The organism is Novosphingobium sp. CECT 9465 (genome assembly GCF_920987055.1).
Taxonomy (GTDB): domain Bacteria; phylum Pseudomonadota; class Alphaproteobacteria; order Sphingomonadales; family Sphingomonadaceae; genus Novosphingobium.
The window spans coordinates 115,344-171,070 of sequence record NZ_CAKLBX010000003.1 but is presented as its reverse complement, the minus strand read 5'-3'; the positions used below and the strand labels follow the sequence as shown (position 1 = coordinate 171,070).

Annotated in this window: 59 protein-coding genes and 4 pseudogenes (2 of these 63 cut by a window edge); 37 read left to right on the top strand and 26 right to left on the bottom strand. The window is 61.0% G+C overall.

Annotation, left to right across the window (positions count from 1 at the left end):
- The 3 genes from LUA85_RS20050 to LUA85_RS20040 form a co-directional block, all read right to left on the bottom strand.
- Positions 1–911, bottom strand: the 5' portion of a protein-coding gene (locus LUA85_RS20050) for a copper resistance protein B (RefSeq protein ID WP_231472142.1). The gene continues 22 nt to the left of window position 1, outside the view; 911 of the gene's 933 nt are visible here — the first part of the coding sequence; its start codon is at positions 909–911; its stop codon lies beyond the left edge, outside the window.
- On the bottom strand, positions 908–2,623 hold the full coding sequence (locus LUA85_RS20045; RefSeq protein WP_231472141.1) for a copper resistance system multicopper oxidase: 1,716 nt from the start codon (positions 2,621–2,623) through the stop codon (positions 908–910). Before LUA85_RS20045 ends, LUA85_RS20050 begins: the two co-directional genes overlap by 4 nt.
- A 137-nt stretch (positions 2,624–2,760) precedes the next feature.
- Positions 2,761–3,168: a hypothetical protein gene (locus LUA85_RS20040; RefSeq protein ID WP_184081816.1), complete on the bottom strand. Its 408-nt coding sequence runs from the start codon at positions 3,166–3,168 to the stop codon at positions 2,761–2,763.
- Positions 3,169–3,387: 219 nt separating this feature from the next.
- Here LUA85_RS20040 and LUA85_RS20035 point away from each other — a divergent pair.
- Positions 3,388–4,451: pseudogene (locus LUA85_RS20035) on the top strand (IS5 family transposase).
- Positions 4,452–4,695: 244 nt separating this feature from the next.
- Here LUA85_RS20035 and LUA85_RS20030 read toward each other — a convergent pair.
- A complete protein-coding gene (locus LUA85_RS20030) occupies positions 4,696–5,142 on the bottom strand; it encodes a DUF411 domain-containing protein (protein WP_231472140.1) in 447 nt (148 codons plus the stop codon).
- Here LUA85_RS20030 and LUA85_RS20025 point away from each other — a divergent pair.
- Entirely contained in the window at positions 5,069–5,245 is a 177-nt protein-coding gene (locus tag LUA85_RS20025; RefSeq protein ID WP_231472231.1) for a hypothetical protein, read from the top strand. The two genes, LUA85_RS20030 and LUA85_RS20025, sit on opposite strands and share 74 nt — an antisense overlap.
- Before the next feature lie 58 nt (positions 5,246–5,303).
- Here LUA85_RS20025 and LUA85_RS20020 read toward each other — a convergent pair whose 3' ends face one another.
- From LUA85_RS20020 to LUA85_RS19995, 6 genes are all read right to left on the bottom strand, one after another.
- Complete coding sequence (locus LUA85_RS20020; RefSeq protein ID WP_231472139.1) at positions 5,304–5,951, bottom strand: hypothetical protein; 648 nt, start codon at positions 5,949–5,951, stop codon at positions 5,304–5,306.
- A 74-nt stretch (positions 5,952–6,025) separates the two neighbouring features.
- Positions 6,026–7,276: a copper resistance protein B gene (locus LUA85_RS20015; RefSeq protein WP_371823750.1), complete on the bottom strand. Its 1,251-nt coding sequence runs from the start codon at positions 7,274–7,276 to the stop codon at positions 6,026–6,028.
- The gene (locus LUA85_RS20010) at positions 7,276–9,171 is read right to left on the bottom strand and encodes a copper resistance system multicopper oxidase (RefSeq protein ID WP_184081813.1); all 1,896 of its coding nucleotides are present in this window, start codon (positions 9,169–9,171) and stop codon (positions 7,276–7,278) included. Before LUA85_RS20010 ends, LUA85_RS20015 begins: the two co-directional genes overlap by 1 nt.
- 86 nt (positions 9,172–9,257) lie before the next feature.
- Positions 9,258–9,830, bottom strand: a complete 573-nt coding sequence (locus tag LUA85_RS20005) for an RNA polymerase sigma factor (RefSeq protein ID WP_184081812.1) — start codon at positions 9,828–9,830, stop codon at positions 9,258–9,260.
- Positions 9,827–10,261, bottom strand: a complete 435-nt coding sequence (locus tag LUA85_RS20000) for a periplasmic heavy metal sensor (RefSeq protein WP_184081811.1) — start codon at positions 10,259–10,261, stop codon at positions 9,827–9,829. The genes LUA85_RS20005 and LUA85_RS20000 overlap by 4 nt, the downstream gene beginning before the upstream one ends.
- On the bottom strand, positions 10,258–10,575 hold the full coding sequence (locus LUA85_RS19995; RefSeq protein WP_231472137.1) for a hypothetical protein: 318 nt from the start codon (positions 10,573–10,575) through the stop codon (positions 10,258–10,260). The genes LUA85_RS20000 and LUA85_RS19995 overlap by 4 nt, the downstream gene beginning before the upstream one ends.
- A 244-nt stretch (positions 10,576–10,819) precedes the next feature.
- On the opposite strand from LUA85_RS19995, the gene copC (LUA85_RS19990) reads away from it, so the two are divergent.
- On the top strand, positions 10,820–11,200 hold the full coding sequence (gene copC / locus LUA85_RS19990) for a copper homeostasis periplasmic binding protein CopC (protein ID WP_184081809.1): 381 nt from the start codon (positions 10,820–10,822) through the stop codon (positions 11,198–11,200).
- A gap of 4 nt (positions 11,201–11,204) precedes the next feature.
- On the top strand, positions 11,205–12,140 hold the full coding sequence (gene copD / locus LUA85_RS19985; RefSeq protein ID WP_184081808.1) for a copper homeostasis membrane protein CopD: 936 nt from the start codon (positions 11,205–11,207) through the stop codon (positions 12,138–12,140).
- A gap of 4 nt (positions 12,141–12,144) precedes the next feature.
- Here the strand turns inward: copD and LUA85_RS19980 are convergent, their stop codons facing one another.
- A complete protein-coding gene (locus tag LUA85_RS19980) occupies positions 12,145–13,413 on the bottom strand; it encodes a type II restriction endonuclease (protein ID WP_184081834.1) in 1,269 nt (422 codons plus the stop codon).
- A 249-nt stretch (positions 13,414–13,662) separates the two neighbouring features.
- Between LUA85_RS19980 and LUA85_RS19975 the strand changes: the two genes are divergently transcribed.
- The 17 genes from LUA85_RS19975 to LUA85_RS19895 all read left to right on the top strand — a co-directional run bounded on the left by LUA85_RS19975 (position 13,663) and on the right by LUA85_RS19895 (position 27,480).
- Positions 13,663–14,031 carry a hypothetical protein gene (locus tag LUA85_RS19975; protein ID WP_231472136.1) on the top strand — a complete coding sequence of 123 codons (369 nt, stop codon included), beginning with the start codon at positions 13,663–13,665 and terminating at the stop codon, positions 14,029–14,031.
- 161 nt (positions 14,032–14,192) lie between these two features.
- Positions 14,193–14,678, top strand: a complete 486-nt coding sequence (locus tag LUA85_RS19970; RefSeq protein ID WP_184081806.1) for a heavy metal-responsive transcriptional regulator — start codon at positions 14,193–14,195, stop codon at positions 14,676–14,678.
- Entirely contained in the window at positions 14,675–14,887 is a 213-nt protein-coding gene (locus LUA85_RS19965) for a hypothetical protein (RefSeq protein WP_184081805.1), read from the top strand. The genes LUA85_RS19970 and LUA85_RS19965 overlap by 4 nt, the downstream gene beginning before the upstream one ends.
- Before the next feature lie 82 nt (positions 14,888–14,969).
- The gene (locus LUA85_RS19960; RefSeq protein WP_231472135.1) at positions 14,970–15,299 is read left to right on the top strand and encodes a hypothetical protein; all 330 of its coding nucleotides are present in this window, start codon (positions 14,970–14,972) and stop codon (positions 15,297–15,299) included.
- Positions 15,300–15,755: 456 nt separating this feature from the next.
- A complete protein-coding gene (locus LUA85_RS19955; RefSeq protein WP_231472134.1) occupies positions 15,756–17,471 on the top strand; it encodes a 2Fe-2S iron-sulfur cluster-binding protein in 1,716 nt (571 codons plus the stop codon).
- 1 nt (position 17,472) lies between these two features.
- Positions 17,473–18,159: an iron reductase gene (locus LUA85_RS19950; protein WP_231472133.1), complete on the top strand. Its 687-nt coding sequence runs from the start codon at positions 17,473–17,475 to the stop codon at positions 18,157–18,159.
- Entirely contained in the window at positions 18,156–18,851 is a 696-nt protein-coding gene (locus LUA85_RS19945; protein WP_231472132.1) for a cytochrome c3 family protein, read from the top strand. Before LUA85_RS19950 ends, LUA85_RS19945 begins: the two co-directional genes overlap by 4 nt.
- Positions 18,852–18,919: 68 nt before the next feature.
- Positions 18,920–19,183, top strand: coding sequence for a DUF2933 domain-containing protein (locus LUA85_RS19940; RefSeq protein ID WP_184081800.1), 264 nt, complete (start codon positions 18,920–18,922; stop codon positions 19,181–19,183).
- Positions 19,170–19,820: an isoprenylcysteine carboxylmethyltransferase family protein gene (locus LUA85_RS19935; RefSeq protein WP_184081799.1), complete on the top strand. Its 651-nt coding sequence runs from the start codon at positions 19,170–19,172 to the stop codon at positions 19,818–19,820. The genes LUA85_RS19940 and LUA85_RS19935 overlap by 14 nt, the downstream gene beginning before the upstream one ends.
- 89 nt (positions 19,821–19,909) lie before the next feature.
- Positions 19,910–22,273: a heavy metal translocating P-type ATPase gene (locus tag LUA85_RS19930; RefSeq protein WP_371823745.1), complete on the top strand. Its 2,364-nt coding sequence runs from the start codon at positions 19,910–19,912 to the stop codon at positions 22,271–22,273.
- Between the two features lie 65 nt (positions 22,274–22,338).
- Positions 22,339–22,767 (top strand): hypothetical protein, encoded by a 429-nt coding sequence (locus tag LUA85_RS19925; RefSeq protein ID WP_231472131.1) that lies wholly within the window; start codon positions 22,339–22,341, stop codon positions 22,765–22,767.
- Positions 22,764–23,174: a Cu(I)-responsive transcriptional regulator gene (cueR, locus tag LUA85_RS19920; protein WP_184081796.1), complete on the top strand. Its 411-nt coding sequence runs from the start codon at positions 22,764–22,766 to the stop codon at positions 23,172–23,174. Before LUA85_RS19925 ends, cueR begins: the two co-directional genes overlap by 4 nt.
- A gap of 316 nt (positions 23,175–23,490) precedes the next feature.
- On the top strand, positions 23,491–24,411 hold the full coding sequence (locus LUA85_RS19915) for a hypothetical protein (RefSeq protein WP_231472130.1): 921 nt from the start codon (positions 23,491–23,493) through the stop codon (positions 24,409–24,411).
- Between the two features lie 102 nt (positions 24,412–24,513).
- Positions 24,514–24,876, top strand: a complete 363-nt coding sequence (locus LUA85_RS19910) for a transposase (RefSeq protein WP_231472129.1) — start codon at positions 24,514–24,516, stop codon at positions 24,874–24,876.
- Positions 24,873–25,232: an IS66 family insertion sequence element accessory protein TnpB gene (gene tnpB / locus LUA85_RS19905; protein WP_371823744.1), complete on the top strand. Its 360-nt coding sequence runs from the start codon at positions 24,873–24,875 to the stop codon at positions 25,230–25,232. The genes LUA85_RS19910 and tnpB overlap by 4 nt, the downstream gene beginning before the upstream one ends.
- A gap of 68 nt (positions 25,233–25,300) precedes the next feature.
- A complete protein-coding gene (locus tag LUA85_RS19900) occupies positions 25,301–26,890 on the top strand; it encodes an IS66 family transposase (protein WP_231471964.1) in 1,590 nt (529 codons plus the stop codon).
- Positions 26,887–27,480 carry a plasmid pRiA4b ORF-3 family protein gene (locus LUA85_RS19895; protein ID WP_231472128.1) on the top strand — a complete coding sequence of 198 codons (594 nt, stop codon included), beginning with the start codon at positions 26,887–26,889 and terminating at the stop codon, positions 27,478–27,480. The genes LUA85_RS19900 and LUA85_RS19895 overlap by 4 nt, the downstream gene beginning before the upstream one ends.
- Before the next feature lie 344 nt (positions 27,481–27,824).
- On the opposite strand, the gene LUA85_RS19890 is transcribed toward LUA85_RS19895, so the two are convergent.
- Entirely contained in the window at positions 27,825–28,640 is an 816-nt protein-coding gene (locus LUA85_RS19890) for a hypothetical protein (RefSeq protein ID WP_231472127.1), read from the bottom strand.
- A gap of 78 nt (positions 28,641–28,718) precedes the next feature.
- Between LUA85_RS19890 and LUA85_RS19885 the strand changes: the two genes are divergently transcribed.
- The 6 genes from LUA85_RS19885 to LUA85_RS19860 all read left to right on the top strand — a co-directional run bounded on the left by LUA85_RS19885 (position 28,719) and on the right by LUA85_RS19860 (position 35,536).
- Positions 28,719–29,090, top strand: coding sequence for a hypothetical protein (locus tag LUA85_RS19885; RefSeq protein WP_231472126.1), 372 nt, complete (start codon positions 28,719–28,721; stop codon positions 29,088–29,090).
- A gap of 70 nt (positions 29,091–29,160) precedes the next feature.
- Positions 29,161–29,430 (top strand): hypothetical protein, encoded by a 270-nt coding sequence (locus LUA85_RS19880; RefSeq protein WP_231472125.1) that lies wholly within the window; start codon positions 29,161–29,163, stop codon positions 29,428–29,430.
- Positions 29,431–29,569: 139 nt separating this feature from the next.
- A complete protein-coding gene (locus LUA85_RS19875; RefSeq protein ID WP_183956216.1) occupies positions 29,570–30,799 on the top strand; it encodes a TolC family protein in 1,230 nt (409 codons plus the stop codon).
- Complete coding sequence (locus tag LUA85_RS19870; protein WP_183956217.1) at positions 30,796–32,034, top strand: efflux RND transporter periplasmic adaptor subunit; 1,239 nt, start codon at positions 30,796–30,798, stop codon at positions 32,032–32,034. The genes LUA85_RS19875 and LUA85_RS19870 overlap by 4 nt, the downstream gene beginning before the upstream one ends.
- Positions 32,031–35,162 (top strand): efflux RND transporter permease subunit, encoded by a 3,132-nt coding sequence (locus LUA85_RS19865; RefSeq protein ID WP_183956218.1) that lies wholly within the window; start codon positions 32,031–32,033, stop codon positions 35,160–35,162. Before LUA85_RS19870 ends, LUA85_RS19865 begins: the two co-directional genes overlap by 4 nt.
- Positions 35,162–35,536, top strand: a complete 375-nt coding sequence (locus LUA85_RS19860) for a copper-binding protein (protein WP_183956219.1) — start codon at positions 35,162–35,164, stop codon at positions 35,534–35,536. The genes LUA85_RS19865 and LUA85_RS19860 overlap by 1 nt, the downstream gene beginning before the upstream one ends.
- A gap of 200 nt (positions 35,537–35,736) precedes the next feature.
- Here the strand turns inward: LUA85_RS19860 and LUA85_RS19855 are convergent, their stop codons facing one another.
- The 6 genes from LUA85_RS19855 to LUA85_RS19830 all read right to left on the bottom strand — a co-directional run bounded on the left by LUA85_RS19855 (position 35,737) and on the right by LUA85_RS19830 (position 40,391).
- Positions 35,737–35,931, bottom strand: a complete 195-nt coding sequence (locus LUA85_RS19855) for a hypothetical protein (protein WP_231472124.1) — start codon at positions 35,929–35,931, stop codon at positions 35,737–35,739.
- A gap of 139 nt (positions 35,932–36,070) precedes the next feature.
- Positions 36,071–36,595, bottom strand: coding sequence for a YgjV family protein (locus LUA85_RS19850; protein WP_231472123.1), 525 nt, complete (start codon positions 36,593–36,595; stop codon positions 36,071–36,073).
- A 351-nt stretch (positions 36,596–36,946) separates the two neighbouring features.
- Positions 36,947–37,234 carry a transposase gene (locus tag LUA85_RS19845; protein WP_371823743.1) on the bottom strand — a complete coding sequence of 96 codons (288 nt, stop codon included), beginning with the start codon at positions 37,232–37,234 and terminating at the stop codon, positions 36,947–36,949.
- Between the two features lie 176 nt (positions 37,235–37,410).
- Positions 37,411–38,439, bottom strand: coding sequence for an IS110 family transposase (locus tag LUA85_RS19840; RefSeq protein ID WP_231472122.1), 1,029 nt, complete (start codon positions 38,437–38,439; stop codon positions 37,411–37,413).
- Positions 38,440–38,447: 8 nt separating this feature from the next.
- A complete protein-coding gene (locus LUA85_RS19835) occupies positions 38,448–39,821 on the bottom strand; it encodes a hypothetical protein (protein ID WP_031293519.1) in 1,374 nt (457 codons plus the stop codon).
- Entirely contained in the window at positions 39,822–40,391 is a 570-nt protein-coding gene (locus LUA85_RS19830) for a recombinase family protein (protein ID WP_013849886.1), read from the bottom strand.
- A gap of 140 nt (positions 40,392–40,531) precedes the next feature.
- Here LUA85_RS19830 and LUA85_RS19825 point away from each other — a divergent pair, with 140 nt between their 5' ends.
- Complete coding sequence (locus LUA85_RS19825; RefSeq protein WP_231472121.1) at positions 40,532–43,501, top strand: Tn3 family transposase; 2,970 nt, start codon at positions 40,532–40,534, stop codon at positions 43,499–43,501.
- Positions 43,502–43,549: 48 nt separating this feature from the next.
- On the opposite strand, the gene LUA85_RS19820 is transcribed toward LUA85_RS19825, so the two are convergent.
- Both LUA85_RS19820 and LUA85_RS19815 read right to left on the bottom strand, forming a co-directional pair.
- Complete coding sequence (locus LUA85_RS19820; protein ID WP_231472120.1) at positions 43,550–43,705, bottom strand: hypothetical protein; 156 nt, start codon at positions 43,703–43,705, stop codon at positions 43,550–43,552.
- A gap of 40 nt (positions 43,706–43,745) precedes the next feature.
- The gene (locus LUA85_RS19815) at positions 43,746–44,960 is read right to left on the bottom strand and encodes a catalase family protein (protein ID WP_231472119.1); all 1,215 of its coding nucleotides are present in this window, start codon (positions 44,958–44,960) and stop codon (positions 43,746–43,748) included.
- A gap of 29 nt (positions 44,961–44,989) precedes the next feature.
- Between LUA85_RS19815 and LUA85_RS19810 the strand changes: the two genes are divergently transcribed.
- Complete coding sequence (locus LUA85_RS19810) at positions 44,990–45,613, top strand: TetR/AcrR family transcriptional regulator (protein ID WP_231472118.1); 624 nt, start codon at positions 44,990–44,992, stop codon at positions 45,611–45,613.
- 11 nt (positions 45,614–45,624) lie between these two features.
- On the opposite strand, the gene LUA85_RS21650 is transcribed toward LUA85_RS19810, so the two are convergent.
- Complete coding sequence (locus tag LUA85_RS21650) at positions 45,625–45,747, bottom strand: hypothetical protein (protein WP_007407181.1); 123 nt, start codon at positions 45,745–45,747, stop codon at positions 45,625–45,627.
- Here LUA85_RS21650 and LUA85_RS19805 point away from each other — a divergent pair.
- Genes LUA85_RS19805 through LUA85_RS19790 form a run of 4 tightly spaced genes read left to right on the top strand, consistent with a single transcriptional unit; the run spans position 45,703 to position 49,045 of the window.
- Positions 45,703–46,107: a thioesterase family protein gene (locus LUA85_RS19805; protein WP_231472224.1), complete on the top strand. Its 405-nt coding sequence runs from the start codon at positions 45,703–45,705 to the stop codon at positions 46,105–46,107. The genes LUA85_RS21650 and LUA85_RS19805 overlap by 45 nt on opposite strands.
- Positions 46,104–46,970: a 3-hydroxyacyl-CoA dehydrogenase gene (locus LUA85_RS19800; RefSeq protein WP_007407172.1), complete on the top strand. Its 867-nt coding sequence runs from the start codon at positions 46,104–46,106 to the stop codon at positions 46,968–46,970. The genes LUA85_RS19805 and LUA85_RS19800 overlap by 4 nt, the downstream gene beginning before the upstream one ends.
- Positions 46,971–46,997: 27 nt before the next feature.
- Complete coding sequence (locus LUA85_RS19795) at positions 46,998–48,764, top strand: oleate hydratase (protein ID WP_231472117.1); 1,767 nt, start codon at positions 46,998–47,000, stop codon at positions 48,762–48,764.
- 41 nt (positions 48,765–48,805) lie between these two features.
- Positions 48,806–49,045: a YHS domain-containing protein gene (locus tag LUA85_RS19790; RefSeq protein ID WP_231472116.1), complete on the top strand. Its 240-nt coding sequence runs from the start codon at positions 48,806–48,808 to the stop codon at positions 49,043–49,045.
- Between the two features lie 35 nt (positions 49,046–49,080).
- On the opposite strand, the pseudogene LUA85_RS19785 reads toward LUA85_RS19790, so the two are convergent.
- The 5 genes and pseudogenes from LUA85_RS19785 to copC (LUA85_RS19765) form a co-directional block, all read right to left on the bottom strand.
- Positions 49,081–49,629: pseudogene (locus LUA85_RS19785) on the bottom strand (transposase); the annotation flags it as partial.
- Positions 49,630–49,696: 67 nt separating this feature from the next.
- Positions 49,697–51,226: a group II intron reverse transcriptase/maturase gene (gene ltrA / locus LUA85_RS19780; protein WP_008828485.1), complete on the bottom strand. Its 1,530-nt coding sequence runs from the start codon at positions 51,224–51,226 to the stop codon at positions 49,697–49,699.
- 637 nt (positions 51,227–51,863) lie between these two features.
- A pseudogene (locus LUA85_RS19775) lies at positions 51,864–52,683 on the bottom strand (transposase); the annotation flags it as partial.
- Between the two features lie 293 nt (positions 52,684–52,976).
- Positions 52,977–53,654, bottom strand: coding sequence for a copper resistance protein CopD (locus LUA85_RS19770; RefSeq protein WP_223308210.1), 678 nt, complete (start codon positions 53,652–53,654; stop codon positions 52,977–52,979).
- Between the two features lie 4 nt (positions 53,655–53,658).
- The gene (gene copC, locus LUA85_RS19765) at positions 53,659–54,039 is read right to left on the bottom strand and encodes a copper homeostasis periplasmic binding protein CopC (protein WP_037486754.1); all 381 of its coding nucleotides are present in this window, start codon (positions 54,037–54,039) and stop codon (positions 53,659–53,661) included.
- 133 nt (positions 54,040–54,172) lie between these two features.
- Between copC (LUA85_RS19765) and LUA85_RS19760 the strand changes: the two genes are divergently transcribed.
- From LUA85_RS19760 to LUA85_RS19745, 4 genes and pseudogenes are all read left to right on the top strand, one after another.
- Positions 54,173–54,445, top strand: coding sequence for a hypothetical protein (locus LUA85_RS19760; RefSeq protein WP_231472115.1), 273 nt, complete (start codon positions 54,173–54,175; stop codon positions 54,443–54,445).
- Positions 54,445–54,885, top strand: coding sequence for a periplasmic heavy metal sensor (locus LUA85_RS19755; RefSeq protein ID WP_037486783.1), 441 nt, complete (start codon positions 54,445–54,447; stop codon positions 54,883–54,885). Before LUA85_RS19760 ends, LUA85_RS19755 begins: the two co-directional genes overlap by 1 nt.
- Entirely contained in the window at positions 54,882–55,448 is a 567-nt protein-coding gene (locus LUA85_RS19750; RefSeq protein WP_231472114.1) for an RNA polymerase sigma factor, read from the top strand. The genes LUA85_RS19755 and LUA85_RS19750 overlap by 4 nt, the downstream gene beginning before the upstream one ends.
- 67 nt (positions 55,449–55,515) lie before the next feature.
- Positions 55,516–55,727: pseudogene (locus tag LUA85_RS19745) on the top strand (copper resistance system multicopper oxidase); its annotated part runs 829 nt beyond the window's last position; the annotation flags it as partial.

Below are 55,727 nucleotides of genomic sequence, written 5' to 3'. Positions count from 1 at the left end.
GCGACAAAGCGGCGTTCGGTCGGATTTTCACCGACTGCACGCCTGAAATCTGCTGTCTTGCCGAAGGATCGCTCCCAGACAAATCCGATGTAAGGCGCAATTTTGCGTTCAACTTCGTAGCGGATGCGCAAGCCTAGTTCGAGATTGCTCAGCCCTGCCCCCAACCTGCGGTCGTTTGAGCTCTTGCTATAAACATTCGTCTCAAGTTGCGGGGTAGCAATCAGCCGGTTCGTCAAGAGGACATCGTAGGTCGCCTTGAGCCGCGCCGCCAAGCGGCCGTCGTCACCGACATAGCCTGTCAGCTGAATGTCGAACCAGTAGGGGGCAAGACCCTCAATACCTGCAGCCAGCCAGCGATGGGCGCCAGGACCTATATCTTGCCGCACACCGACCAGACTCCCCCAATAGGGGCGCTGGGCATGCCACCACATCGCCTCGACCGAAGATTCCGGATCGAGCTGCTCCCCCGCTTGCTTCAGGCCTTGGCTGCGCAGCCAGAGCTTGTTGTTATCGGGGCCGTTGCTGATCGCACCGGACCAACTGAAACCTTGACCCTGATTGTTAGTCGTGAACTCTGCTTCGTCGATAAGCACCTTCGATACGGACAGGCGATCTGCCATTTCGTATCCGGGCAGTGTCGAGTTCACATAGCCGTCCGAATAGGCGTCGGTGTCACGGGCATCGGCAGCCGGTTTGCTACTTTGCATCGCCCCCATGTCCATCCCGGCCATAGTCGTATCGGAAGGCCGCGGACTGGCCGTAGCGGGCTGCTGTGGGTCGGGCATGACCATGCCTGGCGGCGTTTGCTGGTCATGCGCTGCAGGCTGTTCCTGGGTGGTTTGAGCCCAGGCCCGGGGTGCGGCCATAAACGTCGAAATGGCCGCGACGCCGATGATAAGGGTCCGGTTCATGCGACGACAACCTCACGGAACATGCCCGCCGCCATGTGGTAAAGGAGGTGACAGTGGAACGCCCATCGGCCCATGGCATCGGCTGCGACGCGAAAGGCAATGCGCTGTGCCGGCTGCACCGATATGGTGTGCTTGCGGACCTGGAAATTGCCCCCCGGGTCTTCCAGGTCGCTCCACATGCCGTGAAGATGCATCGGGTGGGTCATCATGGTATCATTCACAAGGATGATCCGTAGACGCTCGTTGGGCTTGAAATGCAGCGGTTTTGAATCATTCAATTTGACGCCGTCAATCGACCAGATGAAGCGCTCCATGTTGCCGGTCAGATGGAGTTCGATATCCCGCTCGGGTGAGCGTGGGTCGATTGCCCCACCGGACGTCCGCAAGTCAGCATAGGTCAGTGCTCTGCGTCCCGTGCCGCGCAGGCCCACGCCGGGATCGTCGAGGTTGATGCGGGGAGAGTCGACCCGCATATCAACATTGGGGCCATATTCGGTGCGAGCGTGATGGGCGACCTCAGTTTTTTGGACAACGCCATGGTCGTGCTCCCCGCCCGTCATGGCGCCCATGGCCCCCATCATGTCGATCGGGTCGAGCCACGCGCGCGGGTCCCTCTTCGGGACCTCCGCCGCCATTCCCTCCGTCGGAGCCAACGTGCCGCGCACGGATCCGGACCGGTCCATGGATTGCGCAAAAATCGTATAAGCCCGGTCATCGGGGATCGTCACCAGAACATCGTAGGTCTCGCCCGGCGCGATGCGGAACTCATCAACGTCAACAGGTTCAACCGGTTGACCATCGGCGCCGATCACGGTCAGCTTCAGCCCAGGAATGCGGACGTCGAATAAAGTCGCAGTGCCCGCGCCAATGAAACGCAACAACACCCGCTCGCCCTTGCGCGCAATCCCGGTCCAGTTGCGAGTGTTGTTGCTCCCATTGCAAAGATAGGTGTAGGTCGCTGCCGAGATATCGCTGAGATCCGTCGGATTCATGCGCGCCTTGTTCCACATCTCGCGCTTGGCCACTGCTGCCGTCCAACCAAGCTTCGACACATCGGAGACAAAATCGCCTGCCGTTGGCTGGGCGAAATTGTAATAGCTACTCATCTTCTTGAGATTGAGAAAAACCTGCAGAGGCGCTTCATCCGTCCAGTCGCTGAGCATAACCGTATAGTCACGATCCGCGGCTGTCCCTGGCCCGGATCGAGGCTCGATTACGATCGGGCCGTATAGTCCGGTCTGCTCGGCGAGAGTATGTCCGTGATACCAGTACGTACCCGCCTGCTTAACCTCGAACGTGTAGGTAAATGTCTCTCCGGGCGCGATGCCTTTGAAACTGATCCCGGGCACACCATCCATGTCTGTCGGTAGGATAATACCATGCCAATGCACGCTGGTCATTTCATCGAGACTGTTCTTGACGCGCATCGTGACGGTTTCGCCCTCTCGAAGGCGCAGCAGTGGTCCCGGAACCGTGCCATTGACGGCGGTGGCGAACCGGGTCCGTCCTGAGAAATTCACCGGTATCCGGCTGATCTCCAGATCGAATTCCGTGCCGCTGAGCTCCTCAGACCGCCTGATTGCCGGTGCCGCGTTGGCTGGATTCCAAGCCAAACCGGCGGCGCACAATCCGCTTACCAAGGAAAGCGCCTGAACAAACTGCCGACGTCCGAGCTTGGCAGCGGGTTGCGGTACACGGTACAAATCATGCATTGTGATGGTCTGTCCAGAATTTTGAGGGGTGCCATTAGACCGCAGGCATGACCGCGCTGCTGAGCCGAGCGAGGTCAGTACGTCGACCAGGTGGGACGGCAGTTTTCCTTTGCCGGCCCACCTAGTGAATGTTGCTGCTACATGTCATTCATTGGCATCGGAGAACTACCCTGGCTTGGTGCCATTGAGCCGCCAGTCGAACCCTTGGGCATATCCTTGGCGCATCCGGCCTTGCCACCGCAACCGGACTGCATACCGCCACCGCCCATCGGCATGGCTTGCGATCCGCTCGCGCCCATCTGGTGTTCCTCCATCATCGTGCCGTGCATGTCACGCTCACCATGGCGCATCCCTGCTCGATGCGCCGCTTGTGTCGCAGTGCCGCACGGATTGGAGGTTTGGCCCGTCGTTGCAGCGGCTTGCGGCTTTGCCGGAAGATCCTTCATTCCCGGCGGGATCTCGTCGGCGATTGCGTAGCCACCACCAAACGCCACAAGGGCGGAAATAACCGGAACCATGACCGTACGATTGAAAATCTTGCTCACGTCTGCACTCCTTGTTTCGCATTGGGACCAAAACTGCGTAAGGACCCGTGCTGATCGCCCGCAGGAATGGAGTTTTGCATCTGCTAGCGATATGAGGAATGTTACGGATGCCGCTTGCGGGAGATGTCTGCAGCAAGTATTTGCTCGACAAGGTGGCACCTCCAACAACCCCTCGACATTTCCGGCCTGATTTGATTCAGTCTTCCTGACGGGACAGCGATGCGTCAGGCGGGATTGTTTGGTTTGTCGGAACATCTGAAGCGGCTGTCGGCGCATGGCGATCCGCTGGAAGAACTGGACCGGATCAACGACTTCGAGGCTTTTCGTCCGACACTGGCTGCGGCGCTGGCCTATGCTGACGGTGCCAAGGGCGGCCGCCCGCCGTATGATCCGGTGGCGATGCTCAAGGTTCTGGTGCTGGCGGCGCAGAACAACGTGCCCGATGGAGTATCTGATCCGGGACCGGTTGAGCTGGTTGCACTTCCTCGGTTTTGACCTTGGCGCGGCCACGCCCGATGCCAACACGATCCGCCTGTTCCGCGAGAAGCTGACCGAGGCGGGTGCGCTTGACGCGGTGTTCACAGACTTCGACCGGCAGCTCAAGGAACGCGGTTATCTCGCCATGGGTGGTCAGATCGTCGATGCCACGCTGGTGGCTGCGCCCAAGCAGCGCAACACCGCGCCTGAGAAGGACGCCATCAAGGCAGGCAAGACCGCCAGCGAGATATGGCCTGACTAGCCTGCCCGGGCGGCGCAAAAGGATACGGACGCGCGCTGGACGCTGAAGTTCGTCAAAGCCAAGCCCCTTATCTGACGGCAGGCCGGGCATCGCCATCCCCAGCTTCGGCTACAAGAGCAGCGTGTCGATCTGCCGGACCTTCGGCTTCATCCGCAAATGCAAGGTCACCGATGTGGCGCGCTTTGACGGGAAAATGCTGCGCGACGTCGTCACCAGCGACAACACCGCCTCCGATGTCTGGGCCGACACCGCCTATCGCAGCCAGGCCAACGAGGCGTGGCTCAAGCGGCAGAGCCGGGTCAGCCGCATCCACCGCAAGAAACCGCGCGGCAGGCCGATGACCGAGCGCACCGCCAAGGCCAACGCCGTCAAATCGAAGGTCCGCGCCCGCGTCGAGCACGTCTTCGCCCGGCAGAAGGACCAGATGGGGCTGTTCATCCGCACCATCGGTATCAAGCGCGCCGAGGCCAAGATCGCACTCGCCAACCTCGCCTACAACATGCACCGCCTGATATTCCACGAGCGACGGGCAGCGACAGGATAGCTGCGTCCGAAAGAAAGGAAAACCACCGAAAACAGCCGATATCGAGCCCCAAGAGGCTTGAAATCACGTCAAATCCAACGCCGCTTCCCCAAATCCGCTTATATCAACGGGTTGATGGAGGTGCCCAGGTTATTAGGCGCAAACAAGCTGACGCTTGCGTCGTCCCGAGGGCATGTGAGCGAGCGGATAGGAATAGCCGCCAAAGCTTATGGCGTACTGATATTCTGCGTACGGACGGGCCACTTTACCTGCCGTGGCGGGCAAAGACCTTCTCTCCGCCTGGGCCAAATGCGATCACATTATAAGGTTGCGGTGCCTGCCCGCGCACTTCCATGCCCGGCGATCCCATTGGCATTCCAGCAACCGCGAGGCCGGCGACGCCGCGAGGTCGCTGCGCAAGCACCCGCTTCATATCCGCGATGGGCACGTGTCCTTCGAATACCATGCCATCAACGATCGCGGTATGGCAGGACGAAAGTCTGCCTGGGACGCCTTTCGCGCGCTGAAACGCCACGCGCTGTAGATCGTCGATGATGACAACCCGGCGCGCGAACTGTTGGCGCACTTGGTTAGCCCATTTCTCACAGCATCCGCAGCCGGGATCTCTGTGAACGGCAATGTCCGCGGCAGCCATTGCTGCAGAAGGGATGGCGAATGCAAGCAATGTTGCGAAAATTGAAGATGTCCTCATCGTACGCTCCAGGTATCAAGAAGGTAAAAACATTTTTTACGCTTCTGCGCTTGCGCGAGATACTCTTAATTTTCAGAAATTCTTTGCTTTATATCAAATCTGACAACGCTACTTAGTCAAATTCCTCGTCGTGAATGCCGGGGGAAAATAAACTGGAGTGGTCAAAGGGCTTTGGGTTTACGCCGCTTCTTTGGCCAGCGGAAATACAGCAGCACTGTTCCACACAATGCCAAAACCAGACCGCCTGCCGCAAAAGCCATCAACCAAGGCGTGTTGAAATCCTCATGGTTTTTCCAGTCCATGATGTGAAGTCCCCAGAAAAAATCATAGAGCCGCCAAGTCCCATTTCGGACAGCTGTAATTCTCCCTGTGTTTGCAGATACATAGATTCGGGTCGATTCTTCGTCCGGAAAAGCCAGTTGCCAAGCTGGAAGTGGCCCGCGATATTCCGTCGATGCTTGAGCAATATGCAAAGCCGTAGAGGGCTGCTTTCCAGCCCCGCGATAGACACCCATGGCTATCGACCGCGCCCACTGTTCGTTTAGCGGAGAAAGTCGGTGACCGCTCTGCCCATCAAAGAGCTGCAAGGAACTGTCGACACCTTCCACTTCGACCACCGGTCTGTCGAGCAAACTGCGCAGCCGCACTTCCCGGACTGGACGACCTACCGTTTGCAGGATCCTGCCGAGCGCGGAATGATCAGCATCGATCGTGATATTTTGCGCCGACCGATCGATCAGGTGATCACCGTGCACCCTTTCGATCGGAAGGACACTCATCAGCAGACCACTTGCAAACCAGAGCAGCAATTGGGTGCCAATAATGAGCGCGAGCCAGCGGTGCAGTCGGCTCGACCTGACATGGAAGCGATGGCGGACGGGACTCAGAACCAGGTCCGTACACCGAGGACGAAACTTGTCGCCGAAACATTCTCGCCGTCCGCCCGTGCAAAGTCGGCCGTTCGGCCCATACGCCGATCGTACGAAATTCCGATGTAGGGCGCGAACTCGCGCTTCAGCTCGTACCGCAGCCTGAGGCCAAACTCGGCATTGGTAATGCCCGCCCCGATGCGGGTTTCCGGAACATCCTGTGCCGACAAATTGATCTCTACGCGCGGTTGGAGGATCAACCGCTGGGTGATTCTCTGGTCGTAATACCCTTCGATACGGCCAAGCACTTCTCCCTTGTTGGACAGGAAAACTGCCGCTTCTGTTTCGAACCAGTAAGGTGCCACCCCCTCGATGCCGATCGTGGCATATGTCCGGGACGGATCGGGCCTGAAGTCATAGCGGACCCCTGCCTGCAGGTTCCAGTACGGGTCGATTGCCCTGCTATAAAGCGCTTGGATCTCCGCGGTTTCCATGAACGCTTTGCCGCCCCGGAACTCGCCTTCTCCCTCGCTCTTCAAGGTAAGGCGGTTGACGTCGCCGCCATACCAGGCCTCGCCGTCCCAGCGATACCCATCCTTGCCATTCCTGACCTGATATTCAGCGATGTTCAGTGAGACGAAAGAAGTGCTGGTCCCGCCGTGTTCGCGCTGAAGCGAGCTTCGCGAATCCACCATGGCAGCAGGCCCGTACACGCGATCGGCATAGTGATCTGACGGCGGTGCCGGAGCCGGCGCTTCACCGGCAGAAAGGCTTGTTCCCCCACTGTGCCGATCTTTCATTCCGGGCATGTCGGCCATGTTGTGGTCCATAGCCGATCCGGAACCCTGCGACATATCCATGCCGGACATTTCGTCAGCTGCGGCGCCGTTTGTTTGGGAAGACGGAGCCATGACGGGCATGCTAGACATATCATGCCCGGCATGCTCGCCGGATTGCGACACTACGGGAGTCTGGGCGGACGGCGCAGACATCTGCATCCCTGACATGTCATGCCCCGTGTGGTCTACTGGAGCCGGAGCTGCGGGATGTGCTACAGGGGCTCGCGCGCGCCTTGCAGGGGGCCTCGCCACAGCCCTTCGTTTATTCGCCCCTGGTGGGGCCTTCGTTGCCTTCTTTTTAGGCACCGGGACTGCGACATGTGGCGTGTTCATGCCCGGCATGCCCGGCATCGATTGGGCCTGCGCCTCACCCGTCACAAGGACCGCAAAGGCAGCAACGCCAGCGAAAAGATGAAAGCAGCGCATCATGCTTCTCCTCGCGGACGGACCGAGACAACGCGCATCATCCCGGCATGCATGTGGTAAAGCATATGGCAGTGGAACGCCCAATCGCCCACGGCATCAGCGGTAAAGTCGAACGTTACCTTCCCGCCCGGTTGCACGTTGACCGTATGCTTGCGCGGCGAAAACTCGCCGTGGCCCGTGACCAGTTCGAAAAAATGTCCGTGCAGGTGAATTGGATGAGACATCATCGAATCATTCACAAGCGTCACGCGCACGCGCTCGTTCGCAAGAAAGGGAATGGGCTCGCGTTTGTCGCTGAACTTCACGCCGTCGAACGACCACATGTAGCGCTCCATGTTCCCGGTCAGATGGATTTCCATGGCGCGATCGGGCGCACGGACATCGGGGTTGCGCTCAAGGGCCATCAGATCGCGGTAGACAAGGACCTTATGCCCGACGTCGTCGAGCCCTTGCCCTGGTTCGCCGGTACGATCCATCGGCATCGGAGAAATTGTCTGCACGCCAGGACCCATTTTGACTTGCGGTGCATTGGCAGGATCCCGCATACTCATCGAACCCATGGCCATGCCAGCCATCGAGCTGTCGGCAGCTCCGCCGGGTGCCGCGCTCCCTGCCGAGCCATGGTTCATGCCTCCAGCAGACTGACCTGACCCCATATCCATCCCGGCCATCCCGCCAGCTGCGGATCCCGTCATGTCATGCCCCATGGCCGCGTGATCCATACCCGGCATTGCCGGGGTGCCCCCTGCTTGGGCCGCGCCTGGATCCATGGCGGCCATGTCCATACCCATGTCCTTCATGGTCGCGAGGGGACGCTTGCGCAGGTTTGGCACGTCCGCGGCCATTCCAGCCCTGGGGGCAAGCGTTGCCCGGGCCATGCCTGAGCGATCAACGGATTCGCCAACGAGAGTATAGGCGCGATCGTCGGACGGCGAGACAATTACATCGTAGGTCTCGGCAACCCCGATCTGGAACTCATCGACTTCGACCGGTCTGACATTTTGTCCATCGGCTTGGACGATACTGAGTTTGAGGCCGGGAATTCGGACGTTGAACGTGGTCATGGCCGAGGCATTGATAACGCGAAGCCGGACACGCTCACCCGGCCGGAACAGCGCCGTCCAGTTGTCTTTTGGCCCGTGCCCGTTGACCAGATAGGTGTAGGTCGAACCGGTCACATCCGAGATATCGGCAGGATCCATCCGCATCTTGCCCCACTCAAGACGGTCCTTGAGCGGCTGATCCTCACCCTTCGCCAGGCCACCCAAGGTCTGCCTCTGGTGGTTGAAATAGCCGCCGCCAACCTGCTTGAGTTTGCGATAGATCGCGTGCGGGTGCATCTGACTGTGATCAGAAAGCACGATGACGTGCTCTCGATCAGATTGGATGGGGTCCTCGCCGGCGGGATCGATTACGATCGGACCATAATGGCCAAGCTGCTCCTGAAGGCCCGAGTGGCTATGATACCAGTACGTTCCGGCCTGGACGACCGGGAACTCATATACAAACGTACTTCTTGGCTTGATGCCCGGGAAACTGACGCCTGGCACACCGTCAAACTGGAAGGGAACCAAAAGGCCGTGCCAGTGGATCGAACTGTCTTCCTCAAGATCGTTGGTCACAGCCAGGCGAACCGTCTGGCCCTGGCGCAGCCGTATCAAGGGCGCAGGTACGGTACCGTTTATCCCGATCGCATGGCTTTGGTGACCATCGATCATCATCACCTGGTGTGCAATCCGCAAGGCAATGTCATTACCTGCCAGAGTCGGGAGCGGCTTCACAATTCCCGCCGATCCCGACTGGGCCCAAGCCGGGAACCATGCCGAAGCCGCGAAACCGCCGCCCGCCAAGGTTGCATTGCGAATAAAAGCACGGCGATTCAGCGCCCGGCGCATATTGTTCCCTCTCGATCGCTAACAGGTCCCCTGAGCCGGGGACAGAAAACACTCATTATGCCTTACGCACGAACTCCCATTTTCCCTCAACGATCGCCGAGAAATTCGGAAAGACGCGTCCGGGCGCGATGCAGGCGCGTTTCGACCGCCTTACCGCTGACTGCGAGAACTGCGGCGGCTTCTGCCTGACTCAATCCTTCTACAGTACGCAGCAGCAGGACTTCGCGAAGCGATGATGGTAGCCGGTCGATCGCCTTGGTCAGGCGGCCAAGCTCCCCCTTTGCTGCCAGCGTCTGAAAAGCTGATGGTCCGTCATCGGGTACTGCTCTGACCTCCTCTTCACTCCAGACCTCGGCCCCGGAAAAGAGGCGGCGTACCAAGCGTCGGCGGCGCCAGTCGCGACATTTGTTTATGGCGATACGGGACAGCCACGCCCGCATGGGCCTATTCCCATCATAGGATCCCAGATGGGAATAAGCGGCGACAAAGCAGTCCTGCGTCAAATCGATTGCTTCTTCGCTGTCCCCGACCAATCCGCGGACGAGACGGTAGATCGGCTTTCGATGCCGATTCAGGATTTCGGCGAAGGCAGTTTGGCGGCCCGCCAGCGTAAGCGCCGCAAGCTCTCCGTCGGTACAGGTAGCAAAGTCGATGCTCACCGCACGTCGGCGGTCAACGCCTGAACTACGGCACGGTCAAATTTATCTGCCTGTTCCGGACGAAGCACTTTCCGCATCGCGAAGATGTGTCCAAGCGTTGCAATTTGCAGCTCGCCCATGACCTCGTGGCTCCTTGTGATTGCAGCAACCACCTGGGGGCCATTGTCGTGTTCGGCCTCGATAGCCGCTGCGAGCCGCGCGTTGTCCGCGCGCATCTCGAGTTGAAGCGCCTGCAACTTGACCGAAAACTGACGCTCAAGCACTTCAATCTGCTCATTTTGACGCGGGTCCAAATCCAAATCCCGGTGCAGAAGCTGATGGAGCGCAGCACCTGCCTCAGGCGGAGCGGAAACTTGCCGACCAACTAATACCCCGCCCAGGGCGCCGGAGAACCCGGCCAAAATGATCAGGAACAAGGCACGCTTGTTCATCGCGCACCCAATAGCAACGTCGATGGGGCAAGAGGATTTGCCAGCGCAAAGGATGTCAAAGGTGAACTGGCCGCCTCCGAGGGCAAGAACGCACTGCTTGCCATGCCGAGCAGGGCTGCCCCGACGATTGCAAACAAGCTCGCCCGTCTGAGCGCTTCAGGCGGAAATTGCTGGATCAATGCCAAACGCTCGAACACCATCTGGTCCAGACGGTCGAGCCCGGAAGGGAGCGGCTCCTCGCGCAAACGACGGAGCAAAACATCAAGGTCATTCGTCATTGCCCGTTCTCCAATCCTCACGGCCAGCGCCAGCATCGCCGGTTCGCTTAAGCAATGTGGCGACTCCTACTCAAAAAGCCTGACACAACGCAGTTTTGTCTTGACCTACTAGCAAATACGCGGCGCGGGAGCGAAGCCCTCAAAAAATTTGCTGCACTCCCCGCAATCGCAACAAAATGTTCGGGCTGCGCCGACTTTTTTGTTTTCGCCATGAGGGGTCGTCGTTTGCCGTGCGTAATAATCAGTGTTGGCGGAAACCTCCGCATCATTGGAGAAGATAATGTTTCGCAAAGCACTCTATGTCCTGGCGCTTACGTCGGCTGCATTCTCGGCCACCGCCGCCATGGCACATCCGCGCCTCATCGGTGCTACGCCTGCGGCCAATGCTACGGTCGCAGCACCCACCCGCATCCAACTGACCTTCTCGGAAAACCTTGTCGGGCAATTTTCCGGCATCGATCTCACCATGACCGAAATGCCGGGCATGAAGATGGGACCGATGAAGATCAATGGCGTGGCTGCGACGGTAGCGCCGGACGGAAAGACCCTCGTCGTAGCGCTGGCCCGCCCGCTGGCGCGGGGTACCTACAAGCTCAATTATCATGTTGTGTCTGCCGACACGCACCGGATCCAGGGTACCTATACTTTCAAGGTGAACTAAGTTGATGACGGAAGCGGTTTCCATAGCCATCAGGTCGGGGCTCTACCTCGACCTGATGGCGCTTTTTGGGCTTCCGCTGTTCGGGCTCTATGCACTTCGCGGAGCCGAACGGGCAACTGGCTCGGTCCTGCCATTTCGATCGATCCTCGCTTGGGGATCAATCCTCGGTATAGCACTGTCGGTTTTAGCAATGATGGTTCTTGCCGCTTCGATGGCGGACGTGCCGATCACCGAAGTCGATCGCGCGACCTTGACCATGCTGATAACAGGGACGTCAATCGGTACCGCATGGCTGGTTCGGCTGCTGGCACTTGTGGCGAGCGGTCTGTGCGCTTTGCTGCTCAGGTGGCGACCAATTCTTGTCCTGCAGACGGCCTCGCTCTGTGGCGCAATAGCATTGGCGACGCTTGCCTGGGCGGGACATGGCGCTGCGGACGAGGGATTGACCGGATGGGTCCATCTCAGCGCAGATATTCTCCATCTTTGGGCCGCCGGGATCTGGATCGGTGCCTTGCTGGCAATGCTGCTGCTACTTTTCATGCCGCCGATTGACGAGAGCCACGATCGTGTTGTGCTGTCGCACCGGGCACTGCATGGATTTGGCATCGTCGGCTCGGGAGCGGTCGCGGCTTTGATCGCATCGGGCCTGGTCAACAGCTGGATATTAGTCGGGCCCGCCCATCTTGGCGACCTGTTTACGACGCTCTACGGGCAACTCCTGCTCGTCAAACTCATGCTCTTCGCCCTGATGCTCGTCCTGGCCGGAGCGAACCGGTTTGTTTATACGCCAGCCCTGGCAACCGCTATGGAGACCGGGGATACCGGATCAGCAGTCCGATCGCTGCGAAGAAGCCTCGCCTTGGAAAGCACAATCGCATTGCTGGTCCTGGGTCTTGTTGCGTGGCTGGGTCTGCTCCCACCGCCGGCTTCAGCTATGTAAGTAGTCAAGGCAAAGGCCGCGCGATCGATTTTATGGCCTTGAGGCCCGAGCCAAATCGCGAGATCGCGTCTTTATGTCGCTCAAGCTCGCCGTAGGAAAGGTAAGCAATTTCCAGATCGGCTATGCGGCTGAATGCGGGCCGGGATACCTGGGCGCGGACTTCAGCTTCGCGCGCATCGGGAGCAACCAGATAAAGACCGGCCGAGGCGTGAAGGTCGCTGCCACTCAAGGCCAAGTCCAGCATACGCACAATGCCCGAATAAATCGACGTTGAATGCTCGACCTCGAAAGCGGCCGCCACCGTGGCAGCGCCCTGGTCCAACCAGAGCACATCGATCAGACGAATGGCATCACCGCCGCGTGAGGTCGTAATAGTTTCAGGCAATGACGTCAGGCACCCTTCGCCTAGTCTGCGGCCATCATGCAGGCGGCTGCGATCGTTCGCCGCAATCCAGACATCATATCCGAGTGCATGGCCGAGGTCTCTCAGCCAGGCCTGTATCTCCGAGTGCGTGCGGTCACTTTCTCCCTGTTTGGCGAGCGGCTTGTTTAGGGCCGCGGCTTCAATGCGTGCCTGTTCAAGCCGCGCAATCCAGTTTCCAGGTTTTTCGTCTACATCGTCACGGGGTGGCGCTGGGTACCTTCCGGAACCAATATCGAACAACAAACCTCCGATTGCCCCGAGGTCATTGGACAGCAGATCCCGAAACTGCTCATTGAGGTCCAACATGCCGGAACGCATCGCGAGGAAGTGCTGCCAACTGCCAAGTTTGACTTTCGCACCAGTCAGCTTGTTAAACCCGTTCACGATAGCCGTGTTGAACGGGGGTACAAGAGTCGGGTGCAAGAAATAGAGAAGATTGGCAACCGCCGGGCCCAAGCCCTTTATTTTCAGCGCATCGATCTCGTGAATGCCGGCGACAACCTCTTCGGCGGTATCGCAGCAGGCGCAATGGTGCAGTAGCTGTCCAAACGCGCGCTGGTTGACCGGGTTCTCGTAGATGTCGGGTATCCGCAGCTTCGGCTTCCAGAGAAAGGCGTGGTCGGCACCTTTGAAAATCTGCCGCTGCTCGGCGATTGAATGGACCACGGTTTCGAGCGAAGAGCCGCGGTACGCCACGCCAAAACTGCCATCCTCAATAGCGTCAACGACTTGGGCAAGACCGCGACGGATCGAACGGAAGTTCTTCAGGCGTTCGTCCCACAAAAACCAGCTTTGGTAGGTGGCGTTGGGATCCTCTTTCCAGCGCTGGATCAGTTGTCGAGCCCGCATGTCGAAATCAGCCAAAGTCAAGGTCTCCACCCAACACCACCCAGGTGCTGTAGCCAAGCTCTCAGGGCAACGCCAGCGACCCGTCTGAGCACATGGAACAAATGCCGGTCATCGTCGAAGCGTACCTCAATTTGGCGGTTTGCGCAGCTTCGCCACCTTGGGGACATTACGGATATAGAACCGGGAGTAGGGTCCATAGTCTCTGGTTCCGGAGAGGCGAACAACCACTTTCACACACGGAGACCGAAAATGAAGCTCAAGACCAAAATTTCTCTCGCCATCGCCAGCATCGCCATGCTGGGCGCCGTCCCCGTAGCTGCCGCTAGCGTCGGCCACTCTTGGTTCATGCGCGGCTCGATCGTTGGCGAGCAAGCAGAAGGCAAGGTCGTCTGCATCGGCAGCGAAGATGGGGCGACGGTTGGCCAGATTCTCGATGCCTACAAGGTCGTGCAGAACCCAGGCCCCGGCAATAAAGGCGCGGGCCCGACATTTCGCCGGGAACGGACTGGTCATGTCCGTATCGACCACGTCTATGACGCTCACTTCGCCCACGTAAGCGTCGTCGATGGCGCTCCGTCCGTACACGACATTGTCGAATTGCGCCGCACTCGGCGCTAAACGCAGGGCGTGGAGACAGCAAACGGCTGTTTCCACGCCCACCGCCGCAATGCCTGAGCTGGCACTCCTGAACTGACGACGACAATTCAGAGCAGTTCCGGCGCAGAATCCTTCTTGACCTTGGACCATGGTCTAAGGGTTATTTTGGAATGTGATCGGCTATGACTCGATTCAAAATCGGCGAATTGGCCCAGGCTGCAAATGTACCGAGGGATACCATTCGCTATTACGAGCGCACCGGTCTGCTATCGCCCCCCGAGCGCACCAGTTCGGGGTACCGGCTCTATGACCAGTCGGATGTCGATCGGATGAGGTTTATCCGTGCCGCCCAATCGCTCGATTTCACCCTCGCCGAAACGAAATCGCTGCTCGAGTTGAAAGCGAGCGATCATGCCAAGGCCTCGGATATTCTGGCCGTGACACTGGCCAAACTGGATCAAGCCAAACTCAAGGTCGAGCGGCTCGGCCACATCCGCGAGATTCTTCAAAAGCTGGCCGATGCCTGCCCCCAGGATGCCGCGACCGATGCCTGCCCGATCCTCGATTTCCTCTCAAATGGGGACTTTGTGGAACTCGGGTCGAAAGAACAAAAAACGAGCAAGATGGAGAGGACCACCACTCTTACAACAAGGAGGGAATTAACATGAGGTACGCAATGATCCTGGCTCTTCTGCCGGCCAGCCTGCTGGGCGCCTGCGCAACCATTCCGCCGACGAGCGCAGAGGTCGAGAGTTGTCAGAGAATGGAAAGCGAGATGGGCGTCGGGCAGACCCACGACCATAACGAAATGAAGGGACGGGGTATCAATCCGATGAACCTGTCGCATGCTCGCTGCCAGCAGATTCTCAAGCAATAGCCGCCTGGAGCCGCCGAGGCTGGCAGCAGGTCGTTGCTTCGCCTCGGCGGCTCCACTCACTACATCACAAGGAGAAGACGTCATGACACTGTTTACCAAGATCACCGCGTCGGCGATTGGTGCATTTGCACTGGCTGGCTTGCTTGCCGGCTGTGACAAGAAGGCCAGCGATACAACAGCAACGCCTACCGCGAGCGCAACGACCAATGCACCGGCTGCAACCGGTAACGAGGCCGCGGCCAGCGCAGCTGATGATGCCAACCGTGCAAGCGGGGATACGATGCCAAACGATATGGCTGAGCGTCACCGCCAGAAAATGGACCATGATTCCATGCGCCAAGGGAACCAGATGGGGCCAGGAGCCAGCCCGTCGCCGAGCGACAGCCCGGCAGCACCCATGAAGGATATGTAAGCAGGCTTGTCGATCCGACGAGCGCGCTATTGTCTATGTCCGTTTGGACACGGGTCGCACCGTGAGGCAGATCGCCTTGCCCGGGGCATGCATGGTTAACTGTCGTATCTCAATTACGCCGCCAAGGGGGGCCGAAAATCGGTCGGTCCAGCTCGATCCCTTCAGCCCCGCGCATCAGTTCGACGTAATGACACCAATGAATGAAGGATCGGGGCGTTGCAGGTCCATTTTAACTCTCTAACCAGAGCAACTTCCCGGCGCGTAGCTGGACGCCCGCGAATCCTCTTGGCCGGCCTGGCGCTTGTGGCGGCACAGCCGCTTGTGGCGCAGGACCCCGCAGCCGAGCATGCCTCCCATCATCCCGGAACCGCTGCCGGATCGTCGCAAGCTATCCCTCCTCCAGGAAGCGCCGCGCAAATGCCCGGCAATTCGGGCAGCCCGGCTGCGGGGGGTGCAATGGCTCAGATGATGCAGAAGATGATGGCTCCGGCCGGCTCATCGCCGGGCGGTATGGCTGCAGGCTGCTGCGGCATGGGCGGAGTAAAACCCTATTACGCGTCCCTGATGGAATGGCCGGCGCTGACCGACGACGCACGCAGTGCCGTGCGCCCCTTGGCGCTTGAGCGGCTCAATGCCGGAATGGTCGCGCTTTCGACACAGCAGACGCAAATCCACCATGCAATGTCCATGAACGATTTTGCCGCCGCTTCCACGGCCATTTCACGGGCACGCGAGAATATAGCGCTCGCGGAGAGCGGCGCAAGCGTGCTCAAGGGGCTCGCCGAGGAACGCGCGCCCCGCGATATGGCGCTCAGCTGGTTCAAAACCGAGACTGCAATTGGAGGAGACAAACAGATGCCGACTCATGGCGATCTTGCAGGTCTGTCATGGTGGCACCTGATCGCAATGGCACTCCTTGCCGCTGCAGTCGCGGCAGCGCTGCTGTCATGGAACGCCCGGCGTCGGCGTGTTGCCGGGCTTGTCGAGCGTTTGGCTTCGGGAGCTCCGGTAACCACCGGTCCCGCAAGTCCGCCCCCGCCGCCAACCACCATGCCGTCCTCGCCTGCCGCAGCACAGCAAAAGCCATGGAAGGGTACCTTGCGGATCAAGGCGATCTTCCAGGAAACACCCGCTGTGAAGACCTTCCGGCTGATGGAGCCAAGTGGCGGGGCCATTCCCTTCAGCTTCCTGCCGGGGCAATATGCCACCATCACGTCGGAGATCGACGGCCAGAAGGTGCGACGATCCTATACAATCTCATCGTCGCCAACCCAACGCGACTATATCGAGCTGACCATCAAACGCGAGCAGAATGGCCTGGAATCGCGCCATTTGCACGATCACGCACTCGCCGGCGATCTCCTCGAGATCGCCGCGCCTGCGGGCCGGTTTTTCTTCACCGGCGAAGAGGCTGAAGGAATCGTCCTGATTGCTGGCGGCGTCGGTATAACCCCGATGATGAGTGTATTGCGCAGCCTAACCGACCGATCGTACGCCTACGACGTCTTTTTGCTCTATGGAGTGAATACGCCTGCGGATTTGATCTTTGCCGAGGAATGCGACTATCTCGCCCGGCGTCACCCCCGGCTGCACATTGCTTCCGTTGTCGCCAAGCCTGAGGGCACAGAGTGGACGGGCCCGGTTGGCTATATCACGGCCGAATTCATCGCCTCGACCGTTCCGGACATAGCTCGCCGCCGCATTCACCTGTGCGGACCCCCACCCATGATGGCAGCGGTAAAGACCGCGCTCGAAGAGCTTAAAGTGCCTTCCGAACAAGTCAAAACTGAGGACTTCGCTCCCCCGAAAGGCGGACCGGTACTGGAAGCTGAAGCGTTGCCGCAGGCGTCGGCCTCGGCCTCGGCAGAAACCGGAACCGACGCCTCACCGCCTGTTCCCGCGCTTTCCGCACATGCATCGATCACCTTCTCGGGGTCGGGGAAGTCCAGTCCATTGGCGCCGGACCAGTCGGTGCTGGAAGCGGCGGAAGCACTAGGGGTCACCATCGACTACGATTGCCGTCAGGGAACTTGCGGCCGATGCAAAGTGCCGCTGCGCGAAGGCCAGGTCGTAATGGAGGTCGAAGATGCCCTCTCGGCGGCCGAAAAAGCGTCGGGAGTGATTCTGGCCTGTCAGGCCAAGTCCACCGGAAACCTGGTCGTGGACGCGTGAAATGACCGAGACCGAGAAAACCACAATCAGTGGGCTGATCGGGGCGCTCGTATTGCTTGTGCCCGCATTCATCATCCACACTGCACCGAGGTTCCCCGGGAGCCTGACGGGCAGCATAATCGGCATTGTCGCGGCGGCGCTGTTCCTGTTGTTGATGGTGTACACGGCGGTCAAGCACCAGCCCAAGCTCAAGCAACTAGTGACTGGCCGGATTTCGCTCAGCGCCTTGATGACCTTCCACGCCTATGCCGGAAGCATCGGCGCCTTGCTCGGAATTGTTCATTCGGGACACAAGTTCGACAGCACGCTTGGCGTGGCGCTGGTTGCAACTATGCTGATTGTCGCTTTCACCGGCTTTATCGGCCGGTACTATCTAGCCCAGATCGGCCAAGAACTGAAACTGCAGCAGCGCGAACTTAAACTGCTGCGAGACCAGTTCGACGCGTTTGCACGCACAGCCCCGGCGCAGATACCTGGTTCGCCTAGTATAGGCCCGGCAGGATTACCTCTGGGCCACCTGCTTGGCGCGATATCCGACCTCGAATTTGCCATCATGGCCCGCGACGCGATCAAGCGCACTCTTTCACGCTGGCTCATCCTGCATATTGGTGCCGCGATCGCAATGTACGGGCTCCTCTTCATCCATGTCTGGAGCAGCTACTATTTCGGCCTGCGGTGGCTCCCATGAAACCCAGCAACCTGTTCTACCTGGCTTTGGGAGCCATCGCCCTGTTTGCCGCCATCGCCATTCCGGTTAGCGTCTATCGTTCGAGTAGCGCCGCAGCTCCGCGCTGGGTGTCAGCTGTCGAACCAGGGCCGCTCTCGAAGGCACATGCCTTCCTCGAGAACAAGTGCGAGAGTTGCCACACCCCCAACAGCGGCGTGAAGGCACAAAACTGCATAACATGCCACGCAGCCGCCACGGATTTGCTGATGAAACCTGCGACCGCATTCCACGCGAAGATATCGGAATGCGCCGGTTGTCATGTTGAACATCAAGGGTTCGGTATCAGGCCAACAAAGATGGATCACGGTCTGCTTGAACGGATCGCCATTCAAAAAGGCGGCTCCGCGACCACGCTCGACTGCCTATCCTGTCATGCCCCGATCGACAGGCACAAAGGGTATTTCGGGAAAGATTGTGCCAGTTGCCACCAGACTTCGAGCTGGAAAATTCCGGGCTATCTCCATCCCAGTCCACGATCGACCGAATGTTCACAGTGCCACAAGGCACCTCCGAGCCATTACATGATGCATTTTCAAATGATGGATCAGCCTATTTCAGGCGAACACAATGCCCGAGTCGATCAGTGCTACAGTTGCCATCAAACCGACTCGTTCAACAACATTAGAAGAGTTGGCATGGTGAAAGTGCATTAATTATTGAATTGCGTACGGCCATCTCGATTGTTTTTAAATAATCGGCAGCGGAGCAGGAGGAATAATATATGCCGGACGCTCAATATCATTGCAGGACAAGAATGCCGACCGGGGCAAAAGTGGTCTTTATCGGATTCGCAGTCGTCGCAGGCTATTACCTAATGACGGAGCATGCAGCTCATGTCCTGACCGCACTGCCACTGCTCCTCTTCCTATCCTGCCCGATCATGCATCTCTTCATGCATCACGGCCATAATCACGGTCGCACCCATGCCGTGCCGCCTGCGTCAGAATCAACGCCGGAAAAGGGAGGCGACAATGGGAACGCATGACATGCAGGGCTTCGGCCTGTGGGGCCTCGCCTTCGTCAACGCGGCGATCTTCATCCTGTTTGCCCTGAGCTTCTTCAAACCGCAGTCGGCGCGGGACTGGCGCAGCTTCAGCGCATTCAGTGCGTTTCTCGTTGCGCTCTTTGCCGAAATGTATGGCTTTCCGCTCACCATTTATCTCTTCTCGGGCTGGCTGCAGTCGCATTATCCTGGCGTCAATTGGTTCAGTCACGACGCAGGCCATCTGCTCGAAATGATGTTCGGATGGCGGGTCAACCCGCACTTTGGCCCCTTCCACATGGCAAGCTTCGTCCTGATCGGTGCCGGCTTCTGGCTAATTTCTGCAGGCTGGGCCGTCCTCCATGCCGCCCAGCAGAATCGCGCCATGGCGACAACCGGTATCTACGAACGTCTGCGACACCCGCAATATGTCGGCTTCATCATGGTCCTGACCGGTTTCCTGCTACAATGGCCAACGCTGCTGACGGTTGTGATGTATCCGGTTCTGGTGGTGATGTACGTCCGCCTAGCGCGCCATGAAGAGCAAGCTGCGATTGCGGAATTCGGCGATGCCTATCGTGACTATATGGCGCAAACCGGTGGCTTCTTCCCCAGATGGCATAGTGAAAGCGCCAGGTGAGATGCCAGTCCGTTGGCCTGTATAAAATGAACGCTTGACCCTGACATGATGTCAGACCCCATATGATGATGCGTTAGAGGAGAATCGATATGACATCGACTGATCACAAGGCGCATGACCATGATGGCGCCTGCTGCAGTGGTGCGGCGAAAAAGGCCGGCAGTCCGGCCACGATCGACCCGGTTTGCGGGATGAAAGTCGATCCGTCGGCGACCGAACACCATGCTGCTCATCATGGTCAGGACTACCATTTCTGCAGCGCTGGCTGCCGCACCAAGTTTGTCGCCAACCCCGATCTGTACCTCTCCAAGGTGGCTGCACCGCCGCCAGCAGGGGCGAACGACGTCATCTACACCTGTCCGATGCATCCGGAGGTACGGCAACTCGGGCCGGGCTCGTGCCCGATCTGCGGCATGGCCCTGGAGCCTGCGACCGTTACGCTCGATACCGGACCCAGTGCAGAACTCACCGACATGACCCGGCGCTTCTGGATTGCACTCGTCCTGACCCTACCCGTTTTCGCGCTCGAGATGGGCGGTCACCTGACCGGGCTCATGATGTTCGTTGGCAAGCAGACATCGAACTGGATCCAGTTTGGGCTCGCAACACCGGTCGTGTTGTGGGCTGGCTGGCCGTTCTTCGTGCGCGGATGGGCCTCGATCAAGTCGCGCCACCTCAATATGTTCACGCTGATCGCCATGGGCGTGGGCGTCGCCTATCTCTACAGCCTCGTCGCACATTTCGCGCCGTCGTTGTTTCCCCCGGCCTTTCGCGACACGATGGGCACCGTTCCGGTCTATTTCGAAGCGGCCGCCGTGATCACCGTGCTCGTCCTGTTGGGACAGGTTCTGGAACTTCGGGCGCGAGAGCGCACCTCAGGCGCGATCAAGGCGTTGCTCGATCTGGCGCCTAAGACTGCGCGGCGCATCACCGCGGATGGGCAGGACGAAGAAGTCACGCTCGACCTGATCGTTGTCGGTGATCACCTTCGGGTTCGTCCCGGCGAAAAGGTGCCTGTCGATGGCGTCATAGCCGAGGGGCGGGTCTCGATCGATGAATCGCTGGTCACCGGCGAGTCGATGCCGGTGACCAAGGAAGCCGGCGCCAAGGTCATCGCTGGCTCGCTCAACAAGACCGGTAGTTTCGTCATGGTGGCCGAGAAGGTTGGAAGTGAGACGCTGCTCTCGCGGATCGTCCAGATGGTGGCAGAGGCGCAGCGCAGCCGCGCGCCGATCCAGCGCATGGCGGACCAGGTCTCTGGCTGGTTCGTCCCTGTAGTTATTGCGGTCGCGCTTGTTGCCGCTGCCGCCTGGGCGCTATTCGGGCCGGACCCGCGCCTGACCTATGCCCTGGTCGCTGCGGTCTCGGTGCTGATCATCGCCTGCCCCTGCGCTCTTGGCCTCGCCACCCCCATGTCGATCATGGTCGGTGTCGGGCGCGGCGCGCAAGCGGGCGTGTTGATCAAGAATGCCGAGGCCCTCGAGCGCTTCGAGAAGATCGACACGCTCGTCGTCGACAAGACCGGAACGCTGACCGAGGGACGGCCCGCTGTGACCGGTATCCGCACTGTCAGTGGCTGGGAGGAAAACGAGATCCTTCGCCTGGCCGCCAGCCTGGAGCGGGGAAGCGAACACCCGCTGGCGGATGCCATCCTGCGCGCTGCGCAGGACCGCAAGCTCGAACTAAAACAGGCCAGCGATTTCGATTCTCCGGTGGGGCGCGGCGTGACAGGTACAGTGTCGGGCAAGCATGTCCTCCTTGGCGGCCCGCGTTTCATGGCCGAGCAGAAGATCGACACGGCTCAGCTCAACGCCGACGCCGAAGCGATGCGCGCCGAAGGTGCGACCGCGATCTTCGCCAGTGTCGATGGCAAACTGGCAGGGCTCCTGGGGATTTCCGATCCGATCAAGGAAACATCTGCCCAGGCTATCCGCGACCTTAAAGCCGATGGCATCCGCATCGTCATGATGACTGGTGACAATCGCACCACGGCGCTCGCGGTTGCAGCCCGTCTGGGAATTGATGATGTCGAGGCCGAGGTGCTGCCCGAGGACAAGGCCAGCGTCGTCCAGAAGCTGCGCGCCGAAGGCCGCAGCGTCGCCATGGCCGGCGACGGCGTCAACGATGCACCAGCCCTCGCTGCGGCAGAGGTTGGGATCGCCATGGGTGCGGGCGCCGATGTCGCTATCGAAAGTGCGGGCGTGACCTTGCTGCAGGGCGATCTGGGCGGCATCGTGCGGGCGCGGCGGCTGTCGCGGGCCGTCATGCGCAACATCCGCCAGAATCTGGTCTTCGCGTTCGCGTATAACGTGGCGGGTATCCCGATTGCGGCAGGCGCGCTGTACCCGGCATTTGGCTGGATGCTTTCGCCCGCCATTGCAGCGGCTGCCATGGCCCTGTCCTCGGTCAGCGTCATTAGCAATGCCCTGCGCCTGCGGATTGTCCGGCTATGACTGATTTGCCGCTTCACTACGAGGCGAGCGCGACAATCGCCCGCTCGGCGGAAAGCATCTTCGCGATGGCCGACGAGCCGAACTTGATGACCAAGCATATGGGCGGCCCTTCGCTGATGATGGGCGGCGGCTCCATGCGGTGCGAGCTTGACGCTCTGGGTGGAAAGGCTACGGGCTCTGTGATCCGGCTTGCCGGAACGGCCTTCGGATTGACCATAGCGGCTGAGGAAGTCGTCGAGGCTCGCGTGCCGCCAACGCGCAAGGTCTGGGCGACCATCGGTATGCCGCAGCTTGTCGTCATACAAGCTTACCGGATGGGATTTGCAATCACCCCATTCGGCGCCGGGAATCTCCTCCTTGTCTGGATCGACTATGCGCTGCCAGAACCCGGCTTGGCGCGTTGGCTGGCGCGCGCATTTGGGGGCATGTTTGCCCGTTGGTGCGTCAATAATATGGTGCGGGAAATCCAACATCGACAAGCAGGTAGGCCATGAACATCGGTCAGGTAGCCGAGGGATCGGGCGTATCGCAGCGCATGATCCGGCATTACGAGAAAATCGGCCTCATCCCCGCACCACCACGGCGCAACGGCACTTTCCGGGATTATTCGCCTGACGACGTCCATCGTCTGCGGTTCATTGCTAATGCGCGCGATCTCGGGTTTCCGATCGAGGAAATACGGGAACTGCTTTCGTTATGGGGCGACCGTAACCGGTCGAGCGCAGATGTCAAAGCCCTGGCGCTGGCGCGAGCAGCACTGCTTCATGGCAAGGCGCTGCAACTCGAACAGATGCGCGCCACTTTGCTGGATCTGGCCGAACAATGTTCAGGCGATTCACGGCCCGAGTGTCCGATCATCAATGGCATCGCGCAGGATGAAGCCCGTCGCAAGGCCGTGTAGAAGGATAACCTGACAGACGTCTCGCAGGAGATCCCTCACCTCACGTTCACGCCGGTCTGGCGGATCCAGTCACAGATTCGAGCCTGAAAGGAATGACGTGCGGGCGATCCCACCTGACGGCCTGCCGGTTCCACCCCAATCGGTGGCAGAGCAGCTCAACTTGGGTTGCTTCTGCATCTCGCTCGATCGCAGGGAACTGGCAGATGCCCTGGACAGGGCAGTCCGGAGCGAGGGCTTCGCGGCGCGCCTGGGCGCGTCGCATCCGACGTTGTTTTCGAATGTTCCTGTGTTCGTGCCATCGGAAATGCTGGCCCAAATGATGCTGATTGTTGGTGCCGTCGAAGAGGCGGCGCGATTGCCGGCTTATCGTGCGGCAGCGCTGGCCTATGCGCCGCTTTCGGCAAGGCAGGACTTCGGCCCGCTTGGGGCATTCATGGGCTATGACTTTCACCTCGCTTCCGACGGCCCCAAGCTGATTGAAGTGAACACGAATGCTGGCGGGGCCTTCCTCAATGCGCTTCTGGCTGGCGCACAGCGTGCCTGCTGTCCGGAGGACCGATTTGCCGTTCGTGCCCCAACCGAAAGTGATTTCGCCGAGCGCGTGGCGCGCATGTTTGTCGCCGAATGGCAGCGGCACCGAAGCAAGGGTCGACCCGCGCTGATCGCAATTGTCGACGATATGCCCGAGAAGCAGCATCTCTACCCGGAGTTCCAGCTGGCGCAGGATTTGCTCGAGAAACAGGGCATTCGGGCAGTCATCGTTGACCCTGCGCAGATGGTCTACGATGGACAGAAACTCACGGCTGAGGGGCAGGTGATCGATCTGGTCTACAACCGATTGGTCGACTTCTCGCTTGACGAGCCGCGACATGCCGCGCTGAAGGCCGCCTACCTTCAGGGTGCAGTGGTCGTGACGCCGTCACCCCACGTGCACGCGCTTTTGGCCGACAAGCGCAACCTTTCACTGCTCTCGGATGATGCCCGGCTTGAAGATTGGGGTCTACCGGCTGCATATCGGGCCGTTCTGCGAAACGGCCTGCCGCAGACTGTTGTCGTCACTCGCGCGAACAGCGAGGATCTTTGGCGAGAACGACGGAACCTGTTTTTCAAACCGGCGCGCGGCCACGGCAGCAAGGCGGCATATCGAGGTGACAAAGTCACGCGGCGGGTGTGGGACGAGATTGTCAGCGGCGAATATGTCGCGCAGACCTTCGCCGCGCCCACTGTTCGTAAGTAAGCGCCGATGGAACCCGGCCTTGTGCGGAATGGGGTTGGCGTGAATTTCGCGGGGCAGATGGAGGCCTTGCGAGTGGATATTGAGCAGTCAAACGAGCCTCGTATGGGCGCTCGTCAGGATGGTGGAGCGGTCGTGCGTGTCGAGCGACGGCGGCATTGGAGCGACGAGGAAAAGCTCGCGATCCTGAAGGAGACGACGCAGCCCGGCGTCATAGTGGCGGCGGTTGCGCGTCGTCATGGGATCGGAACAGGCCAGCTCTATACATGGCGCAAGCAACTGCTGCGCGGGGCGATGGCGGGTTTTGTTCCCGTTGAACTGGTGAAGCCCGAGCCCGCGGGCAAGCTCACCGAAGCTGGCCGGATCGATATTCAGCGGGGCGGAGGGTTCACCGTTTCGGTGGACAGGCTGGTTGACCGGGAGGCGCTGAAGCTGGTCCTCGAGATTGTCGGGGAGCTTGAGCGTTGAGTCTGGCGCTGCCGCCATCGGCCAAGATCTATCTGTCACTGGCGCCGTGCGACATGCGCAAAGGCTTCGACGGGCTGTCGGCCCAGGTTCGTAATATCCTGCAGCTTGATCCATTCTCTGGTGCAGTATTCCTGTTCCGCGGGAAAAGAGGTGACAGGTTGAAGGCGCTGGTCTGGGACGGGTCGGGGCTTTGCCTGTACGCGAAACGTCTCGAGCGTGGAAAGTTCGTGTGGCCGCGAACCCAGGATGGAGCGGCAGCTCGGCTGTCGGGCGCGCAGTTGGCGATGTTGATTGAAGGCCTCGATTGGAGGCAGGCGATCATTCACGACGAGGTGCCCGTCCCGACACTTGCATGAGCGAAAAAGTCACGGAAAACTGCGGTTTTAGGTAGGATCGGGAAGGCATTTTCGCTATAGTTCCGGGCATGCGGTTCGACCTTGATCGCCTTCCCACAGACCCGGTTCTCCTGCAGAAAATGCTGCGGGAGATGGCCGAAGCCATGAAGGTAGAGCGGACCGAGCTGAAGGCGGCAAAGCATACCGTCAAGACCCAAAGCCTGACGATCGAAAAGCTGGAGCATCGCCTTGCCCGACTGCTGCGCGTCCAGTTCGGTCGCAGCTCCGAAAAGATGGATATCGCGCAACTGCGCCTGATGTTCGACGAGGTCGAGGCCCCGGAGCCGGCCAATGACGACGTAGCCGCAGCGTCAAAGCTGAAATCGGCACGCAAGGCTGGAGCCCGGATGCCGATCCCGGCGCACGTCCCGCGCCTGACGACGGAACATCGCCCAGAGCCCTGTGGCTGCGGTGGCATGGAAACTGTCATCTGCGAAGACGTCACCGAAGTTCTGGATTATGTGCCGGCCCGCTTCCGCGTCCTGCGCCATGTTCGTCCTCGTATCGCCTACCGGGCCTGCGAGACGATCCGACAGACTCCCGCCATCGATCTGCCGTTGCCCAAGGTCATGGCGAGCAGCGCGCTGCTTGCGCATCTGGTCGTCAGCCGCTTCGTGGATCATCAACCCTGGCACCGCCAGTCGGTGATCTTGCGGCGCCAGGGCGTGGACATTGATCGCGATGTAATGGGGCGTTGGTCCCGCAAGCTGGCTTGGTTGATGGCCCCGCTCGCAGAACGCTTGCTCGCCTACGTCCTCCAGGCTCCCAAGATCCATGGTGACGAGACCCCGGTTACATTGCTCATGGGTGAGAACGGCAGCCACACAGCCTACTTCTGGGTGTATCTGCGCGATGGTCGTTCGAGTGGTGACATGAGCCCGCCTGCTGTGGCGTTCCGCTTCACCACCGGCCGCGGCGGCGAGCATCCCGCAGCCCATCTCGCCGGGTATCAGGGATATCTCCAAGCGGATGGCTATGCCGGCTACAACGCGCTGTATCGCGACCCGAAGACGAAGGCCCCACGCAACGTGACCGAGGTGGGTTGCTGGGCACATGCGCGGCGCAAGTTTACCGACATTCTGGAAAAGAACCCGTCGCCGGTCGCGGCCGAGGCCGTCGTGAGGATAGGCGAGCTGTTCGCGATCGAGCGCGACATCAAGGGCGCACCACCTGATGCACGACGGCGGGTCCGCAAGCAGCTGGCCGCACCGCAACTGGCTGCCTTACGGCCCTGGCTCGAAGCACAGATGCGCGGGCTGTCTTCGGACAGCGCATTGGCGAAGGCTTGCCGTTATCCGCTCAACCGGTGGGCGGCGATGATCCGCTATTGCGACGATGGCCTGCTCGAGATCAGCAACAACCTGGTCGAGAATGCCTTGCGCGGCATTGCACTTGGTCGGCGCAACTGGATGTTCGTCGGTTCGACCAAGGGCGGAGATGCTTCGGCCCTGTTTTACTCGCTTGTCGAAACATGCCGCCTGAACGGCGTGGAACCCGAAGCTTGGTTTACCGACGTTATCGCGCGTATCGGCAACCACCCGATCAACCGGATCGACGAATTGCTGCAATGGCACTGGCAGGCGGCGAGAGAGGTCCAGAACCTGGAGTATGCTGCTTGAGCAACGCCTTCATCGTGCGGATGACAATCACCCTGGACGACGTGACCCCGGCCGTCAGCCGCATGATCGAAGTGCCGCTGGGTATCAGGCTTGACCGTCTTCACAGCGTCTTCCAGGCGGCATTGGCGTGGACGGACAGTCATCTGTGGGAGTTGACCTTCGGCCGTACCGGCTTCGGCATCCCGGATCCCGAATATGGCTTTGGCGGTCCGCTCGATGCACGCAAAACGACCTTGGGTCAGGCTCTGGAGGGAATGCGGGGCAAGACCTTCCGATACCTATACGACTTCGGTGATGCCTGGGAGCACAGCGTCAAAATCCAGGGCATCGCGCCTGCGGACCCCCAAGGCAGCTATCCTCGCCTGCTCGCAGCCACCGGCATGCGACCGCCAGAGGACTCAGGCGGGCCTTGGGGCTATGCCGAGAAGCTGGAAGCCCTGGCCGATCCGACCCATGAATACCATGAAGAGGCGTTGGAAGCCCTGGGCGACGACCATGATCCCGATGCCCAGCCCGACATCGATACGATCCATAACCGCTTAGCAGCGCTCGCAAAGAAATGGGCGCCGCGCCCACGAACGGCCAAATAGGCTTACGTCAACGCCGCCTTCCGTCGGCGCTTACGTTCGTAATGCGACCGTGGCGGGGGAGAGCATCGCTCTCAAGACCGATATTCGACTTTACACATATGCAGGCGAGCTGCTGCTGGACGCAGCACGTCTCTACCAGGGCCAAACCACCAACATGCGCACCCCGGGAGGCGGGTTCGCCCCGGTTTTGCAGGTGACCGACTCTGGCCCTTAGCCCCGAATGAGCGTGCGGGCAGAGTTCTTAGCCAATGCGGCCAAATGATCGATTGACATGACCCGGGATCGACGGCGTTCAAGGGCGGGAACCTGACTGCGGCTAGCAAATCCGGCCGCACCGTCACCGCCTAGGAGCAACTGAAATACAACTTCTCGGAGATCTTGAGCTTTGGTGGAGTACCCTCGATCACCGTGACCGTTAAACTGCTGTTCTCAATGCCGCGGTGAGTAACGTAGTGACCGTGCAGGAGCAGGTCATTGCCGCGAATTTTGACCTCTTCGACGTGAAAATGGCTGTGCCCAAAATCCAAACCGTCAGCTGATATGCGAAGCGACGACCCGGAACCCGGCGCGCAACCTGGAACATCGTTCCAGATGCCGGATATTTCGGCGTACCGCTGATCAACATCATCGCCCTGCGCAGGCGCTACCACTCCGCCTGCACGCTGCTTCCCTGTTGAGCCGGTCACGCCTTGCCTCGCGACGGAAATTTCAGCCTCACGGTCCGGTGTCGGACCTGGAACACGGTGCTTCTGCAGAATGGGAGCGAGCGTCAAAACCATGCCAAGCACCAGAAGCACGGCGCAGATCAGAACGGTCGTCCAGTATAGCTTTGGCGCGGTCTGACGCCGAACACGCGAAGATGCGAGCGGCGCTCGCCCCGTCTTCAGAGCGTGGCATATCAAGGAGCCAACGAGCAGCACCATGACAATCCCGATCAGCACTTTGCACCCACTTTTGCTTCCTAGCGCCAATAAAAATTGACCGCCCATGAAACCGAAGAAAGAGAAATCATCCCGCCATCCGTGGGAGATATTGCAAGGTCTAGTCAGCGAAGCCTGACAAGGGCCAGTAGCGACGTCAACTGCCTCGTCCCTGATCATTCCAAGACCATTGCCCAGCAGGGCATTGGAATCTGAAATTGTGCGGCGCACTCCGGTCAAGCGGTAGTGGGTTGCGCCGGCGATGCAAGAAGCGAGTGTCGAATTGACAGTCGCCCATTACAAGTCGAAGGAAGTGACGTGAAGCGCTGGTTCTCTCTGCTGATGCTCGTAGGAGCACTCCTCGGTCTGATCGGGCAAGAAGCTGCGTTCGCGCACGTCATTCCGGTTGAAAGGGCAGAGCTTGTGGCTACCGCCGCACCGATGAGCCCCGAATGCGCGGAAATGATGCATCTCGTGAAGCAGAAGCCACAGCCCGACAAGCCGTGTCAGGGCATGACGCCTGATTGCGTAGCCAAGATGGGCTGTGCAGTTGCTGTGGCGCTGGTTCCTCCGCTTCCGAGCGCCAGTCCGACCGAATTTCGCCCATCGATTCCTCGCCAGATGCCGGTCGCGTTGCTTGTTGGGCGTGAAACCAGTCCAGAACCGCATCCACCCGCACGCCTTGGTTGAACCTCACTGGCGCGCCCGCGAACCTGTGTTCGCGGTGCGTCACTTCACCGTTCAATCAAGGATTTTCGACATGAAGACGTTACTGACACTGGCCGCAGCAATTGCGGCACTCACAGCCGCATCCGCCAGTTTAGCGAGCACGCCTGCCGGCGGCCATTGGGAATGGCAATCGCGCCCGACCTCCGGCCCGAACAAGTCCAACCTTCCCCAGCAGATCCGGGTCTGGATCAAGGATGGCGGCACCGAGGTGGCAGACTGCAACTGCAGCATGATGAAGATGAGCGCGGCCAATTGCATGATGGACATGCCGGGCAAGCGCGCCATGCCTTCGGCTGGTTAAAGCGATTGCCTGGCCGATAACGAAAAGCAACCTGGCCAGGCGCGTGTCGCCGGCGGAGTATTCGCATGCTTCGCCGGCGCACGTTTTGCCCCTGATTGTTTGACGTTTCGGTCCGGCCTCCGCCGATCAGGAGAGCTCCATGCGAAAGATTTTTCTGGCGCCGCTGCTCGTGGCCATCCCGGCCGCCGTGCTGGCCGAACCCATGACGTTCGATGCCGCGCTCGACCGCGCTGCACGCGAAGCGCCGTCGCTTGCAGCGAGCGAGGCGAGCGTCGAAGCCACGCGGTCGACGGCAATTGCCGCCGGTCGGCTGCCCGATCCGACCTTGGTGGTGAGCCTCGAGAATTTCCCTGTTTCGGGGCCACCTGCTTTCACATTGAACAGGGACAGCATGACAATGTCACGCGTCGGAATCGAACAGGCGTTTCCCAATCCCGCCAAGCGCCGTGCTCAACAGGGGCGAGCACAAGCAGACATCGGCGTGGCCGAGGCCGATCTGGCGGTCGATGCCCAGAATGTGCGGCTCGAAACCGCGCTAGCCTGGGTCGATCTCTACTATGCCAAGCGGCGCCTTGCCCAACTTGAGCGGCTCGACGCGAGCCTTGGCGATCTGCAAGCTACCGTCACGGCGAGGCTCGCGTCTGGTTCGGCACGTCCTTCGCAGGCGCTTGAACCCGAGCAGTTGCGCGCAGCCATCAACGACCGTCGCAGCGAGCTCAGGGCCGATGTAACCAAGGCGCAGGCGAGACTTGCGCGCCTTACCGGCGACCCCGACTCCGATGTTACCGGGGACCCGCCGGTGCTTGAGGTGTATGGTCCTGCTTTGCGGACCCATGTGGCTTCCCTACCTCGACTTCAGGCTCTGGACGCCCGAGCCCGTGCTTCCGAGGCGGATGTCACGCTTGCCCGCGCTGACAAACGCCCGGACTGGCGGGTTGGAACATCCTATGGTCGTCGCGCTCCCGCTTATGGCGACATGGTTTCGGTCACGGTCAGCATCGATCTGCCATTCTTCGCAAAGCGCCGGCAAGATCCCTTGATCGCCGCGCGCGAAAGCGAGGCGCAACGTGCTGGGTTGATGCGCCAAGCTGGAGAGCGTGACCTCTTGGCCGAACTCAATGCCGACCTTGCGGACTATGCCTTGCATCACCAGCGGCTGATGAATGCGCGCGATACATTGGTGCCGCTCGCCAAGCGCCGGGCCGAACTCGACATGGCGAGTTACGCCGCGGGCAAGCTCGATCTCGGAAGTGCTTTGCTATCGAGCCTGGCGCTCGCCGAAGCCGAAGTCGATGCGCTTTCGCGCGAAGCCGAGGTCGCCCGCGACGCGATCCGGATCAACTACACTTATGGAGGAGTTCGGCCATGACGCTGGACAGGACAAACGCAATGCGCTGGGGCACCGGGGTGCTGGCAGTCACGATGCTTGCCGGTGGTGGCGGCTATTGGCTCGGACAAAAAGGCGGCCCGGCCACGACTGAAACGGGATCGGCCCAATCGGGTCGCAAGATCCTCTACTGGTACGATCCGATGGTGCCGGCCGAGCACTACGATAACCCCAATTCGCTCTCGTCGATGGGGATGAAGACCGTGCCCAAATATGCCGACGACGCCCCCATGGGCGATGCGATGCCCGGCGTCAGCGTCGATCCCGCTGCGCGGCAGAATCTTGGCATGCGCGTGGTCGCGGCCGAAATGGGCGCCTTGCCCTCTGCCCTCACGGTTACCGGCACGATCGACTTCAACCAGCGCGACGTGGCGATCGTCCAGGCCCGGTCCGGCGGCTTCGTCACCCGCGTCTACGCCCGCGCGCCCGGCGATGTGATCGGCGCGGGCGCGCCCATCGCCGACCTCCAGCTGCCCGAATGGGGCGGCGCGCAGACCGAGTTCCTTGCCGTGAAGAGGCTCGGCAAGCCCGAGCTGACCGCCGCCGCACGCCAGCGGCTGCGGCTGATGGGCATGTCCGATGCGCTGATCGGCGAGGTCGAACGGACGGGCCGGACCAATGGCACGGTGACGATCCGCTCGCCGATCGCGGGCGTGATCCAGTCGCTCGACGCGCGTCAGGGTGTAACGCTCGGCGCGGGCCAGACGCTCGCGCAGGTCAGCGGCATCGGCACGGTCTGGCTCAACGCCGCCGTGCCCGAGGCGCAGGCGGGTATGGTCCGCGTAGGCCAAAGCGCGAGCGCCACGCTGACCGCCTTTCCGGGCGAAAGCTTCGCCGGACGGGTGAGTGCGATGCTGCCCGCAGCGCAGGCCGACAGCCGCACGCTGACGGTGCGGATCGAACTCGCCAACCGTGGCGGACGGCTGCGACCCGGCATGTTCGCTGCTGTCGCATTGGGGAGCGAGGGAGGTCAGGCGCTGCTGGTGCCGAGCGAAGCGGTGATCAGGACGGGCGCGCGCACTCTCGTCATGCTGGCGCTCGCCGATGGACGCTATCGTCCGGCCGAGGTCCGCACCGGCCGCGAGGGCGGCGGCAAGACCGAAGTGCTGGCTGGGCTGGCCGCAGGCGAAAAACTCGTCGCCTCGGGCCAGTTCCTGCTCGATTCCGAAGCGAGCCTGACCGGCATTGCCGCCCGGCCAATCGGAGGCGGTCAGTGATCGCGGCGATCATCCGCGCCTCGGTCAGGGGACGCAATCTCGTCTTGGCGGCCGCGCTGGTGCTCACGGCAATCGGCGTGGCGGCGGTTCGGACCACGCCGGTCGATGCGCTTCCCGATCTTTCCGACGTGCAGGTCATCATCCGCACGAGCTGGCCGGGGCAGGCGCCGCAGATCATCGAGAATCAGGTCACCTATCCGATCACCTCGACGATGCTCTCGGTGCCCGGCGCGCGGGTGGTGCGCGGCTATTCGTTCACAGGCGACAGCTTCGTCTATGTTCTGTTCGACGACGGCACCGATCTCTACTGGGCGCGGAGCCGGGTGCTCGAATATCTGAGCCAGGTCCAGAGCCGCCTGCCCGAAGGAGCGACGGCCTCGCTCGGCCCCGATGCGACGGGCGTTGGTTGGATCTACGAATATGCGCTGGTCGACAGGACCGGGCGGCACGATCTCGCGCAACTCCGAAGCTTGCAGGACTGGTTCCTGCGCTTCGAGCTCAAGACCGTGCCCGGCGTCGCCGAGGTTGCGAGCATCGGCGGCATGGTCAAGCAATACCAGGTCGTGGTCGATCCGCAGAAGCTCGCCGCCTATGGCGTGACGGGCGAGGCCGTCGCGGAGGCTCTGAAGCGCGCCAATCAGGAGGTCGGCGGGGCGAGCGTCGAGATGGCCGGAGCCGAATATACCGTGCGTGCCAGCGGCTATCTCAAGACGCTCGACGATTTTCGCAGTGTTCCGCTGCGCACTACAGCGGGCGGCGTGCCAGTGACTTTGGGCGAGGTCGCGAGCGTGCAGCTCGGCCCGGAAATGCGCCGCGGCGTGGCCGAACTCAACGGCAAGGGCGAAGTCGCGGGCGGGGTGATCGTCATGCGCCAGGGGCAGAACGCGCGGGCAGTGATCGAGGGCGTTCGAGGCAAGCTCGACGAATTGAAGAAAAGCCTGCCCCCCGGCGTCGAGGTGGTCACCACCTATGACCGTTCCGGCCTGATCGATCGCGCGGTCGAGAATCTCACCAGCAAGCTGGTTGAGGAATTCATCATCGTCGCGCTCGTTTGCGCGCTGTTCCTCTGGCACGCGCGCTCGGCGCTGGTGGCGATCCTCACCCTCCCGCTCGGCATCCTGATCGCCTTCATCGTCATGCGGGCGCAGGGGCTCAACGCCAATATCCTTTCACTCGGCGGTATCGCTATTGCCATCGGCGCGATGGTCGATGCGGCGGTGGTGATGATCGAGAATGCCCACAAGCACCTGGAGCGCTGGCGCCACGACAATCCGGAAGCAGAGCCCGATGCACCCACGCGATGGCGGCTTGTCACGGATGCCGCAGCGGAAGTCGGCCCGGCGCTGTTCCTCAGCCTGTTGATCATCACTTTCTCCTTCCTGCCGATCTTCACCCTGCAGGGCCAGGAAGGCCGGCTATTCGCGCCGCTCGCCTTTACCAAGACCTATGCGATGGCGGCGGCGGCTTTCCTCTCGATCACGCTGATCCCGGTACTGATGGGCCTCCTCATCAAGGGCCGTATCCCCAGCGAGGAAGCCAATCCGATCAATCGCTGGCTGGCGTACATCTACCGCCCGGTGATCGACCGTGTGCTGGCGCGGCCGAAGCAGACGCTGATGATTGCCGCGTTGGTTTTCGCCACCAGCCTGTGGCCGATCGCTCGGATCGGCGGCGAGTTTCTGCCGCAGATGGACGAGGGCGATCTGCTCTACATGCCTTCGGCGCTGCCCGGCCTGTCGGCAGCCGAGGCTGGCCGCCTACTCCAACAGACCGACCGGCTGATCAAGACTGTCCCCGAAGTCGAGAGCGTGTTCGGCAAGGCCGGCCGCGCCGACAGCGCGACCGATCCCGCGCCCCTCGAAATGTTCGAGACCACCATTCGATTCAAACCGCAGAACCAATGGCGGCCTGGCATGACACCTGAGAAGCTGCGCGATGAACTTGACGCAAGGGTGAAGGTGCCCGGCCTTGCCAACTTCTGGATCCCGCCGATCCGCAACCGCATCGATATGCTGGCGACAGGCGTCAAGAGTCCGATCGGGATCAAGGTCGCCGGATCGAATCTTGCCGAGATCGACCGCACCGCCAAGCGGATCGAACAGGTAGTTAAGGCCGTGCCGGAGGTTTCCTCCGCGCTGGCCGAGCGGCTCACCGGCGGGCGCTATATCGACGTCGATGTCAACCGCGCCGCCGCTGCGCGCTATGGTCTCAATGTCGCCGACGTACAGTCGGTGATCTCGGGCGCGATCGGCGGCGAGACTGTCGGCCAGACCGTCGAAGGACTGGCGCGTTATCCGATAAGTGTGCGCTACCCGCGCGAACTGCGCGACAGCATCGACAAGCTCGCCAGCCTGCCGGTGCTGACCTCCTCGCGTCAGCAGATCACGCTCGGAACCGTCGCGACCGTCAACATTAGCGATGGCCCGCCGATGCTCAGAAGCGAAAACGGCCGGCCTGTCACCTGGATCTACGTCGATGGGCGCAATAGCGACATGCAAACGCTGGTCGGCGACATCAACCGCGCGATCACGAGCAGGGTCGTGCTGCCGCCCGGCGTCAGCATTTCCTACACCGGCCAGTACGAGTTCCTGGTCCGCGCCAAGGAACGGATGAAGCTGGTAATCCCGGTGACGCTCGCGATCATCTTTGCGCTGCTCTACCTCACCTTCCGCCGCTGGGACGAGGCGCTGCTGATCATGGGCACCCTGCCCTTCGCGCTCACCGGCGGGCTGTGGCTGCTCTACTGGCTTGGCTACAACCAGTCTGTCGCGACTGCGGTCGGGTTCATCGCGCTGGCCGGCGTCGCCGCCGAGTTCGGGGTGGTGATGCTCATCTACCTCAAACAGGCGCTCGAAGCGCGCCACGATGGCGATGTCGCTGCCGCCGTGCGCGAAGGCGCGCTGCTGCGCGTGCGCCCCAAGGCGATGACCGTTGCCGTAATCCTCTCCGGCCTGCTGCCAGTGCTTGCTGGCAGCGGCGCGGGCTCTGAAGTGATGAGCCGTATCGCCGCGCCGATGGTCGGCGGCATGCTCACCGCGCCACTGCTCTCGATGCTCGTCATTCCGGCAGCCTATCTACTGATGCGCCGGCGATCTCGACCCCATGTTCAACCCGAAGGAGACGTGTAGTGAAGAAAACCCTGACGATTGCGGTCGGCCTCTCGGCTATTGCCACGCTCACCGCCTGCAAGAAGGAAGCGGAAGTGCCGAAGCCGTCCCAGAGCGCTGCCGCCGATGCTGGCACCATATCCGGCATGCCGAAAGCAACCGCAATGAAGCACGGCATGGCTGCCGGCACGGTCACTGCCATCGATACCGCGAAAGGCACGATCACGCTTGATCACGGTGCCATCACCGGCCTGGGCTGGCCAGCCATGACGATGGGCTTCGCGGCTAGGCCGGAAATACTTTCCGGGATCAAGATCGGCGACAAGGTGGACTTCGAGATTGATTGGGATGGCAAGGACGGAACGGTGACGAAGATCGCAAAATCAAGATCTTGAAGTTGGGAGGCAAGCCAAAATCGATGTTGATGTAAAAGCGGAACAACCTGCAATTCTAAGAGAGCGCTCCTGACCCACAACGCCAGCATTGCTGACGAGTGTCCTCAGCGCCAGTTGCTCCAAACCATCGGAAATCTTGGGTCGGCCGATGTGGATCAACACGCGGTCTCATTTGCGGAGTGCTACATTATGGCGATTGCTTAGGCCTGTGCATTAATCGGCAGCGTCAATCCGCCGAGGATCTTGCATTCGGCGACCATGCCGTTCTGACACGCCCCTATCAGCCGATCCAATTCGCCGCGGAGAACCGTCAAATCGGCGATCTTGCGGTCGATCGCGGCAATCTGTTTGCAGGCAAAAGATCGCCTTGCAGGACCGTTCGGGATGGTCGGCAAGCGCCAGCATTTCCGGGACAATATCCAGCAGATGTCCTAGACTGCGGCTTTTACGAATGAAGGTCAGGCCCCGGACATCTGCTTCATCTTGGCTCCTTCGTTACTACGACGAAGCCCCAACCCTGCTTAAATCACAGCCTCAAATCTGTGCCATTGGTGCTGACAGGGGACAACCCTTGCGCCTCAAGTGCCTTGTCAGATTGATCACATTCGAAGCCAACGATACAAAATCTGAACTCAGAGCGAAAAAGGCTCCGGCCATCAAATTGTGGACCAGCCAAAAAGGAGCGCCGACAAGGAAGAGCGCCTTCATACGGTGAGTAGATGTCTGGAGTCGTGCGAAAGTTGCCAATGAGCTACCAATGAAGACCAATACCGAGGCCATTCCATGCCATGTGGCCACGGAGAGAGAAATCAATATAATGAAGCTCGCTCCATAAAGTCTTGTAACAATATAACGATCTTTTACGGCGATAGAAATAGCGAGCTGAGAACACGCAATAAGGCATGCTATCGCGGCCGTAGGCGAGCCAATAGCCAAAAAATAGAGCGCAAATTCTGCAGATCCTGAACCTTGAATCTTAACCGATGTTCGATAATCCACAAAAAATGGCCATGCAAATACACAACATATGGCTATTATGCCGAACACAGTCGAAATCATTACCAAACCCACGAGGTTAGTATATTATTTGCATATTGCTTTATAATATATATATGAATTTTCATATTAGACGTATACAGTGGCGTCCTTAAATTTCCTATTCTGAGAAGATAAGTGGTTCTATGTACAGATAGACCCAGGGCGTCTGTGGTTGCCGCCCTTGGTGCAAGTGAGTAGCCCCTAGCCCGGCTTATTCATGACAGCGGCGTAGTTTGCCTTGATTGGCGGGCGACGGCACTGGCGGCGTGGACGGGACGAGCGTTTCCGTTGCGCCTTTTTCATCGCGGAGGTTCGAGGGGCTTGCGGGATTGAAGGAAGGGTCTCGGGCGTTCGGCGGCACGGCCGCGCTGGCTATGTCGGTGCGGGCCTGAGCGCGGTTGCGATTGTCTGGAAGGCTGCGGCATCAGGGCATGCCGAGGCGAAGGCGATCCGGATGCGGGTGGCGCTTTCGATGACGCGGGCGGCGACATTGAGCAGCCGCAGGCTCAGTGTGGCGAACCCGGCGGTGGCGAGCGCGGTTGCTTTGGGGATCTCCTGCTGGATGCGCCATGTATGGACGACCCCTGCGGCGCAAGAGCTTTTGTTTAGCGATGAGCACCGGTCGGGTGCATCCATGTATTCGGCCTGTTCGCGCAGCACCGCATGGCTGCTGGCCCTGATGAAGTCCGCAGGCTGGCTCCCTAATCACGTCATCGCGCTCGCAGCGCTGTGACCCCCTGGGTTTTGCCGACCCCCGGTCTGACCGGTTTGTCATCACTACTCAGCTACTCCTACGCCATCCTGCCACCGGCGTTACCCGGCAGCGCGGACGACGGTCATGCGGCCTGCGCCGCATAGACTTCTTTGCGCGACATCACCGCCCAAGCGATACGGGCTGTTTTGTTGGCGAGCGCGACCGTCGCGATCTTCGCAGGCTTGCGTTCCAGGAGCTGTGCCATCCAGGGCTGCCGGTCGGCGTTCTTGCGCGTCATACGCATCACCGCGGTCGCGCCGACCACAAGCCGCCGCCGTAAGTAGCCATCTCCCTGCTTGGTTATCCCACCCAGGCGTTCCTTGCCGCCGGAACTATTTGCTCGAGGGGTAAGTCCCAGCCATGCCGCAAACTGGCGGCCGGGTCGGAACAGCGACGCATCTGGCACTGCGGCCGAGATAGCCGACGCGGTGATCGGGCCGATACCCGGGATCGTGGCGAGCCGACGGCTTGTCTCATCGGCGCGATGCCAAGCGAGGATCTGCGCCTCCAACCTGTCGATCTTACTGGCGAGCGCCCTCATCTGAGCAGCGAGCCCGTGCAACGCGGAACGAGCGTGAGCAGGCAGACCTTCTTGTTGGTCATGCAGCGCTTTGAGCATCGCGGTCACACCGCCGACGCCTATCCCTGTCACGATGCCGTACTCGGCCAGGTGACCTCGCAAGGCGTTGATGAGCATGGTTCGCTGCCGCACCATCAGGTCGCGGCTCTTGTGCACCATCAACACCGCCTGCTGTTCGACTGACTTTACCGCAACGAACCGCATCGTCGGGCGCACTACCGCCTCGCAGATCGCCTCTGCATCTGCCGCATCGGTCTTCCCGCGCTTCACATAGGGCTTCACGTAGGCGGGCGGCATGAGCCGGACTTCGTGGCCCAATGCGATTAGCTCGCGAGCCCAATGGTGCGCGGATGCGCACGCTTCCATGCCGACCACGCAGCCCGGAAGGTCGGTGAAGAAGCCGATAACCTCCGCGCGCCTCAACTTCCGCCGCACCAGAACGGCTCCGTCGCTGCCGATCGCATGTACCTGAGGGCATCGCGTGGAAGGTACGCCAGACAACGCTAAGCGAGAACATTTCAAGAAACTCATGATGGCCGTTACCGCCGGAGGTCGCTAAGCCCCAGTTCTTCCCACATCCATGTAAAGTCATAGGTGCCCATCGGATCGGCGGTGCCCGATTTTGCCGCGCCATTTTCGATATATTTGAGCCAGTCGGCTACCTTTACCCGCCCCGCCTTTGTACAGGCCAGAACGCGTGGCGTCTTGTGGCTGAGGGCTGGGACCGGCTCATCGAGCGTTTTCGTATATTCACGGGTCAGCATATCGTGAACGATGCGCTCCATTTCATGCGGTGGAATATCCAGCGCCTCGTCCTGTGGCGTGCGGGCGGCATCGTCGGCCATAACCTGATCGAGCGTCCGGATTTCGGCCATAGGCGCGCTCACGCAATCACCAAGCCATTCGCCCATCTGGGTAATTGCTCGCTCCGCGCGGGCGGCACTGTTTACCTCGACGATCAGCTTGCGCCCTGCCAGTTCCACATTGGCAAAAACCGGCGTGCCGTCATCCATGGTCGTGACGAAGGCCCGCTTGCCTTTGGTCGCTTGCGGCTTCTTGTTCTTCGTCGCTGGTGCCAGCCAGTTCCAGAAACTGTCGCTGGCAGGTTCCAGCCATTGTGCCGCGTTCAGCCTTCGGATCAGGCTCTTGCCGACCACGCCTTTCGCCAGCGGAAAAACGATACGGTGGAACACCAGGTCATCGCCGTCGGCGTTGACCATATCCGGCGCGCTGCCGGGCATGGCCTTGCCCAGACAGTCGAGCAGCCACATGTTCGTGAACATCGGTCCCGATGCTCCCAGAAGCGCGTCCCGATCGGACGGGTCCAATTCCGCAGTGTCCTGAGTTTCGTCGGCAAGTCGGGAAAATGCCTCGACCACTCGCACGGCGCCCTCAGCGCTGAACGGCAACAGCGCTCCGGAAATGCCATGGCGCCCGTTCACGTCGACAACCCTTGCGGCGATCTTGTCCCAGTTGACCAGGGTCTGGGTTGCACCGTGTTCGCGCACCGTCACCGGAGCAACGTCGCGCAGCAGATCGCGCAAGGTCATCGACTGACCAGGCACGACTTCGCTGACCTCATAGAGCGACATGACCGTATCGCGTAACGCGCGCATATAGGCCTTGTTCGGCGCCTTTTCGTTCCAGCCCCGGCGCTTGAGATAGTCATCGACCAGATTGCGACCGTCGGGTTCCAGTTCCTGCGTAAGCAGATCTTCAAAGGCGCAGCCCCATAGCGGCCCTTGCCAGTGATCGCCAATTATCTCGAATATGGCGTCAGGCTCGAGTCCGGTCGCTTCGCTCGCCGGATCGAGATGCGCGGACAGCATTTCGGCCAATGCCTCATCCCATGGCGCGCGATCCGCATATTTCATCAGGCCGGAAAGATCGTGAGCCGATTTCGATCTGGACATTCAGATGGGCCTTTCCACGCCGAGGCGGCGCATTTCTCGATAGATGGTCGATCGGCCGATGCCGAGTTGTCGTGCTGCTTCTGTCGGCGAGATGCTCGCTTCGACCAGTTTGATGGCGGCATGTACCTTGGACATGTCGAGCGGCTGACGGCCGGGCAACTTGCCTTTGGCGCGCGCGGCGGCGATCCCATCCCTGGTTCGCTCGGAGATCAGTCTCCGCTCGAAATGGGCGATGGCCCCGAACACATGGAAGATGAGTTCGCCGGCGGCCGACGATGTGTCGATCTTTTCCTCAAGACTCAGGAGCGCGATGCCCTGGCCGCGTAGCGTCTCGACCGTGGTGAGCAATTCGGCGAGCGAGCGCCCAAGCCGATCGAGGCGGACCACCGCCAGCGTGTCGCCCTTGCGGGCATAGGCGATCAGTTCGGCCAGACCGGGCCGCTCCATGCTCTTGCCCGACATGACGTCGGTGAACACCTTGATCGCGCCGGCCTCCTCCAGACGCATGGTCTGTCCAGCCACGTCCTGATCGCCGGTGCTGACGCGGGCATAACCCAGAATATCGCCCATCCCGTGCGTCTCCCAAACGGCCGTTTTGTGGACGTTCTGAACGGCGACGGCTTCGCCCCATCCATATCCGTCCACATACTATGTCTCTTTACTCATGGCTGTCCATAGTCCCAGATGACCTTTTGTGGACGGGAATCGGCATGACGAAGCGCAAGCATCAACTCCTGACCGAGAGCGAACGCGATCATATCCTCGCCATCCCGACCGAACGCGACCATCTGGCCCGACTCTACACCTTCGAGCCTTCGGACATCGAGATCATCGGCGCACGACGGGAACGACGGAACCAGTTGGGCGTCGCGCTGCAACTCGCGCTCTTACGGCACCCGGGCATCACATTGGCGCAGTTGATACAAGACAGGGGCGCAATACCCCATGATCTCGCCGCCTTCGCCGCGGAACAGCTTGGTCTCCACGTAACCGACCTGGCCAACTATGCGGCGCGGGATCAGACGATGACGGACCATGCTCGAGAGTTGGCCGCGCGCCTGGGACTGCGGGGGCCGACCCGCGCTGATATCCCCTTCATGATAGAAGCGGCTAGGAAAACGGCATGGGCGACTGACAAGGGGATGACGATAGCGACCGGAGTTGTCACCGCCCTTCGCGAGGCCCGGATTCTGCTGCCGTCAATCTCCACTATCGAACGTGCCAGCAGCGCGGGGCGCGCGCGTGCCCGCAAGCAGGTTGCCTATGCCTTGATCGCCGATCTCAGCACCGAACAGGTCCACGCCCTCGACCAGCTCTTTGACGACGCCGGCGGCATGAGCCAGCTCGCTTCGCTCAAGACAATCCCCATCGCGGCCAAGCCCGATCACATCCGCCAGATTCTCGACCGCCTGCGGCAAGTGCGGAAGATCGGCATTTCTCCGGACCTGGCTGGTCGCATCCATGAGGACCGCTTCCGGCAATATGTCAGGGAAGGCCGTGCGTCGCCTGCGTATATGATCGAGCGATATATCCCCTCCCGGCGTCGCGCCACGGTGGTTGCGTTCCTGCTCGATCTTGAAGAACGGCTTACCGACAGCGCTCTGGAGATGGCGGACAAGCTGATTGGCAGCATCTTCACCCGCGCGAAGAACGCCCAGGCGCGCAGCTATGCAACCACGTCGAAGAACGTGGCGCGACTGATGCTGATCTTTCGCAGGACGATCGACGCGCTCACCGATGCAGTCGATACCGGCGAAGATCCGATAGAAGCCCTGGACGCATCGGTCGGGTGGAACACCCTTCTCAAAGCCAGGCCGGAAGTGGCGACGATCGCGGAAACCGCCAGCCTCGACCCGCTGACGGTCGCGGCTGATCGCTACGCGACGTTGCGCAAGTTCGCCCCCGACCTGCTTGAGGCGCTCAAGTTCAAGGCCGGAAAGGGCAGTGCGAAAACGATCGCCGGCATCGAGATGCTGCGCGACCTCAACAGGTCGGGCAAGCGCGATCTGCCTGCTGACGCTCCGATGCCCTTCCGCAAGGAATGGCGGAAAATCGTCGTGGGCGATGACGGCAAGATCAACCGGAGGCTTTGGGAAATCGCGACAATCGCGCATCTACGCAACAAGCTGCGGTCCGGGGATGTCTGGGTGGAGCGAACGGCGGGATACCGCCGGTTCGATAGCTACCTGCTCAGCGAACCAAAGGCGCAGCCGATCGTGTCGGCTCTCGGCCTGCCACCCACAGCCGGCGAATGGCTCGAACAACGGGGCCGAGAACTGGACTGGCGGCTGAAGAAATTTGCCCAGCGCCTGAAGCGTGACGCTCTGGAGGGTGTGCGATACCGCGACGACCGCCTCCAGATATCCCCTGTCCGCACGATCGCGACGCTCGATGCCGAAGCACTGGCCAACCGGCTCGATGCCATGATGCCACGCATCCGTATCACCGAGCTGCTGCATGAGGTGGCACAGGAAACCGGCTTTCTTGTAGCGTTCACCAACCTGCGCACCGGCGAGCCATGTCCCAATGAAAACGCGCTGCTCGCCACGATCCTCGCCGACGCGACCAATCTCGGTCTGTCGCGCATGGCGGCGGCGAGCCAAGGCGTCACGCGCGATCAGCTCCTTTGGACCCATGACGCTTATATCCGCGACGACAGCTACCGCGCGGCGCTGGCCGTCCTCATCAACGCGCATCACCGCCTGCCATTCTCGCGGATATGGGGCGACGGCACCACGTCCAGTTCCGATGGCCAGTTCTTCAGGGGCGCGAAGCGCGGCGCGTCGGGCGGCGACATCAACGCCCGCTATGGCGTCGATCATGGCTTCAGCTTCTACACCCATAATTCTGATCAGCGCGCGCCCTACCACGTCAAAGTGATCTCGGCCGCGACGCATGAGGCGCCCTATGTCCTCGACGGCCTCACCAGCCATGGCACCGATCTCAGGATCGTCGAGCACTACACCGACACCGGCGGGGCGACCGATCATGTCTTCGCCCTGTGCGCGATGCTGGGATTTCGCTTCTGCCCGCGCCTGCGCGACTTCCCCGACAGGCGGCTCGCGCCGATCGCGCCGGTCACGGCCTATCCGTCCATCACCCCGCTGTTGGGCAAGCGTATCCGCACCGACATCATCGGTGAGCAATGGGAAGACGTGCTGCGCCTCGTAGGGTCGATCAAGGTCGGCCATGTCGCGCCATCGGTAATGCTGCGAAAGCTCGCTGCCTACGAACGGCAGAACCAGCTCGATGTCGCGCTACAGGAAATCGGCAAGATCGAGCGGACGCTGTTCATGCTGGACTGGCTCGAAAATCCCGATCTGCGTCGGCGATGCCATGCCGGTCTCAACAACAGCGAGCAGCGCCATGCCCTGACGCAGGCGATCTACACATTCCGCCAGGGCCGCATCATCGACCGCAGCCACGAGGCGCAGCAATATCGGGCATCCGGCCTCAATCTGGTCATCGCCGCAATCGTCTACTGGAACACGATCTACATGGACGCTGCAGCCCAGCATCTACGATCAACATCGGTCGCGGTGCCTGATGACCTCCTCGCCCACACGTCCCCGGTAGGCTGGGAGCATATTGCTTTTTCCGGCGATTTCCTCTGGGATCGCGCAGCCGCTTCTGCTGGCCGCAAGGCCCTCAATCTTCCGCCGGATAGTCGCGCCGCCTAAGCGTTCTCTGATTGTTCACCCTTAACGTTGTTTAGCGTACCTTCCACGCTATGCCCTCTTGAGGTCTGGATTATGCTTCGTCACCATCTGCTCGAGGGCGAGCTTGGCGAGCTGCGGCGCGTCGCCGGCCACTTCCTCGATCCGGCGGCGGATGGCCTGAAGGCGGGTTTCGTCGATCTGAGGGGTTTCTTCGGTCTCGGCCATGGCTGGCCTCCTTTCGTAAGTTTGGTTGACGATCGGATCGTCAGTCCGGAATGGCGTCGATGTTCGTCGGCTCGACGCGCGGCTGCGCGTTCATTTCGTGGCGGTAGCGGGCGGAACGTTCATAAGCGGCGATGCGCACCCGCATGATCGAGCCGAGCGGCTGATGATCGCGGATGCCGTGCCAGGGGTTGAAGGACAGCACGTCATCGCCATAGACCCGCCGCGCTGGCGAATAGGCGTCCTGAGGGGGAATGCGCAGCGTGGCGATCGGCTGGTGCGGCGAGAGATCTTCCGGCCAGAGCACCGCCGCATCCTCGACCGGCATCCTTTCGAGATCGGTACAGAGCTGGGCGCGCAGTTGATACTCCGCGCTCTGATCGCGGAAATGCTCGACCACCAGATCGCGCATGGTGGCGTCCTCCACCGCGCCGACATCCTTGCCGGCGAGTGCCCGGACATTGTCGGAGAGCGGTGCGGCGCTGATCTTGGCGATGTAGTCGCCGAAGCGGATCGCCGCCATCGAGTGATAGGTCTCGCCAAGCAGATGGTCATTGTCGCGCGCGAGACCGCGCAGCGTGGCGCCGGGCTCGACGCCGACCGCTTCGACCGCGGCTTCCACTCCCCGCGCCACCCCGGCCATGGCGCGCTGGAGAACGGCCGGGTTCTGGGCATTCTTTTCCAGAAGGCCGATGAGCTGGCGATATTTACCGATCGTGCCGAAGCTCAGGGTCGGGATATTGACCAGCAGGAAATCCTGGTTGCGGCCCTGGTCTTCGGGGAGAAGCCGCTCCCCCGCCACGCCAATGACCTTGATCGCCATACCGCGCGGAGCCGGTATCGTATCGGAGTGAATATCTCCGGGCGCTGATGAGAGGCGGATCACCACGGAATAGGTGGCGGGACGAGCGAAAAGCCCCTGGCGCAGATGCTCCGGCAGTTCCGGGATGACCAACTCACCCTTCAGGAACCCGTGGCTCTTGGCATGGGCGTCGCGCACCGCATGGCGGTGGCGTTCGAAGGCCTTACGGTTGGTGCTCGCCATGATCTCGAGGATTTCGGCGGTCAGCCGCTCCTCGTCTTCGCCGAGAACCTCCACGTCCGGGGAATAGCCAATGTAGGTTTCAGCCAAGGGCACTCCTTCGCGTTTTAATTTCGATACTGCGGACGATTTCGGGTCGAAATCGCCGTTGATTTCGGATATCAGTTGATATCTGGTTTTTACTGCGAACGCGGAACCGCCGAAAAGGTTTCGCACGTCTCGCCCGTTGGTTGGAGAACGAACCCATGCCGCTTACGCGCAAGGACACGCAGCGCCAGACGCAGGACCGGCTGATCGCCGCCGCACATACCTCGATCATCGAGGAGGGGGTCGCCGCCATGTCGATCCGCAACATCTGCAGCGCGGCCGGCCATTCGCAGGGTGCCTTCTACTCGAACTTCGCCAGCAAGGACGATCTGCTGGTCGAGATCCTGCAGAGCCATATCCAGGATGAGGTCACACTGCTTCGCGACCTGGTCGCGCACTGCTCCGGCGATGATATCGAGGCAACGCTCCAGGTGCTGGCCGCCCGGCTCGCGAAGCTGGCCGGTGAAGCGCAATGGTCGCTCCTCTCGATCGAATTGCAGCTTCACGCGCGGCGCGATCCGGCTTTCGCCGAGCGGCACCGGGAGGGCAAGGCGGCCTGCTATCGGATGTTCGGTGAACTCGTTGCCGATCTAACGCAACGCTTCGCACTGCGTCCGGCCTTGCCGCCGATGCAGACGGGCATCGGTCTATACGCGCTCTGGATGGGACTGGCGGTCCAGGGCGATGTCGAAGGCGCCATGCCGCGCGACGAGATGCTCGTCGGCTTCTTCCGCGCCATGGCTGGACTGGGTTCGTCGCATGAGGAGCAGGCGTATTCGTGAGCGGGATCGTGTCAGATCGTCGACGCATCGGCTGCGATGAGCACGGACACCCGCTCGTCGGCGAGGTGGATGAGCATCGGCGCTTCCATATCCGCTTCCGCGCCCAGGACGCCGACATCGACGAACTCGGCCATGTCAACAATGCTGTCTGGATGACCTGGATCCAGGATGCGTCGGTGGCGCACTGGCTGACGGCCGCGCGTCCGCAAGATCGCGACCGGTTCGTCGCGGTCGTGCTGCGCCATGAGGTCGACTATCGCGGCAATGTCCGGGCGGGAGACGCGGTCAGCGCGATCAGCTGGGTCGTCGGAGTGCCGCGCGGTGCGCGCTATGCACGATGCGTCGAATTCCATGATGAAGACGGGCGGACGCTCGTCGCCTCGCTGACCCAGTGGGCCCTTGTCGATCGGGAAACCGGCAAGCTGGCCCGCGTCCCGGTGGAGGTGGCGGCTCCGTTTCTTGGTGACGATACCGCGCAGAAGGAGATTGAATGAGCGATATCAGGAAAGTGGCGGTTCTCGGCACGGGCGTCCTCGGGAGCCAGATAGCCTTCCAGACCGCCTATAGCGGCTTCGACGTTACCGCCTACGACACCAGCGAGGAGGCGCTTGAACAGGCAAGGCAGCGTTTTGCCATGCTCGTCGAGACCTATGGCAAGGAGGTGGCCGGTGCGGCCGACGGCAAGGCCGCCGAGTCCCTGCAGCGCATCACCCTGTCCGCCGATCTCGGTTCGGCCGTCGCGGACGCGGACCTCGTGATCGAAGCGGTTCCGGAGCTTCTCTCGATCAAGCAGGCGCTCTACGAGAAGCTCGCGGGGCTTGCGCCGGAAAGGGCGATCTTCGCTACCAATAGCTCGACCCTGTTGCCGAGCGACCTCAAGGCCTTCACCGGCCGCCCGGACCGGTTTCTGGCGTTGCACTTCGCCAACAGCATCTGGAAGTTCAACACCGCCGAGGTGATGGGCACCGACGACACCGATCCGGCCGTGTTCGATGCCCTGATCGCCTTCGCCTCGGCCATCGGCATGGTGCCGATCCCGGTGCGCAAGGAAAAGGCAGGCTATGTCCTCAATTCCCTGCTGGTGCCGTTCCTGAACGCGGCGGCCGATCTCGCCGCCGGCGGCTATGCCGAGCCGGAAGATGTCGACAAGGTCTGGCGGATCGCCACCGGCGCGCCGATGGGGCCGTTCCAGATCTACGACATCATCGGCTTGAACACCCCCTACAACATTCTGTCGCATGGCGATGAGCACGCCCAGTCGCTCGCGGCATGGCTGAAGGAAAACTACATCGACAAGGGCAGGCTCGGCATCGCCTCGGGCGAAGGCTTCTACAGCTACAAACCCTCCGCAGACTGATCCCAACAAGAAGAACAGGAGTTCGCCATGCACTATAGCAGTGGAAACTATGAAGCCTTCGTGCGTCCCCGCAAGCCCGAGGGGGCCGACAAGAAGACGGCCTGGTTCGTCGGCTCGGGGCTGGCGGGGCTCGCCGGCGCCGCCTTCCTGATCCGCGACGGCGGCGTTTCGGGCGATCGCATCACCATATTGGAAGAGCTGGGAATCCCCGGCGGCGCGCTCGATGGTCTTGATGTGCCGGAGAAGGGCTTCGTCATTCGCGGCGGCCGCGAGATGGAGGAGCATTTCGAGTGCCTGTGGGACCTCTATCGCTCGATCCCCTCGCTGGAGATCGAGGATGCCAGCGTCCTCGACGAATTCTACCGGCTCAACAAGGACGACCCCAACTTTTCGCTCCAGCGTACGACGCAGAACCAGGGCCAGGACGTGCCCGACAAGGCGCTGCTGACGTTGAACGACAAGGCCCAGAAGGACCTGCTCTCCGTTTTCCTGGCGACACGCGAGGAGATGGAGAACAAGCGCATCAACGAGGTCTTCGGCGAAGATTTCCTGGAGAGCAATTTCTGGCTCTATTGGCGCACCATGTTCGCCTTCGAGGAATGGCATTCGGCGCTGGAAATGAAGCTCTACCTGCACCGCTTCATCCATCATATCGGCAGTCTCGCCGACTTCTCCTCGCTCAAGTTCAATCGCTACAATCAGTATGAATCCATGGTCCTGCCGCTGGTGAAGTGGCTGACCGATCACGGCGTCACGTTCCGCTACGGCGTCGAGGTCACCGACGTCGATTTCGACATCCAGCCCGGCCGCAAGCAAGCGACCCGCATTCACTGGAAAGAGCGCGGCGTCGAAGGCGGCGTCGATCTCGCGCCAGACGATCTCGTCTTCATAACCATCGGCTCATTGACCGAGAATTCCGACAATGGCGATCACAAGACGCCGGCGAAGCTCAACGAAGGACCGGCGCCGGCCTGGGACCTGTGGCGGCGGATCGCGGCGAAGGATCCGGCCTTCGGCCGCCCGGACGTATTCGGGGCCCATATCCCGGAAACGAAATGGGCCTCGGCATCGATTACCGCCCTCGATGCCCGTATTCCGGCCTATGTCGAGAAGATCACCAAGCGCAACCCCTTCACCGGCAAGATCGTCTCGGCGGGTATCGTCACGGTGAAGGACTCGGCGTGGCTGCTGAGCTGGACGGTTCATCGCCAGCCGCATTTCAAGAAGCAGCCCAAGGACCAGATGATCGCCTGGTTCTACGCGCTCTTTGTCGACAAGCCCGGCGACTATGTGAAGAAGCCAATGCAGGAATGCACCGGCGAGGAAATCACCCAGGAGTGGCTCTACCATCTCGGTGTACCGGTCGAGGACATTCCGGAGCTCGCAGCCTCCGGCGCCAGCACCGTGCCCACGATGATGCCCTATATCACCGCCTTCTTCATGCCGCGCCAGGCGGGTGACCGGCCGGACGTGGTGCCGGAGGGCGCGGTCAATTTCGCCTTCATCGGACAGTTCGCGGAATCGAAACAGCGGGACTGCATCTTCACCACGGAATATTCGGTGAGGACCCCGATGGAGGCCGTCTACACCCTGATGAATGTCGAGCGCGGCGTGCCGGAAGTCTTCAACTCGACCTACGATATCCGTACGCTGCTGGCAGCGATCGGTCCGCTGCGGGACGGCAAGGGCATCGACCTTCCCGGACCAGCCTTCCTGCGCAAGCTGCTGATGAAGAAGCTCGAAGGCACCGAGATCGCCAAGCTGCTCGAAGAGTTCCATCTGATCGAGGAGTGAACAGAGACCGGAAGGCACGCGCGGCGTGTGAAAGGTGATGAATGGCCGACGACGATCAGAAGAGCGAACCCGCCGCCGAGGTGACTGGGGCGCACGGCCATCATCACCATCATGAGCCGGACGGCGTAACGCCGTCCGGTCACGTCGACCATGATCCGGTCTGCGGCATGGTGGTCGATCCCGCCAGGACCGCTCACAAGGCTGAGTATGAAGGCGAGCGCTACGTCTTCTGCTCGGCCGGCTGTCCGTCGTCAGAACATTCGGCACAACTCGCGGCGTAGATTAGCGGAGTGCGGACCTCGTCAGGGGGTTGATGTTAGGCGGCGAACTTGCGGTGCTGCAAGCGCCGATGTTCGATGGTCTGTCGCTTGATCCTTTCGCGCAGTTTGATGATTGCCGGAGCCCTGCCGAAGTAGGCGTCGGCAGGCGTCACGTTGGCCAAGCTCTCGTGGTATCGCTGGTGATTGTAGTGCTCGACGAAGGCCTCGATGTGGGCTTCGAGGTCGCCGGGCAGGAAGTAGTTTTCCAGCAAGATGCGGTTTTTCAGGGTCTGGTGCCAGCGCTCGACCTTGCCCTGGGTTTGGGGATGACACGGGGCGCCGCGGACATGGCTCATCTTCCGGGCCTCGATGTATTCCGCCAGCTCACCCGCGATGTAGCTGGGACCATTATCGCTGAGTAGCCGGGGTTTGTGCAGCACCGTGGCGCTGTCGCAACCAGAAGCCGCCAGGGCGAGGTCCAGCGTGTCGGTGACGTCCTCGGCTCGCATGTTGGTGCACAGCTTCCAGGCGATGATGTAGCGCGAGAAGTCGTCGAGCACGGTCGACAGATACATCCAGCCCCACCCGATGATCTTGAGTGGAGTAGGAAGCGCATAAGCGCTTCCCCTCCCCGAACCGTACGTGCACCTTTCAGCGCATACGGCTCTCTATTCAACCTTGGTCCAAGGCCATGGCGACATCACGATAGCGGGAGGTGACGGTGTTTCGGAGCTCGTCCCGATAGATGTAGGGATTTCGCTCCGGATTCCGCCACCGGAACTGCATCTTCTGGCTTGTGACCAGTCGTCGCAGCGCCTTGCCGACGGCATTGCCCTGATTGCTTCGACCGTAGACCAGCCACGTCTTCGATTGGCCGGTTTCCGGCATGCGGTACCATTTACGCATCAAAGGCTTGATACGGGACCGGTACTTCTGCGCCAACCAGTGCGCCATTTTCCAGAACACGACGGTGTCGATGCGCCGGAATGTGCGCGCCGTGAAGTCGGTGAACCTGTAGAACGCAGCCCATCCCGCCAGCTGGCGGTTCAGACCGTCGATCATGTCCACCGCGGCAACCTCATGATTGCCGGAGAGAGCCTCGACCAATCGGCGAGCGAAGGTCTTGGCCTTCTCCTTGGGTATCGTTGAGACCACGGACATGCGTCCGCTCGATCCCCGCCTGCGGATAATCCGGTGCCCGAGGAACACGAACCCGTCGTCGACGTGGGTGATATGGCTCTTGTCCATATTCAACGTCAGCTTCAGGTCGTCTTCCAGAAAGGCCCGGCATTCCTCGCGGATGGCCTCGGCATGTGCCTTGGTGCCCTTGACGATGACAACGAAGTCATCGGCGTAACGGCAGTAGGCGACAGCAGGTTTCCATTGCCGGTTCTCGCGAACCGTGATGGGGCGCCCCTGCTGGATGCCGAAGTTCCATGCCCAGCGATCCTTTCGCGCCTTGTCGCTCAGGTATTTCGCCTCCAGCCACGCATCAAACTCATGGAGCATGATGTTGGACAGGAGCGGCGACAGCACGCCGCCTTGCGGTACACCTTCGCTTGAGGCGACGAACAGGCCACGGTCGACGTGGCCCGCCTTCAGGAATCGCCAGAGCAGATCAACAAACCGATCATCCCGGATTCGCCGCCGAACGCAGCGAAGCAGAAGCCGGTGGTGGACCGTATCGAAGTAGCTCGCCAGATCACCTTCGATGATCCAGCGGCCCCGCGCTCCGGCACCACTATCCTGCAACTGTATCTTCACGGTCCGGACAGCGTGATGCACGCTGCGTTCCGGCCTGAAGCCGTAGGAGAGGCGATGGAAGTCGCTTTCCCAGATCGGCTCCATGGCCATCAGCATCGCGCGCTGGACGATGCGGTCTTTCAGGGTCGGGATACCAAGTGGTCGTTTCTTGCCATTGGCTTTCGGGATATAGATTCGCCTGACCGGCTGCGGGTGATAACTCCCCGTCAGCAAGTCCGTTCGCAGACTGGCCAGCTGTTCTGCCAGTACGGCCTGCATCCGTCGCTTGTCCATTCCGTCGATGCCCGGCGTATTGGCGCCACTCGACGCCAGCACGATCCGAGCCGCCTCGGCAAGCCACGCCCGATCGGCAATGAGCCGGAGAAGGCGATCGAACTTGCGGTTCTGGTCGCTCTCGGCCCACGTCGCGAGCTTGTGCTGCATTTCGCTGATTATCAAAGGTCTTCACCTCGTTTGGTCAGGTAGTTTGCACTTCAAGCTGATTGAACTGTCCCCCTTCGCCATGTGACAGGCTTTCCCTGTCGCGGACTACTACGGGGACTCCGCCAGCACGGTGGACATCGGGGCCAACTCCCTTGGCATTCCATCATGCCTTCCCTCGTTCATATGCTGGACTTTCGCGCGCTGGGGAGGCTGCCGGTCGCAGTCCTTGTCCTTGCGTCCCGCAAGTCGATGCCGATGCCATGGCCTGGCTGCATTCTCTCCATGGCTCCATGCGGACGGGCTACATTTCCGGCCACATTCGGATGTCGCCGACATACGTCTCCGGCGCCATCATCAGCATTCCGCCTGTTAAGCCGTGTAGGCGAAGGCGACATTTCAGCCCTCGGATGCGGATTAACCGGTTCGTGTTCCTCAACCTTCCAGCGCTACAGCCTCGGGGACCATCTCGGCGTAACGGCTTCGCCTCAATCCCCTTTACCTGCGGGCTACGTCACCCTGCCAGTTGACGGCAGGTCACCGCCGCTTGGGCTCATGCCCCCTCACAGCAGAGGGCAAGGCATTCGTTCAGTTCCTCCTTTCTCCTTTGCATTCCAGTCATATGCACCCCGGACCATCCGGGACGAGGCGCACAGTAGGTGAAGTCGGTCTGCCACATCTCGTTCGGCCGCGTGGTTTTCGTGTGGAACTGATCGGCAGCCTTGATCACGACATAGGCCGGGCTGGTGATCAGGTCGTGGGCCTTCAACAGGCGGTAAACCGTGGATTCCGACACGAAGTAGCGCTGCCCATCGGTGAAGCGCACGGCCAGTTCCCGGGGGCTCAGCTCAGACTGTTCCAGCGCCAGCTCGATGATCTGGTCGTGGATGCCCGCCGGGATGCGGTCCACACCCGGCTCGGCGCCGATGGCCGATCTTCCAACGCCTCCGGCCCGCCTTCGAGGTAGCGATCATACCAGCGGTAGAATGTCCGACGAGGGATGCCGAGTTGGTCCAGCGTGCGCTTGGCCGACAGGTGCGACTGCTCGACGGTTCTGATGATCTCGAGCTTCTCGGATGCGGGATATCTCATTCGTCGTTGCCCCCATCCGCGACCATGCTTGTTTTGAGCAGACGGTTTTCCAGTGTCAGATCGGCCACGCATTCCTTCAGGGCCCGGGCTTCGCGGCGCAGGTCCTGGACCTCTCCGGTGGTCGCGGCACGGGCGGTGTCGCCGGCCAGGCGGCGCTTGCCAGCTTCCATGAACTCCTTCGACCAGGTGTAATACAGGCTCTGGGCAATGCCTTCCTTGCGGCATAGCTCGGCGATGCTGTCTTCCCCGCGCAGGCCATCCAGCACGATGCGGATCTTGTCCTCGGCCGAAAAGTGGCGCCGGGTCTGTCGGCGGATGTCCTTCACTACCCGCTCTGCTGGGGCCTTGGCGGGCGATTTTACATTGGAGGATCTGGGCTTCATCTTCGTTCCTTCGTCACTACGACGAAGCCCAGATCCTCCTTAAATCACAACCTCAAATCTGTGCCATTGGTGCTGACGGCGGACACTGCCTGACCCGTGTCGCCCAAGTTCCCGGGTCTTGTAATGGCAGGTTCAACTGAAATCAGCCGCGCGCAATTGGACGTTGAATGGCTGGCTTTGGTCGGCTGCCGACTTAACGTGCGTGTCAGCTATCCTCGCAACCCGGCTCCGATCCGGACTGTCTCCTACCGGCCAATGTACGACAAACAGGTGTTTTCCGACGCCCTCAGGCCTTAGCGTATATCTGTGCCCGTTTTATGTGACGCCCCCATCCCGGTCAGGATCAGCAGGGCAACGATGATCGTTCCTACCAGGGAGAAGCCCGTCAAGGCCTCCTCGGCGAGCGAGACCCGCTCCATATCACCGGTCGCTGCTTTAGGCATAACCAGCGCGAGGAAGGCTGCAAGCGCGCCGACCCAGGCGCCGGCGGCGAGCAGATGGACGAGATCGGCGACCAGTTGCAGCCAGCCCGGATAGCCTTCGCCAGCCGCGCCATGTCCGCTCCAGGCGAGGGTCGCGAGCGCGAGCGCGCCTGCGAGAGTAGAGGCGATGAAGGCGGGACGTGATTGCCGTCGATACAAGAGGACGCAGAATAGGAGGACAAGGAGCGCGACAAGGCGCGCCTTCAACGCCGCCCCCATGGCCGTCTCATTGATGAGATCACCCAGCAGGGCGAAATCAGGCTGTGTGAGCGGCAGTCCGGACATGGCCGCAGCCTGCACCGCAAAGCCCAACGCAGATAGCAGCAGCCCGAAGCAGGCAAGACAGGCCACCATCGCCCCCATCGGCAGATGCCGCTGCACCGTCCGGCCGCCACCTGGGGCATAGAGCGCGAACAGCGGCAGGCCGAACAAGAGGCCGAGATCGGCGTACAGCGCCCAGCGGATCGCGATGCCTGCTACCTCACTCATTGCCCTATCGCACGATGAAGGCGAGATTGCCCTGGATGCGGTGCGTGTCCATCGAGACGACATGCCAGGTGACCTGATAGGTACCAGCGCCAAGCGGCTTGGCCAGTGTCAGCGCCAACGTCTTGTTACCGCCCTCGACCGCGGTCTTGAAGCCGGTCACCGCCATGCGATGGTTTGGCATGCCGGGCATACCGGTCATCACGATCTCGGCACCAGATAGTCTGGCCATCAGGCCTTCACTGAACGTCAGAGTGATACGCGACGGTGCCGAGACTCTGGCGTTGGCGGCGGGCGTTGAAGACACGAGCTTGGGATGTGCATAGGCCGGAGCCGAAACGCTCAGGCTGACGGCGGCGACAGCTGCGAAAGGCGAAAGGAAGCGCATTCGGGAATTCTCCAGTCATTGACATGAGAGAATACGCAGCTGCAGCCTGCACCCCTCTCAAATTTCTTTTCTGTTCCGAGCCAAGGGGTCGTGGGCCAGAATGCGTATTGTGAAGAGAAGACGGAGAAACACCATGGACCACCTTGACGAAATGCTCGCGAAATTGCGCGATGCCCCAATTGACCCCAGGCTTGCCGGCCTGGACAGCCGCGTCCTGACGGAAATCGCTAGGGTCCAGGCCATGCCGCGCTTGGGCGCAACGACGTTTGGTCTAGCCGCCGCAGTCGCGCTTTTCATCGGCATCGCGGGCTCCGCGGTTCCAATCGGGTCGGCGGACGCGAGCCCGATATCGCCCTTCGGTGCGCAGTTGGCGCTCGCGCCCTCGACGCTGCTGGGCTCGCAATGATGCGGGACCGCCGCCGGCTCCTGCTCCTCCTACTGTTGACCTTTACCGCGGCGATCGCCGGGGTGGTGATCGGGCGGATCTATGTGGTCTCGGCACCGCCCGTGGAAAACGAACTGCACGAGCTGCTCCATCGGGATCTCAAACTGGATACGGCTCAGCACGCCCGGCTGGAGTTCATCGAGAAGAATTATGCCATTCGGCGTCAGGCACTTGAAGCCGAGCTGCGCGCCGACAATGCTCGCCTAGCAGAGGCGATTGAGGCGGAACATGGCTATGGCCCTAAAGTCGCGGCGGCAGTGGACCGCTCGCACCAAGCCATGGGCGCGCTGCAGAAGGAAACGCTCGAGCACATCTTTGCAATGCGTGCCGTACTTCGCCCCGATCAGACGCAGAAGTTCGACGACGCCGTAGTGAAAGCGCTGACGGCAAAGTCCGAATGACCATAATTCTCCCCGACTGCTCGGACGGGGAGCTTGCCGTTCTTGCACTCGTCGGCCGGCAGGCCGCTTTCGCCGAACTTGTGCGGCGACACCAAGGCTGGGTATTTCGGCTCGTGCGCAGCCATATAGGTGACGGAGAGGAGGCGCTGGACGTCACGCAGGCAAGCTTTGTCGCCGCTTTCGCCGCGCTCAACCGCTATGACGCAACCCGGCCATTCCAGGTCTGGATGTCCCGTATCGTCATCAACAAATGCCATGACTGGCGGCGTCGGCGCGCAGTGCGAAGCTTTTTCTCTCTGGCCCTTCCGCTAGGCGAGGCTCAGGATATCGCCGATGAGGCGCCGCTGCCAGACCAGAGGATCGGGGCCGAACAGCAGCTGGCACAGGCCATGAAGGCCATCGCCAGCTTGCCCGCATCCCTTAAGGAACCGCTTATCCTGCGAACGATTGACGAGAAGTCGGAAGCCGAAACCGCCGAGATTCTCGGCATCAGTCAGAAGGCGGTCGAGACCCGCCTCTACCGCGCCCGGGCGCGCCTGTCGGAAATATTGAAGAAAGTTTGAGGGGGACGAGGGCGCGCTGCGTATTTCCCATAGATCGGCCCTCTTTCTTCAAGCTGAGACAAACCGAATGAAATCCGCTCTCGATCGCCGCCAGTTCCTACGCGGCGCGGCCCTCGCCGGCGGCGGCGCCGCCATGTCGGCCTGGCTGCCGGCATGGGCGCAGACCATCTCGCCTGGAATGCGGGCGACACTGCCGACCGTTTCGGGAGAAGACATCACCCTCACCATCGCACGGCAATCCATGACCATCGACGGGCGGCAGTTCCGGGCGATCGGCCT

Bases quoted from the DNA above. Each gene is read 5' to 3' on its own strand.
- LUA85_RS20045 (WP_231472141.1), bottom strand. From the start codon at position 2,623: ATGCATGATTTGTACCGTGTACCGCAACCCGCTGCCAAGCTCGGACGT.
- LUA85_RS20025 (WP_231472231.1), top strand. From the start codon at position 5,069: ATGTCCGCGGCAGCCATTGCTGCAGAAGGGATGGCGAATGCAAGCAAT.
- LUA85_RS20030 (WP_231472140.1), bottom strand. From the start codon at position 5,142: ATGAGGACATCTTCAATTTTCGCAACATTGCTTGCATTCGCCATCCCT.
- LUA85_RS20015 (WP_371823750.1), bottom strand. From the start codon at position 7,276: ATGCGCTGCTTTCATCTTTTCGCTGGCGTTGCTGCCTTTGCGGTCCTT.
- LUA85_RS20010 (WP_184081813.1), bottom strand. From the start codon at position 9,171: ATGCGCCGGGCGCTGAATCGCCGTGCTTTTATTCGCAATGCAACCTTG.
- LUA85_RS20000 (WP_184081811.1), bottom strand. From the start codon at position 10,261: ATGAACAAGCGTGCCTTGTTCCTGATCATTTTGGCCGGGTTCTCCGGC.
- LUA85_RS19995 (WP_231472137.1), bottom strand. From the start codon at position 10,575: ATGCTGGCGCTGGCCGTGAGGATTGGAGAACGGGCAATGACGAATGAC.
- copC (WP_184081809.1), top strand. From the start codon at position 10,820: ATGTTTCGCAAAGCACTCTATGTCCTGGCGCTTACGTCGGCTGCATTC.
- copD (WP_184081808.1), top strand. From the start codon at position 11,205: ATGACGGAAGCGGTTTCCATAGCCATCAGGTCGGGGCTCTACCTCGAC.
- LUA85_RS19980 (WP_184081834.1), bottom strand. From the start codon at position 13,413: ATGCGGGCTCGACAACTGATCCAGCGCTGGAAAGAGGATCCCAACGCC.
- LUA85_RS19975 (WP_231472136.1), top strand. From the start codon at position 13,663: ATGAAGCTCAAGACCAAAATTTCTCTCGCCATCGCCAGCATCGCCATG.
- LUA85_RS19970 (WP_184081806.1), top strand. From the start codon at position 14,193: ATGACTCGATTCAAAATCGGCGAATTGGCCCAGGCTGCAAATGTACCG.
- LUA85_RS19965 (WP_184081805.1), top strand. From the start codon at position 14,675: ATGAGGTACGCAATGATCCTGGCTCTTCTGCCGGCCAGCCTGCTGGGC.
- LUA85_RS19960 (WP_231472135.1), top strand. From the start codon at position 14,970: ATGACACTGTTTACCAAGATCACCGCGTCGGCGATTGGTGCATTTGCA.
- LUA85_RS19955 (WP_231472134.1), top strand. From the start codon at position 15,756: ATGGCTCAGATGATGCAGAAGATGATGGCTCCGGCCGGCTCATCGCCG.
- LUA85_RS19950 (WP_231472133.1), top strand. From the start codon at position 17,473: ATGACCGAGACCGAGAAAACCACAATCAGTGGGCTGATCGGGGCGCTC.
- LUA85_RS19945 (WP_231472132.1), top strand. From the start codon at position 18,156: ATGAAACCCAGCAACCTGTTCTACCTGGCTTTGGGAGCCATCGCCCTG.
- LUA85_RS19940 (WP_184081800.1), top strand. From the start codon at position 18,920: ATGCCGGACGCTCAATATCATTGCAGGACAAGAATGCCGACCGGGGCA.
- LUA85_RS19935 (WP_184081799.1), top strand. From the start codon at position 19,170: ATGGGAACGCATGACATGCAGGGCTTCGGCCTGTGGGGCCTCGCCTTC.
- LUA85_RS19930 (WP_371823745.1), top strand. From the start codon at position 19,910: ATGACATCGACTGATCACAAGGCGCATGACCATGATGGCGCCTGCTGC.
- LUA85_RS19925 (WP_231472131.1), top strand. From the start codon at position 22,339: ATGGCCGACGAGCCGAACTTGATGACCAAGCATATGGGCGGCCCTTCG.
- cueR (WP_184081796.1), top strand. From the start codon at position 22,764: ATGAACATCGGTCAGGTAGCCGAGGGATCGGGCGTATCGCAGCGCATG.
- LUA85_RS19915 (WP_231472130.1), top strand. From the start codon at position 23,491: ATGATGCTGATTGTTGGTGCCGTCGAAGAGGCGGCGCGATTGCCGGCT.
- LUA85_RS19910 (WP_231472129.1), top strand. From the start codon at position 24,514: ATGGGCGCTCGTCAGGATGGTGGAGCGGTCGTGCGTGTCGAGCGACGG.
- LUA85_RS19900 (WP_231471964.1), top strand. From the start codon at position 25,301: ATGCGGTTCGACCTTGATCGCCTTCCCACAGACCCGGTTCTCCTGCAG.
- LUA85_RS19880 (WP_231472125.1), top strand. From the start codon at position 29,161: ATGAAGACGTTACTGACACTGGCCGCAGCAATTGCGGCACTCACAGCC.
- LUA85_RS19875 (WP_183956216.1), top strand. From the start codon at position 29,570: ATGCGAAAGATTTTTCTGGCGCCGCTGCTCGTGGCCATCCCGGCCGCC.
- LUA85_RS19870 (WP_183956217.1), top strand. From the start codon at position 30,796: ATGACGCTGGACAGGACAAACGCAATGCGCTGGGGCACCGGGGTGCTG.
- LUA85_RS19850 (WP_231472123.1), bottom strand. From the start codon at position 36,595: ATGATTTCGACTGTGTTCGGCATAATAGCCATATGTTGTGTATTTGCA.
- LUA85_RS19840 (WP_231472122.1), bottom strand. From the start codon at position 38,439: ATGAGTTTCTTGAAATGTTCTCGCTTAGCGTTGTCTGGCGTACCTTCC.
- LUA85_RS19835 (WP_031293519.1), bottom strand. From the start codon at position 39,821: ATGTCCAGATCGAAATCGGCTCACGATCTTTCCGGCCTGATGAAATAT.
- LUA85_RS19830 (WP_013849886.1), bottom strand. From the start codon at position 40,391: ATGGGCGATATTCTGGGTTATGCCCGCGTCAGCACCGGCGATCAGGAC.
- LUA85_RS19825 (WP_231472121.1), top strand. From the start codon at position 40,532: ATGACGAAGCGCAAGCATCAACTCCTGACCGAGAGCGAACGCGATCAT.
- LUA85_RS19820 (WP_231472120.1), bottom strand. From the start codon at position 43,705: ATGGCCGAGACCGAAGAAACCCCTCAGATCGACGAAACCCGCCTTCAG.
- LUA85_RS19810 (WP_231472118.1), top strand. From the start codon at position 44,990: ATGCCGCTTACGCGCAAGGACACGCAGCGCCAGACGCAGGACCGGCTG.
- LUA85_RS21650 (WP_007407181.1), bottom strand. From the start codon at position 45,747: ATGGCCGAGTTCGTCGATGTCGGCGTCCTGGGCGCGGAAGCGGATATG.
- LUA85_RS19800 (WP_007407172.1), top strand. From the start codon at position 46,104: ATGAGCGATATCAGGAAAGTGGCGGTTCTCGGCACGGGCGTCCTCGGG.
- LUA85_RS19795 (WP_231472117.1), top strand. From the start codon at position 46,998: ATGCACTATAGCAGTGGAAACTATGAAGCCTTCGTGCGTCCCCGCAAG.
- LUA85_RS19790 (WP_231472116.1), top strand. From the start codon at position 48,806: ATGGCCGACGACGATCAGAAGAGCGAACCCGCCGCCGAGGTGACTGGG.
- LUA85_RS19770 (WP_223308210.1), bottom strand. From the start codon at position 53,654: ATGAGTGAGGTAGCAGGCATCGCGATCCGCTGGGCGCTGTACGCCGAT.
- copC (WP_037486754.1), bottom strand. From the start codon at position 54,039: ATGCGCTTCCTTTCGCCTTTCGCAGCTGTCGCCGCCGTCAGCCTGAGC.
- LUA85_RS19760 (WP_231472115.1), top strand. From the start codon at position 54,173: ATGGACCACCTTGACGAAATGCTCGCGAAATTGCGCGATGCCCCAATT.
- LUA85_RS19755 (WP_037486783.1), top strand. From the start codon at position 54,445: ATGCGGGACCGCCGCCGGCTCCTGCTCCTCCTACTGTTGACCTTTACC.
- LUA85_RS19750 (WP_231472114.1), top strand. From the start codon at position 54,882: ATGACCATAATTCTCCCCGACTGCTCGGACGGGGAGCTTGCCGTTCTT.